Consider the following 57,671-nt stretch of genomic DNA (forward strand, 5'->3'; position numbering starts at 1 on the left):
ATGGCGTAACGTACGATCCTGCGACCAAGCAAATCACCGTTCCCGCGGGCGTGACGACATTTACGGCGACTGTGGCGACGACTCAAGACACGATTGACGAAGCGAACGAGACGTTCACGTTAACCGTGGGCGGCGAAAGCAACACCGCGACCATCATTGATCACGACGTAACTATCAAAGTCCACGATGCTGTGCCTGTGAATGAAGGAGATAGAGCATCCTTTAAAGTGACATTAAATGAAGCCTCTTCTGAAAAACAGTATGTTAAATTTGAAGCGACAACAAACGGTTACGATACTGAATTTGATGACATCGATACCAATAGCCTAACTTACGAATACAAAGATGCTAACGGCGATTTCCAAGTTGCAAATGTTGTTAACGGTTATGTAGAAATTCCGGCAGGAAGAACTGAACTTCGTGTAACGGTTCAAACCGTACAAGACGATAAGTTTGAATGGACTGAACGTTTTGGACTTCACATTGTAGATACAAAATCTCAGGTAGGTGGAACGTCAAGTATTGATGAAGCGAATTCTGATCTGAAAGGTCAAGGTACAATCAAGTTAGATCATTCAGATAACCCTACGCTTACATTGACGAATGCTAATGCTGTTGATGAAGGAAACACGGCCGTATTTGATGGGCAACTATCGAAGGTGTCTGAAGCGTCGATTGAGATGAAAGTCGAGTTTGAATTTTCTAATGGCGTTGGCAAAGCAAACCTTGAGGATTTAGCCGCAGACAGTAGTAAGCCGTTTGCTGGGGTTACAGTCACTTATGTTTCTGGCGGAGTGATTAAGACTATTTCGGTAAATGAAGTGAATGGAACATTCACACTTCCTGCGAAAGTTACGGATTTCAAAGTTAATGTAGATACAGTAAATGATAACCGTTTCGAAACATCAGAAGACTTTGGAATTAAGTTGAGTGAGATACCTTTCCAATCTTCAACTGATGCTAGTAAAGATGTAATCATCAATAGCGGTCAGCACGGTGTATCAGCTACGGGCTCTATAAATGAAGATGCTTCTGATAAACCCGCAATAAGTGTGTCCGATGCTCTTGCTGTTAAAGAAGGTGGAGTGTTGGAGTACAGTGTTGCACTTACAGGTTCTTCTGATATAGAAGTTAAATATTCATTTAACTTCCCGAATAGTAGTGATGTTAGAAAAGCAGACATTTCGTTTACGGATGGCGTTAAACTGAGTGCAGATAAGCAATCTATTATTGTGCCTAAAGGCGTATCTTACTTTAAAGTTATTGTTCCGACATTAGATGACGTTCTTGTAGAAAATACTGAAAATTACACCATTACTATTGGTGGCGACACAGGTACTGGCTCGATACTCGACAATGAAGTTGCACCTGTCATCAGGAATCAGTCAGTCAGTGTGTCTGAAGAAGCTCTTAGTGGGGGTATTACGGATACGATAGGTTTGCCGAGTGATTCTACTGATGGACACTCTGTTCAGGGGGATTTGTCTATTACCGATGCCAATGGTAACTGGTCTGACACTGTATTTAGTGAATCAAGTTCAATTACAGTAACAACATCAACTGGCCAACCTCTGACATCTGAAGGGCATACAATTACTTGGAGTGTATCAAATAATGGTCACACACTTCTTGGCGAAGCTAACGGTAAACCTGTTATTGAAGCGACTTTAAATAGTAGTGGACATTATGAGGTACAACTTAAAGCTCCTGTTGATCACCCTAATACCAGTGGAGAAGATAACTTATCGATTCATATTCCCGTGATTGCTAAGGATACTTCCGGGTTGTCTAGCTCTGGAGGTCAGATTACGGTTTCAATTGAAGACGACCAGCCAGATGCTAAATATGAAGAAATTGATACGACTATTCATACTGTAGGCACTAATGTTCAGCTTATTTTGGATGTTTCTGGATCAATGAAAGGAGATCGTTTCGATGTTCTTAAAGCATCCGTACTGCAAATGCTTAATCAATATGCGGGAGCATCAGATAATGTTCGTGTTCAGCTTATAACATTCAACTATAACGTTTCTCTAGTTGAGCATAATAACAAAGCATGGATGACTGTCGACGAAGTGAAGGGTTATATCAACGCACTACAGGCCGGTGGTGGTACCGCTTATGATGACGCGATACAAGGTGGTAAGAATTATTGGAATACGGACTCCAGTTTACGTATACCTAACGCAAATAACGTCAGTTATTTCATCAGCGATGGTGCAACACATGAAAATGATAAAATAGATAGATATGAAGAGGCTTCATGGAAGCAGCATTTAACTACTAACAATATTACCGCGCACGCAGTTGGAATTGATCTAAAAGGTAACAGAACTCAGATCAACAAAGTTGCATATGATGGAACAGGTCCCAAAGATAAAAACGCGGAGTTGATTGATGATGAATCTCAGCTGAGTGATGCACTTATTAACTCAATCGTACAAAACGTAACAGGTTCAATCTCAGGTAGCGGTTCTGGTTCTGGTTCTGGTTTTGGGGCAGATGGTGGTTACGTAAGTCAGATAAAATTTGGAACTGGCTCATTTAACTTTAATGGTTCGACTATCTCAACATCGGGAACTTTGCCTTCGAATATTAGCTATTCTAAGGATGAAGCAACCAACAAATTAACCATAACCGTCGATGGTAAGTTCGTATTTGTAATTGACCTTGACACCGGAGCGTATGAGTTTAGTGGTAAACCTCAAGATAGGCCTTCAACACTTGATTTTGATTACACACTGAAAGACGGTGATGGTGATACTAGTAGTAATAAGTTGGTGTTTAATGTTCCTGCTAGTAAATCCGGTTTAGATATTAGTGCGCCAGGTGATGCGGTCGATACTCTTAAGCTATACCATCATCAAAATGGTGATGCTAAGCTTCAATGGAGCTCTGTTGGAACGGATTCAACAACAGAGTATTTCACGAAATCAGAAGTGGCTAATGGATTTAAAGTAAATGTTGGTGCTGGAGGAGATCATGTACACCTTGGAAAAGGCGACGATATCATTTGGCTTGGTGACAGTCATTCAAAGTTAGATGATACAGCGGGTGATAGTGCATCTAAGCAGGCTAACGCTCAAGCGACATTAGAATCATTTACTAACGGTTCAGACAGTAGCTTGTTAGCATCAAACAGTAATGGTGAAGGTGCAGCCTTTAATAACTCTATGCCGAGTCAAAGTAACGCGTATTTAGATATTGCTCATAGTGGTGCTGGCGATGATTATGTATACGGTGAAAAAGGTATAGATGTCATTTTCGGTAGTGCTGGTAATGATTACCTAGATGGCGGACAAGGTAATGATGGCCTCCGAGGTGGAACGGGCAACGATACAGTTAAAGGTGGTGCTGGTGAAGATATTCTTATCGGTGGTCTTGGTAACGATATATTAACTGGCGGCAGTGATGACGATATCTTTAAGTTTGTGGATCAAGACACGACTAGTTCTCGGAATGACATTAGAGATGGTGAAAGAGATGTTATTACTGACTTTACAAAGGGACAGGATAAGATAGATTTATCAGAACTACTGCACACAGATGCGAATGATACTATAGACAGTTTACTTAAGAGTAATCAAATTGGTGTTGTTGAAGGTAACGGTGATTTAACTGTTACAATCTCTCAAGCAGGGACTTCGGTTGGTGAGAATAGTCAACAAATTGTTCTTGAAGGTGCTGCTGGCCAGTACGCGGGGCTATCTGAGAGTGCAATCCTAAGTGATTTACTGAAGATATACGATACAACAAGCAACTAAACAAAAAGGGCCGAAAGGCCCTTTTTTTATATCTTAATTTAGTAAAGTAATCGCGCTTAAGAAACCTTACGTTGAGGTTGCAACACCCTACAGTTACAACACTTTACAGGCAAAACCTTTTAGGTAGAAGCCTTCTGGGTACGCTGTATCTGTTAGGTGGTCAGCGGCTTGCTCGAAGCGCTCGACAAATTTAACGGTTCTTCCTGCATCTAGAGCAGCGTCAGCGATGATTTTTTGGAATAAATCAGTGCCCATCAAGCCAGAGCAAGAGTAGGTGAGTAGAGTGCCACCAGGGTTTAAGATTTGCATTGCAAGCATGTTTACATCTTTGTAGCCGTTAGCTCCTGATGTTAGGTTATTTTTGCTTGAAACGAACTTTGGTGGGTCCATGATCACGACGTCAAACTTAGTGCCTTGATCTCGGTATTCACGAAGTAGTTTAAATACGTCTGCGTTTAGGAATACAGCGCGTTTTTTTGAGATATCAAACTCATTGAGTTCAGCGTTGAACTTAGCTGTATCAAGAGCAAGTTGAGATACGTCTGCGTTGATTACACGTTTTGCGTTGCCTTTCAGTGCGTAAAGACCAAATCCGCCAGTGTATGAGAAACAGTTAAGCACATCTTTGCGTTTAACATACTTCATTGATTCTTTACGGCTATCACGTTGGTCCATGTAGAAGCCAGTTTTGTGGCCTTCCATGATGTTTACGCTGATTTTGACGCCGTTTTCTTCAATGACGATAGATTTTGGTGGCTCTTCACCGTGAAGTACACCAACAACTTGTTCTAGGCCTTCTTTTTTACGAACTGCTACGTCTGAACGCTCGTAAATATTACAGTCTGGGAAGCATTCAATTAAAGCTTCAACCAATACGCTCTTATTGAATTCAGCGCCCGCACTTAGTAGTTGGCAAACTAGGTAGTCTTGATATTTGTCGATAGTGATACCTGGCAGTCCATCAGACTCTGCAGCGGTAAGGCGGTAGCCAGTTAAACCATCACGCTCAATGATGTCTTCACGCAGTGATTGCGCGTCTTGAATTCGTTTTACGAAGAACGCTTTGTTAATTTCTTCTTTTTCAAATGTCCAAACACGAGCTCGAATTTGAGATTCTGGTGAGTAAGCCGCTTTTGCTAGCCATTGACCATTCTGAGCATATACGTCTACAGTTTCACCTTGTTGTGGTTCGCCTTCGACCTTATCGATACCGCGTGAAAATACCCAAGGGTGTTTACGGCGTAGTGATTTATCTCGGCCTTTAGCTAGATGAATTGAAGGAGTCATAATTTACTCTGTTTGTTGAATTTGAAGGAGGGGTATTGTCGGGGAAGTACAAGGGAAAAGCAAATAAGAAAGGGCTGCAGAAGCAGCCCTAGTAATGATTAATTAACACATAGTGGTTAGATATCAGTATTAAGCTTTGAGACCTGTCAGCAAACCTTCCATCGTATCGCTTTGCTTACGAAGTTGGTCAACATTTACATTACTCTTACTGATCATTTCACAGATACTGTCTGATTGATGACGAATCTCTTCAACACTTTGTGCAATGTTGTCAGCAACAACACCTTGCTCTTCAGCAGCAGTAGCAATTTGAGTGCTGCTATCAGAAATAGATTGGTTCTTTTCAGCTAACGATCCAATCTCAACGTTTACTTCCGACATCAGTGTTTGACCTTCGTTAGCATTGCTAACAGTCACTTCCATCAATTTTGTCAGTGATTGGCTGTTACGTTGTAATGATTCAATCATACTTTGGATTTCAACCGTTGCGCTTGCTGTGTTCTTCCGGCAAGGGCACGGACTTCATCGGCAACAACAGCGAATCCACGACCTTGCTCGCCAGCACGTGCAGCCTCAATGGCAGCATTCAGGGCTAATAGGTTAGTTTGTTCGGAGATGCCATTGATGGTTGCGACCACTTCATCAATTTGCGCTGCATTAGCATCAAGCTCTTCTACCGCTTGCGAAGCTGATTGAATTTCTTGAGATAGGCTTGAGATAGATTTTAATGTATTCGAAACTTTTACTTGGCCACTCTGTGCAACACCGCGAGCGTCCATAGTCTGAGAGCTAGACTCATGAGCAAGTGTTGCGACTTCACGAATCGTAGCTGCCATTTGTTCCGTTGCACTTGCTAAACTATTCAGATGTTCTTGTTGGTTACCCGATATGTCTGAGCTCTGTTGTGTCGACTGGTTTAAGTCAGAACTGATCTGTTGCATGAGTGCGACAGACTCTTGGATTGATAGAACCATGTTTTGTTCACGTTCTGCAACTTTATCAATAGTAATTGCTATTTCACTGAACTCATCACGAACGAGGAAGTAGTTCATACGACAGGTGAGGTCACCACTCGCTAGCGTGCTTAACGCTTTGTTCATAGAGAACATTGCGCCACCGATGAAAGTCATGATGTAGTAAACACCTAGCGCGATCAGCGTTAGGGTTACAGCGATAATTGAAACCTGAGTCGTCGATAGAGCAGACCAAAGGTTTTGGTCATGGCTGGCAACTAGGCTGAACGCACCATTCATTACTGAAACAGAACCAGCACCGTAACCTAAAGAGATGGTTTCAGAACTACTGACAAGTTGAGCAACTTGATCTTTCGTGAGTTGACCCGCTTCGATAAGTCCTTTCATCAAGAGCATTTCTTCTTGATAAAGATGAGCAAGTAAAGAGTCTGCGGCGCTATCTAAAACAAGAGTTAATATAACCAGGGCGAGAAGAGGTAATAAGAAGAGTAGATAGAACTTTTCTTGGATTTTTAGGTGAATGAGATATTTGTCAATCCAACGAAATGGGATTTCTTTCATAATCGTTATACTCGAAGTAAGTCCACCAATAAGCGGTGAATGAATAGAGTCGCAACTATATCATTCATACAATTTATGAGGCAACGTTATGGAAAGTTCACAATATATTTTTGTCGTATCAGGCGTGGTTCAGTGTGTTGGCTTTCGCTATCACACCAGTAGGCAGGCACAAGCTCTGGGCATTTCAGGCTATGCAAAGAACCTAAATGATGGCCGAGTTGAAGTGTTAGCTGTCGGAAAGGGTAAGGAAATAGAGAAGTTCCACGCTTGGCTTAATATTGGCCCTTCGAGTGCGACGGTAGACCAAGTAGTGATGCATCGAGTTAAAGAAAGTGAGCGGCAGGATGTGCGTATAGGGGAATTTAAAATACTGTAGCTAGCGCACTACAGTATTTACCTTTTTACCTTGAGAGCAACCTAAAGCTGTTTAAGCTTTACAAGCATTTTGCTGGTTTAGGTAAACCCGCGAGCTTGGTTGCTTGTTTAGCGGGGCCTTTCTTGAACAATTTGAATAGGTACTTGCTGTTACCTTTCTCTGGGCCGTGCGCTTTTTCCATCGCTTTAACGAGCATACGAACAGCCGGAGAGGTTTTGAATTCTTCGTAAAAGCTTCTTACAAAATGTACCACTTCTAAGTGCGCATCAGTCAGTTCAATCGCCTCGTCTTGAGCAAGAATCTCAATCATACCTTCTTCCCATTGTGTGTAATCCAATAGGTAGCCTTGAGCGTCGGTTTCGATTTGCTTGCCATTATATTCAAACATGTTTAATCCAGAATCCAATTAACTATGCAGATAGGGTACATGACCAAGTTTGCATTTCTCAATAGATATTGTAGCTATCTAAAGAATTATTGCACTGATAGATACAAAAAAGCCCAAGAGACAGGCTCTTGGGCTATATTTTCAGCGACAGGTAGACTAGTCGTCGCTGTTCATAATGCCTAAGATGCTTAATAGGCTGATGAAGATGTTGTAGATAGAAACATACAAGCTAATCGTTGCTGAGATGTAGTTCGTCTCACCACCGCGGATGATACTTTGCGTTGTTAGCAAAATAACACCAGTCGAGAATAGGATGAACATACCGCTCATTGCTAAAGACAGTAGAGGCATTTGTAGGAAGATGTTTGCAACCATCCCCACTAGCAGAACAACAAAACCAGCCATTAGCATACCGTTAAGGAATGAAAGGTCACGTTTAGTCGTCAGTGCGTAAGCTGATGCACCCATAAATGCTAATGCTGTACCACCAAGTGCAGTAAGGATGACATCACCCATGCCTGCGCCAACGTACATGTTTAAGATTGGACCAATGGTGTAGCCTAAGAAACCTGTAAATAGGAATGTGAAGACTAGACCCATGCTGTTGTCACGGTTCTTTTCTGTTAGGAACAGTAGGCCGTAGAAACCAACTAGCATAATGATAAGACCAGGGCGAGGAAGGTTCATCGCCATAGATACGCCTGCTACTACAGCAGACCAAAGTAGTGTCATAGACAGTAGTGCGTACGTGTTACGCAACACTTTATTGGTTTGCAGAGCATTCTCTTGAGTTGCTGTGCGTGAAAACATAGGGCTGTTCATAATCTTCCTCGTAAGGTGACTTCAATAGTTATTAGTACATTTATGGGGCTGAAAGTTCGAAAAATCAAGTCTTTCATTCCTTTTGTATACCTAAAATAATAATCAAAATAGTCGGTTAAGTGTTTCTTAAGGTGTAACAAAGTGTTTCTAATGACGTATAACGTGTCGCTAATACTCGATGTTCAGACTTTTATAGTTACTGGCTAATGATTTATAACCTTTGGAAAACGAACGATAACATCGAAAAATAAAAAGAACATCGAAAAATAAAGAGGCGACCTAAGCCGCCTCTGTAGTTTATGCATCATAACACATTAATGGTGCAAGATTTGGCTCAAGAAGTTCTGCGTCCTATCCGATTGTGGGTTTTCAAAGAAGTCGACAGGGTTGTTCTCTTCTATGATTTCACCTGCATCCATAAAGATAACGCGATCTGCGACCTCTTTAGCAAAGCCCATCTCGTGCGTTACACACAACATCGTCATGCCTTCTTCGGCCAATTCGACCATTACGTCTAATACTTCACGAACCATTTCTGGGTCGAGTGCCGATGTTGGTTCATCAAATAGCATAACCTGAGGGTTCATACACAAAGAACGAGCAATTGCCACACGTTGCTGTTGTCCACCAGACAGTTGGCCTGGGAATTTATCCGCTTGTTCAGGGATTTTTACACGCTCAAGGAATTTCATCGCGATGGCTTCGGCTTCCTCTTTCGGCATCTTTTTTACCCAAATAGGGGCTAGAGTACAGTTCTCCAATACCGTCAGATGTGGAAACAAGTTGAAGTGTTGAAAACACATGCCTACATCTCTGCGCACGGCTTCAATGTTTTTTAGGTCTTCCGTCAATTCATTACCTGAAACGAAGATATGACCCTTTTGGTGTTCTTCCAACCGGTTGATACAACGGATCATCGTTGATTTTCCTGAGCCAGAAGGGCCACAGATAACGATTTTTTCGCCTTTCTTAACCTCTAGATTGATGTTTTTAAGTACGTGGAATTCGCCGTACCATTTGTTCATGTCTTTTAACTCGATCATAAGACCTTGAGAGTTGTTTTCTGTTTGCTGCGTCATAATACGTCCTTGATCTTGTTAATTATCGTTTGTGACCGGTGTGAAGTCTGTTTTCTAGCCAAATCGAGTATCTCGACATGCCAAAACAAAACACCCAGAACACTAACGCGACAAATACATAACTTTCTGTTGAATACCCAAGCCACTCAGGGTCGGTATTCGCGGCTTGGCCAATCCCTAGTACATCAAACATACCGATAATCAAAACTAGACTGGTATCTTTGAACAAACCAATAAAGGTATTCACAATTGAAGGAATCGTGATTTTAAGAGCTTGAGGCAGAATGATAAGCCCCGTTTTTTTCCAATAGCTCAACCCTAGAGCGTCAGCGGCTTCGTATTGACCTTTTGGTATTGCTTGCAAACCACCACGGATTACTTCCGCCATATAAGCAGCACTAAACAGTACTACCCCGACAAGCGCACGTATCAGTTTATCGGTCTCCATCCCCTCTGATAAAAAGAGTGGAAGCATTACCGAGGCCATGAATAGAACCGTAATTAACGGAACACCACGCCAGATTTCGATGTAAACGGTACACATACTGCGGATGATTGGCATCTCTGAACGACGCCCTAGCGCCAGTGCGACACCGATAGGTAGTGATACAACGATACCAACAAGTGCGATGATCAGTGTAACCAGTAGGCCGCCCCATTTATGGGTATCAACAACCTCTAGACCAAATACACCACCGTATAGTAAGCCTGCAATGATAAACGGGTAGATGTTTACAAAAAATAACCAAATCCACGTACGCTTAGGTGTTTTTTCGTAAGCTAACAAAGCAACAAAAATAGCTAATGTTGCGTAGAAAAAGCGAGGGCGCCACAGTTCCGCTTCTGGGTAGAAGCCGTACATGAATTGGTCCCAACGGACGCTAATGAAAACCCAACAAGCGCCTTCGCTAGTACAGGCATCGCGTGTTGTTCCTATCCAGTCAGCGCTCAAGAATGCCCAATCAGCTATTGCCCATAATAAAGTGAAAGCAAAGTAAGCAAGCACCACAGTGACGACACTGTTAATTGGTCCATTAAATAGATTTTTTCTTAACCAACCGACAGGTCCAACAGTATTCGCTGGAGGCGGAAGATCAGGTTGAAATTGATGTGTACTCATCTTATCTCTCCACCAACGCTACTTTGCGGTTGTATATGTTCATTAGAGCAGATGTTAATAGGCTTAGGGTTAAGTAGACGCCCATTGTCATCGCGATTACTTCGATAGCCTGTCCAGTTTGGTTCAATGTTGTTCCTGCAAAGACAGATACAAGATCGGGATAACCAATGGCCATCGCAAGTGATGAGTTTTTGGTCAGGTTTAAATACTGACTGGTTAGTGGTGGGATAATAATTCTTAATGCTTGCGGTATAATGACTAGCTTAAGAGTTCTTGTTCGCGGGAGCCCTAGAGACATAGCAGCCTCTGTTTGCCCATGGTTTACCGCGTTAATACCTGAACGCACAATCTCGGCGATGAATGCCGCTGTGTAGATACTTAAAGCGAGCATCAATGCTGCCAATTCAGGAATGATACTGATACCACCTTTGAAGTTAAACCCTTTCAGAACAGGGTACTCCGCAGAGATAGGCATACCCATAACAAAGTAAGTGACTAATGGTAAGCCCACAATCAGCGCTGCAGCAATTCGCAACATTGGTGTTTGTTGGCCGGTTAGCTTTTGTTTGTTATTAGCCCAGATGTTGATAACAAAAGTAGCGATGATACCGACAATCAATGATGCGATGACAATGCTACTGCCTTGTTCTAACACTGGAGCTGGGAAGTACAAACCACGTACATTCAAGAAAATAGCTTCACCAAGGCTCATACTCTGACGAGCGGAAGGCAATGCTTGTAGAACGGCGAAATACCAAAAAAATATTTGTAGAAGAAGAGGAATATTTCGGAATATCTCAATATAGACAGCTGCAAATCGGCTAACTAGCCAGTTTGAAGATAGTCTAGCGATACCCATACTAAAGCCCAGTACTGTGGCTAACATGATGCCTAATACTGAAACTAAAGCGGTATTGAGAAGACCGATAAAGAATGTACGACCGTATGAGAATGTTTCGTCGTATTCAATCAGTGTTAAGCCGATACCAAAACCAGCTTCTTGGGAGAGAAAATCAAAACCAGTGGCGATACCACGGGAGTCTAAGTTTGTGAGTGCATTATTTACAATCGTGTAAAAGAAAGCACAAAGCGCCGCGACGGCGAGAATTTGGAAAACAATTGAGCGAAAAGTGGGGTTGTAAAAAAGGTTGGCACTTTTGGGCTGTGGTTTTTCTTGAGTTGGAGAAATAGTTTCATTAGGTTTCATACTGCTATAACCTCAAATCCATTTAATAAATAGGGCGGAAAAGTCCGCCCTAATTGATGCTTGTAAATTTATTAACGGATTGGTGGAGCGTACATAAAGCCGCCCGCATTCCATAGTGCGTTTACGCCACGAGAGATCTGTAGTGGTGAACCTGTACCCACAGTACGTTCGAAGCTCTCACCGTAGTTACCAACTTGTTTAATGACTTGGTAACCCCAATCGTCACGAATGCCAAGGCCTTTACCTTTAGGACCGTCAACACCAAGAATACGCTTGATGTTTGGATCTTTTGACTTAAGCATTTCGTCAGCATTCTTAGAAGAGATGCCGTACTCTTCTGCGTTAATCATTGCAGAAAGGGTCCATTTAGCAACGTTGAACCACTTGTCATCATCTTGACGAACAACAGGGCCTAGTGGCTCTTTAGATATGATTTCAGGAAGTACCTGTGCAGATTTAGGATCAGCTAGATTTAGGCGAAGTGCATATAGACCAGATTGGTCAGTTGTAAGAACATCACAACGACCCGCGTCGAAACCTTTTGATGTTTGTGCTGCCGTATCAAATACCACTGGCTTGTAAGACATGCCACTGTTACGGAAGTAATCGGCTAGGTTAAGTTCAGTCGTTGTACCTGATTGAACACACACTGAAGCGCCATCTAGTTCTTGAGCACTTGTTAGTCCAAGTTCTTTCTTAACCATGAAGCCTTGACCATCGTAGTAGTTAACGCCTACGAAGTTCAAACCTAGAGCAGTGTCACGATGTAGCGTCCATGTTGTGTTACGAGATAGTACGTCTATTTCACCAGATTGAAGCGCGGTAAAACGCTCTTTTGCTGTTAGCGGTACATACTTAACTTTAGTCTTGTCACCGAGTACAGCCGCTGCAAGAGCTTGACAATACTCAACATCAATTCCTTCCCATTCACCTTTTGAGTTAGGGTTAGAGAACCCTGGAAGACCTGTACTTACACCACAAGTTAGAAAACCTTGGGATGTGACTTTGTCCAGAGTGCTTTCTGCCGCTGATGCTGATGTTGCCATCATCGCAGTTGATGCAGCTACTACTGAAGCAAGAAGTGTTAGTTTATTTGTCATTTGTATCCTTCCTTGTTAACCAGGTGACACCTGATACTCATACTCATACTCGTTTGAGTGTCTCTTGTGTGTTGCGTTGTCTATGACCTTGTTGCTCAAATTAAGCGAGTTGCATTTTGCAAATGAAACCGTGTGCGATTTAAACAACTGTTTATAAGGTTAGGAAAGGATCCGTAGTTTCACAAATGTATAATTTAAAAAGAATTTTGAATGAAATCACAAATCCGAACACAATTAGAATGACCAAATGTTAACTGAATGTAAATAGTGCAACGGTTCACACTGTTGGTGCAACGAGATTTAGGTTTTTATATTGATGGTGGGCTAGGTAAATATTCTGAATTAAAGTCGTATTGGTGGCGCATTAGCCTTAAGAAAGTTGAAAATTTGGTCAATAAATATTTTTATTACGCTTGGATAGTTATGAATATGCTCCAAATTTGGTAGCATGTCTGAATAGTTATTGAAGTAGTCTCAAGGAAGAACATGCGTTATTTCCCAATGTTTTTGGATGTAGAGAATAAGCCAATTCTAGTGGTTGGTGGGGGCGAGGTTGCTTGCCGAAAAGTCGACAGTTTGCTGCGAGCGGGTGCTAATGTAACTTTGGTTTCTCCTAAGGTCGCACCTTACTTAAAAGAGCTAGCCGATGAAGACAAACTTCGTTGGGTTCAAAATTTTTACTCGTCACAGCTTATCTCGAAAAACTACTTACAAGTGTGGGCAACCACAGACAACCCAAACCTAAATCATCAAGTACATAATGATGCAAAAAAAATGGGTATTCTTGTCAATGTGGTCGATGACTTACCCTATTGTGATTTCATCACACCCTCAATGATAAATCGCGGACGAATCCAAATAGCGATCTCAAGTGGGGGTGCATCACCTGTTTTGGTGAGAAATATTAGAGAAAAACTCGAAACTGTATTGCCACAGAACATAGGTTTGATAGCGGACTTCGGTGCATCAAAACGCAATTCAATTAAAGAGTCCTTTCCTACTGTTGATGAACGCCGAAAATTCTGGGAGCGCTTTTTGTCGTCCAGTTTTATTAATCAAGTGACGGATAGGGATCAACTTGAATCGTACTATCAACAGTCGTTGACTGAGCAAGTTGATAGTGAAGGGCAGGTCACTTGGATCGAATTTGAAGAAGATGTTGAGCTACTTTCTATGAAGGCTTTACGTCTGATGCAAGAGGCAGAGCTAGTACTTTCACCAATCGATTGTCCGTTCGAATTTATAGACTTATGCCGTCGAGATGCAGAAAGAGAGAGCTATGTTAATAGCGGAGAGCTATCAACCAAGCTTGAGCAAGCCAGAGCTGAGAAATTACGAGTGTGTGTGTTTATTCCACCAGCAAGCGTAGAGTTTAATCTATTGGTAGGTAAAGACCTGAAACTGTCTGCTGCAAAAGTGCTCAGGTGAGTGGTAGTTGATAGATTTTAGTTGAAGTGAGCGCTTTTTAGTTGTTTGCAAATCGGCTAGAGACCCTGAATAAGACTGACCGATAAATAAAAAGCCACTTCCTAAAAGAAGTGGCTTTTTGTGATTTTAAACACGACATTGTGCTGATGAATGAGCAACCACAATAAGCAGTCGCTCAAACTCGAAAATTAGTCGCGGAAGTTGTCAAACTGGAAAGGTTGACCAAGTTCACCGCTGCGAACTAGAGCCATAACAGCTTGTAGGTCATCACGCTTTTTACCCGTTACACGAACTTTGTCGCCTTGGATAGAAGCTTGAACTTTAACTTTGTTGTCTTTGATTAGCTTAACGATCTTCTTAGCGACATCCGTTTCGATACCTTGCTTAAAGATAACCGTTTGGTGCCAAGTGCGACCTGTTTGGTCTGCTGCTTTCGCTTCCATCGCGTTAGGATCAACATTACGTTTTGTTAGGTTGCTACGAAGGATATCGCGCATTTGCTTCAGTTGAAAATCGTCTTGAGCAGTCAATTTTACTGATTCATCTTTGTAATCAAAGCTTGCTTCAACGCCGCGAAAATCGAAACGAGTCGATAGTTCACGGTTTGCGTTGTCTACCGCGTTACGCAGTTCTACTGCTTCTACTTCAGAGATAATGTCAAATGATGGCATTGTGTTGTTTCCTTAAGCTAAGTTTCTATCTTTAATTGCTGTTGCAAGCATATCGAGCATTGTTGCAGTATCTTCCCAGCTTAGGCATGGGTCAGTAATAGACTTGCCGTATTCTAGGTTGTTGATATCTGTCATTGGCTGGTTACCTTCAACAATGAAGCTTTCCGCCATGATGCCTGCAATTTGATTCTTGTTAGATTTGATTTGCTCACAAATGTCTTGTGCAACTTCTAACTGTTTACGGTGCTGTTTCTGACAGTTAGCGTGGCTAAAGTCTACAACTAAACGTTGAGGAAGATCGAATTCAGCCAGTTGCTTACATGCGTTATCTACAGATTCAGCATCGAAGTTAGGGCCTTTATCGCCACCACGTAGAATTACGTGACCGTATGGGTTACCAGAAGTACGGTAAACCGTCATGCGGCCGTTCTTATCTGGCGAGTAGAAGTAGTGTGAAGCATGCGCAGCACGAATCGCATCAATGGCAATTTTGATGTTGCCGTTAGTCGCGTTTTTGAAGCCAACTGGGCAAGACAGTGCAGAAGCCATTTCACGGTGAATCTGAGATTCAGTCGTGCGAGCACCAATTGCGCCCCAAGTGATAAGGTCTGCAATGTACTGGCCGGTGATCATATCAAGGAATTCAGTCGCGGTAGCTAGGCCAAGCTTGTTGATATCTAGCAATAGCTTACGTGCTTTATTCAAGCCTGTTTCAAGTGCGTATGAACCATCGAGATTCGGATCGGTAATTAAACCTTTCCAACCTACAACCGTACGAGGCTTCTCGAAGTAGGTTCTCATGACAACGAACAGTTCATCTTTGTATTGATCTTGAATCTGGCTTAGACGTTCAGCGTAATCAAGTGCCGCATCTGTATCGTGAACAGAGCAAGGACCAACGATAACTAATAGGCGATTATCACGACCCGTTAGGATATCTTCGATTTGGCGGCGAGAATTCTTAATGCGCTCAGCAACGTCGTCAGTAATAGGGTGTGCATTGCCTAGTTCGGCAGGAGTTGGCATAGGACCCAGAGCTTGGGTTCTCAACTCATCAGTTTTTAATGGCATGTGATAGCTTTTTTATTCTATTGCGAAGTGGTTAAGATAACGGAATTGAACAGAGGAATAAACTCTCTTAAGTCAAAGTTATCTCTGTTATTGCTAATATTCTCATTTTTATCAGCAGGCCAACGTCAAATGGGGGATTTTCACTTGTATTAACAGGCAGCTATCGGTATTTTCGTTTGAACACAACATAAAAATGCTGGAGCAGCAATGACTCAAGAAAATCAAAGCACTTTGCACCCAGAACTTGTCTTAGGTGATGTGCTGCCTTCTTACAACGATAATAATAATTCCAACCACTTATACGTTTCATTATCTGAATTGGTCATGGAGCGTGTCTTCTATCATCCAAGTATTGAAAGTCATTTAGAAACACTGACTGATATCGAAAAAACCTCTTTAGATGCGATCCTTGGCGATAAAACAGTCGATGAGCATTTTGTTTCGACCTTAGTGATTGCCATTCAAGCAGCCGTTCAGCCAAACCACGCCACTGTTCGTATTGCGTTAAGTAGTGCTGATAGCTATGGCTTCCGTTCGCTACTTGGTGGTAGCTGTGAAGCCGAAGAGATAAATCCGGCCTTAGGTGTTCGTGGGGTTGCGCGTTATGCGACAGCCGAGTACAGCAAGGCTTTCGCTTTAGAGTGCCAGGTTATTAAAGCGCTGCGAGAGCAGGGTATTAACGTTGAAGTGGTTGTACCGTATGTACGAGCATTAAGCGATGCTGCTAAGATTATTGATTTGCTTGCAGAGCAAGGCTTACCACGCGGGCTTAATGGTTTGAAAGTTCTGTTCTCGTGCGATGTGCCGTCTGCAGTGCTACTAAGCGAAAGATTACTGCATTATTTTGATGGTGTTGTGGTAAACGTTGATAGCTTAGCGTCTTTCACTTTAGGTGTAGACAAGCACAATGAAGCTCAGCAACACGCTTTTGATCCTCAAAACGAGGCAGTTATTACCTTGTTGAGTATGATCGTTAAAGCAACACTGAACGCGAAGAAGCCCGTCCTGCTTGTGACTCAAGGCCTGGTGGACTACCCGCGCTTACAAGGGTTCATAGCGGATCTCGAAGGTGTAGAAACAGTTATCACTGCATAAACCAGCTTATTGTCTAGATAAATCAACTTGCTGTATGAGTTTATCTAAGTCACTAAAGCTTAGAGAAAAAGGGAGATATCATTATGCGATGATATCTCTTTTTTGTAACATTTTTTTGACATGCACATCGCTAATCGATTAACTGGTCTGATGACTTATTTGACTAGGTAATCCGAATGCTGACCCCTCTACAAAAAGCAAATTTCTACTTGAGCATGTTTGGCTTTTTCAAAGTACCTCTGATCTGGCTATGTCGACCAAAACTGCTCGCGCTGGATAATCAACATGTTGAAGTGAAAATCCCTCTCAAAAGGCGAACTAAGAACCACCTCAATAGCATGTATTTTGGTGTGTTAGCTGTGGGAGCTGACGTAGCAGGTGGTTTCCTTGCTATGAGTAAATCTCAGCAGCAGGGCGAAAAGATTTCTTTGGCATTTAAAGAGGTGACAGGTAATTTCTTGAAGCGTCCAGAAGGTGACGTACACTTCACTTGTAACGATGGTGAGCTGATCAACACTATGTTGGCAGAAACCATGTCTACTGGCGAGCGTGTGAATCAACCAGTGACCATTATAGCGACCTGCCCATCTTTGCATGGCGACGAACCAATGGCGGAATTCACGCTAACACTTTCGATTAAGAAAGTCCCAGCTAGATAATAGCTCGGAAGTATAAGGTTGGGCTAAATCTGAAGATCATAGTTCGACAGAAGTCGTTGAACAAGTGGAGGAGCGGTATGTGAATTGAATACCCACATACCGTACCGCACATCCTAACAACGTTATGATTCTTGAGTGATTTGCTCGATATCAACGATTTTTGAACGGTTCATGACTATTTTCCAGCGGTAATAGGTAGGCTCATCATCGTGATTGTTCTCTTTAATGATCAGGTTGAGCAGGTGGCGTTTTTCTACTGATTCTCGGCTTACTTGCCCTTCATTCATTCGATATACGTTATTTGAACCCTTGTCCATTAAGCGTGTCAGTGCTCTGAGGCTGATCGATACCGTTTCACGAGTCTCTTCGTAACCACTCATGAATGTCGATGTCGACATTTCTGTATGCGAACGATAGTGCAAAATTTGCTCTTCACGTTGAACAACACGTTTCTTACGTATTGATTGAATACGGTCTGCTAACTTAGAAAAATTCGCGTAGTCCAACCATTCAAGCTTATGGCCGACAGATTTATTGGTTGTTGGATCAAAGTAGCGACGCTTCCACTTGGGTTTGCCTTTACGCAGCCAGCGCCACAGTATGTCTCTTAAATCATCTTTGAAGATTTCACGCAAAGCGTAAATGAATGACATCGATACGATGAAAGATGCAGTAATCTCTCCTAGAAAGTCGCGAGCTAATATAACGGTTGTGGTAACTACCACCATGACCAAGCCTGTGGCGATGCCTTTAACTGCTCTCTTCACGTTCTTACCCATTGATGTCGTCTTTTCTTTGAGTACGATAGGGTGTTCGATCAAACGTCGCAACAGTCGCATCTTGTTGCTCAAACGTGTTACGTCTTCTCGTACCTTCGCTGAGTTATAGCGATTAAGTTTTCGATGGGCGGTCTCTTTTTCACAAAGCGTCAAGAGTCGCTCTTTTATCGTCGAGTATTCACTGCCACGTGGCATATGTGATACCAAAGATAAGAACTTTTGCTCCGTGTACCAAGAAAGGTAATTATCAATATTGGCATAATAGCGCTTTAGGTTTTCTTCATAAGGAATACTACGACGAAGCTTCTTGAGGATATCCAAAGCCAGTTCGATGACTTCATCGACGTCATCAGCCGTTACGTCGTCACTATCTGTCTTGTTCAAGCTGCTCACGGCTTTATCTAAAGCAATCACGTATTGATAGGCGAACAAACTCAAACTCACACGATACTGTGTCGTCGATAAGCGTCCGCGTTTTGCCAAGCGGCTGTGTACCAATGGTAATAGTGTCTTATCACTGTAGTAAGCGCGCTTTTGAGTAATTGAACTGTAGAAGAAGGCACTTTCAGAAAGTACTTCCGGAGTCAGTCCGAGTTCACCGGGAATGAATAGATAAACGTCCATATCGAGCTTTTTGGTCTTCGCCATCGCATGGTTAATTTTAAGTGTTATCGCATCTTGTTTATCAACGGTGATCAACGATGTCTCCTAGAATATAAAAATATGAATGAAACTAGCGAAAGCATATCAGAGATCACGTATAATCACCGCCAAATTTAAAGTAGAGACAATCTTGATGATTAATATTGGTCAAATAAACAACCTAGAAGTAGTAAAACAAGCAGACTTCGGTGTATTCCTTGACGCGAGCGACTATGGAACCGTGTTGCTGCCGAAACGATTTACTCCTGAAGGTGTTGAAATTGGTCAAAAGCTAGATGTTTTTTTATACATTGATTCTGACAACCAGATCGCTGCCACAACTGAAAAACCAATAGCTCAAGTAGGGCAGTTTGGCTTGATGACGGTTGAAGGTGTTAACAGCACTGGTGCATTCATGAGCTGGGGCGTGAAAGGTAAGGACCTTCTTGTTCCTTTCAGCGAGCAGCGCGGCCGTTTAAACGAAGGCCAGTCAATCTTAGTATATGTGTATATCGATAAAGCATCGAGCCGTATCGTTGGTACAACGAAGTTCAACAAATGGTTAGACAACACGCCTGCGACTTATAAGCAAAATGAACAAGTTGATCTCATTATCGCTGAGCGCAGCCAACTTGGTTACAAAGCGATCGTGAACGGTGAACACTGGGGTATGATTTTCCCATCAGACATCATCGGTAAGCTGTTCATTGGTAAGACACTAAAAGGCTACATTAAAAATGTTCGTGAAGAAGACGGTAAGATTGATTTGTCTCTTCAGAAAATTGGTGTCGCTAAGATGGGTGACCTAAGCACTAAGGTTCTGGATCTTCTTGAGAAGAAGGGCGGTTACCTGCCTTTGAATGATAAGTCTTCTCCTGAAGCTATTTTCTCTGCATTCAGAACCAGTAAAGGTACGTTCAAGAAGACAATTGGTGGTTTGTACAAATCTGGCAAGATCACTATCGACAAAGAAGGTATCAGCTTAGTTAAATAAGCGATCCTTTCGGTCAAAAAAAAGCCCAAACCTTCCTGTTTGGGCTTAGGGGAAAGGGCTCCGAAGAGCCTACGCTAATCGTTTTAATCTTTTGACTATTAGATTGAAGTCTAGTTTAGATTCCCTAAAGTGCGATTTTTCTTTTTGGAAATAGTGACTTGAATTGATATTTATATAATTAGCTGTTGATTTACAAGCGCTCACACACTGACTTACATGGTCGATAGAATAGAAAAAGCCCAAACAATTAACGTTGTTTGGGCTTTTTGTTTATCAAGCTGTATACAGAAAGAAAGCTTTTAGAAAAGGTTCTTATCGCGTACTAGCTCGCGTGGTAAACCATTCTTCACTCGGTTGCCAACCCACTTACCAAGGCCGATGATTGCACCATTGTACTTCACTAGTACTTCACCTTTGCCAGACAAGCCTTCAGGGCGAACATCGCGGCCCATGAACCATTCACGGGCATCTTCGATATTTAGCTCGACAACATTAGCTTCATTACCTGTTGCAAGCGTTGTCGCGACTTGGTGCTGCCAGCGGTAACCTTTTTTATGGGTTTCAGCGATCTTGATGCCCATGCGAGAGAAACGGAACTCACCGATCATAGGTTCTAGCGCTTCCGGGAATAGCCAAACGTCTTTGTCACGAATCCAAACTTGAGTATCACTTGGTAGTTCGATATCAAGTGCGCCCAGCAGTTGTTCAGCGACTTCTTGTTGAGCTTTCTTTGACGCTTTTTCAAATGGAAATTTGCCCAGACGTTTTTTCACTTCTGGTGGTGTCACAGACGCTAGTTTACGGATGCGCGCAACGAAGAAGCCTTCTGAATCATACACTTGTGGGAAAATGTGTAGAAAGCCTTCTTCTGTCGTGGTTGCTTTAGCATTGTCGAATAAGTTTTCCAAAGACTCGAACTCAACCGCATCACCAAAGGTCTCTTTTAGGTGATGACATACTTGTTGGTTCTCTTCCGTGCTTAACGTACAGGTTGAGTAAACCAGCACGCCGTTAGGTTTGAGAGCATGAAAAGCACTTTCGATCAGATCTTTTTGAGTGTCAGCAATATCGACTACAGATTGATACGTCCAGTTCTTCATCGCATCAGCGTCTTTGCGAATCGTACCTTCACCAGAGCAGGGCGCGTCTAACAGAACAGCATCAAACTGTTCTGGTAACCACCCACCGAAAACTCGACCATCAAAGTTACTGAGTGCGGCATTACGAACGCCACAACGTTCGATGTTGGCATGAAGAACTTTCACGCGGCTTGCTGCGTACTCATTGGCAACCAATACGCCGCGATTATTCATTAGCGCTGCGATTTGCGTTGTTTTAGAACCGGGTGCAGCCGCAGTGTCTAATACGGCTTGGTAGTCAGCCTCACCTTGGAAAAGTGCTGACGGTGGCATCATAGAACTGGCTTCTTGGATATAGAAAAGGCCAGACATGTGTTCTGCCGTATTACCTAGTGGCGCTTCACTTTCATCCGCTGTAATCCAAAACCCCGTTTCGCACCAAGGTACAAGTTCCAGTTCCCAGCCTTTGTCTTTTGCTCGTACTAAGAAGTCCTCAACACTGATTTTCAATGTGTTGACTCGAATACTTTTACGAAGTGGTTTTTGGCATGACGCGACAAAAGAAGCCATATCTAGATGACTAGGCATGATTGATTCGATGTGCGTTAGGAATTCTTCAGGAATATATACGTTAGCGTGCAAAAGAGTGTCTCGATTTATTGCATTAATGCGGGGGAGTTTAAAGCAAAATGAGGCCGTCCTAAACCATATTTATAGTAAACAACAAAAATGCAGCCGAATGGCTGCATTTTGATGATGAATTATTCTTCGTCAAGCGGTATTAATTTGCATGGAGCTTCTGAGGATTCACTCTATGGGCGAGGAATTGCGGTTCTCCATGATTTCCACTCATCTTCGGCTTTAGGATAGAGATAGAAAGACTGATCTTCGTTTGCCACTGGCTGAAGCTCATTAGTCGGTGGCGTTGAGAATGTAATACCACCTCTTAACAAGCTGTCTACCGTTCCAGCTTTGATGTTTGCACCAGAGAGACCGATAGAGACATCGACACCAGATACGTTCCAAAACACGGTGTTTGCGCGGATCAGATACGCGTAGTCAGGTTCGATTTGAATCGTAGAGATGATTCGATCAGCAAACTCGCCTAGTTGAACATCGATAACACTACCGATTTCTAGTTCTCGAAATAGGATCGGTGTGCCCTCTGATACCGAGCCTCGCGTTTCGCTTTGTAGCTGGAATATCTTGCCTTCAGGCTGCACTGGCCCCTTGCTCAGCTTAAATTTCGTATTTATGTCACCATTGCCCGGGTCTACGCTGATGTGCTTAGAGAGAAGTGCAGAGACGTTTTTGATGCCATTGAGGCCGATTTCAGGTTCTGCTAACCAGAAGTGACTCTTCGCAACGGCAATCTTGTCTACGTACTCAGGTAAAATACGCGCAGTAATTTCAATACCGCCTTTATTGAAGTTAGGAATCACCAAGGTAACCTCACCGACGGTGACGCCTTGATATTTGATCGCCATGCCTTTGCTGACTTCTTGATCGCCTGAAGAGGTAATCGTAATCGCACGACCAAATTTTCGCGCGGATTTCGAATCTTTATAAAGTTTCCACACATCACCGAGTTTGTTGTCTATTCCCGGAAGAGAGTCAAAAGCAATACCGCCTTGAATAAGCGTTTTAACGGGTGCTGCTTTAATACTGATACCCGATAGCGACGCATCGATCTCAACGCCTGAGCGGTTCCAGAAAACAGTATGTTCATTGAGTAAGTGTGTGTAACGATTTTCGATCGTGACTTTGATTCTCACGCCACCATCGACAAGCTGAAAATCAGAAATGCTACCCACTTGTAGGTTGCGGTAGAGTAGTGGGCTTCCTTTAGAAATTGAAGGTAGCTCGCTCGCAAACAACGAAAGCGTCTTTGAGCCAGACTGATTAAACTTGGCGATTTCTGCTAACGATTTGCTTTGGAAAAGCTGATAGTCAGTTCGTGCTTTCGACTGACCTTCGCTAACAAAGCTAATTGAGCCAGTAAGAAGTTGTTTTGCTGGTGGGACCGTAACACTCAAGCCTGATTCGGTTAGCTCTGCAGTCGCACTGCCTGTCACAAAGAAACGGTTATGGCTTTTGATTAGGTGAGCATATTCGTTATCGACAAGCGCATCCATAAACACTTCGTGCTTATCAGAGCCAGTTCCCACACCATCGACTAAACCCACTTGGATGATAGAGCCAACAGCAATGCCTTTGTAGAGTAACTGTGTACCGACATCCAACCCGAATGAATTGTTTGACGTTAAGCGAATCGCAACGGATTTTTCTTGTTCCTGACTGAACTCATTTTTGCGAATCGCAGTAAATCGACGCGCTTTTTCACCCTCACCTGGAACCAAGGTTAGAAAATTCCCCGTGACTAAGTTGGCAATATTTTTCATTCCAGTAAGTGATAGTTCAGCTTCCTCTAAAACGAATTGACTGCCGCTATTTAAAAAGTCACTGAATGCCGGTTGGATTGCAGCCGATGCAACGACGTTTTCACGCCCTTCGCTTAAAGATAGGTCAGTGATTTGACCGATTTCGATGCCTCGATACATGATCGGAGCGCCCGTTGCACTGATCTTGTTGTCGTCGGGTACGGCTATCTTGATCGAGATACCACGACCGGCTGTTTTCAAATCTGGGTAAAGTTTGAATTTGGTGTTCATCTCTACGGGTTGACCCTCTCCCGGAGAGTCGACCGCAATTGAACCGCCAAGCAGAGCACTGAGGCTTTCTAAGCGTACGTCGACACCAGAAAATCCGATACTGGCACCTAAGCCACTGACATTCCAAAAACGGCTTTGGTCGGTAATGATATGGCTGTATTCATCTTTAATCGCCGCTTGAATCGTCACTGATTTTGCGTTGTCGTTTAGCTGGTAGTTGTAAACCTCACCAATTGGAATTTTACGATAAACGATTTGAGAGCCAACAGACACCCCTCCCAGGTCCTTGGTCGTCAATGAAATATTCAGGCCTTCCGAAGCCAATAAGTCAGAAGGGGATGATTCTAAAGCTTGGAAAACAGTTTCTGGTTCTTGCTTGGTTTCGCTAGGATGGATAGCGATATAGTTACCTGAAACAAGCGCATCTAACCCTGAGATACCAGATAAACTTGCTGTTGGTTTTACGAGCCAGAAACGCGTGCCTTTTGAGAGTAGCTTTTTCGCTTCTGGGTAGATGTCAGCATCGACATAGATGCTCGATAAATCTTTGGACAAGGTAATGTCGCGCACCATACCTACCTCTAAGCCTTGGTAGCGAATTGTCGTTCGACCTGCGACTAAACCTGCGGCATCTGAGAAATATATCTGCACACGTTGTCCTGCATCGTGTATCGATTTCATGACCAACCAACCCGCTAATGCGACGGTTAGTATCGGCAGGATCCACAAAGGGGAAATACCTTTGTTTTTCCTGACTTCTGGTGAATATGACGTTTGTGATTGGTTATCGTTGTTCATTCACTGACTCATCTTTAGAGGTGTAGTTATCCCAAATTAGCCTAGGATCTAAGCTTTCCGCCGCCAGCATCGTGAGAACAACCACGACGCCAAAAGCGACTGCACCATAACCTGGTGTAAAGTTTAAAATTTGTCCACGGTCGACCAAGGTCATCATGATCGAAATAACGAACAGATCCATTACCGACCACTTTCCCACCCATTTCACAATGAAATAGATGGTCATACGTTGTCTATGGTAAACCGCACGCTTCATTTTTATACAAATTAAGATATACGTTAGACCAAGTATTTTCGCGACAGGCACGACGATACTGGCAATAAAAATGATTGCGGCGATGCCATACATGTCGCTATTAATTAGCGAAGCGACACCGGAGATGATGGTGTCTTCTAGTCTTTGCCCGTTTGTTATCACGATAGAAATTGGAATGACGTTGGCCGGCACGATAGCCACTGAGGCGGCAAAAAGTAGAGCCCATGTCTTTTGTACAGAGTAGGGTTTGCGATGATATAAGTCATGGTGACAACGCACGCAAGTGTGTCCGTCAGGCTGAGACAGGTGACAGTTATGACAGTGTACGTTCTTACTTTTATCAAAAGAGTAGTCAGACTCTTTAGCCCAAGCTTCCCAGTAGCGACGCACACTGATCCGACTTACCAGTAACACACTGAAAAGCTGCAGTAGAATCAGACCAACTAAACCAGGGCCGACGAAAATATCTGAGTAATCTTGTAATTTGAAGCACGAGATTGCCACGCTCACCAGAAATACATCCAACATCATCCAGTGCTTAAGTGTCTGAATGATAGCTAATGCATAACGAAATGGTGTGAAAATCTTAAAGCGCAAGGATAAATGGGTGATGAGTACCGAGGTACAAACAAGTAACGGGGCGATCGAACTGCAGAATAAGATCAACAAGCCAAGTAGAGGGAAGCCTTCACCCATTAAAGTAAATACGCCAGATGGTAATGTCGCAGGTATCATGACACCAATCAGGCGAATACTGATGAATTCAAAAAAGTGTGAGGGGATAAACAGCAATAAGCAGGTAATAGCGATTGCAAGGTTTCCAGACAGGCTAGGGGTGCCGCCTCTATAAAGCTGAGTACCGCATCTTGGGCAGTAAGCGGATTTCCCCAAAGGGATGTCCATTTTATCAACGGGAAGTTCGCAGCCCTGACAAAGACGTACAGAGCTACTGTCGCACTGGTGCTGAGTCGATAGCTGCTGCTTAGTTGATAAAGGGTTGGTTACGAATGGGGAGGTCACGCGACCTCCCAAGTTGAAACACTAATCAGACTTTTAACCTGATTTAAATGCCTAGAACAACACTGATTTAAGTCTCTAAAACAATAAACATCAGGCGTGCGATTGCACACTGCCATAGAGTGTTTGATATAATCCTTGTTGTTCAACCAATTCACCATGTGTTCCTGTCTGTGTAACTTGCCCATCTTCTAAAACATAGATTAGATCGGCCTGTTTCACCGCTGATAATCGATGAGCCACTATCAAAGTTGTGCGATCTTTCAAAAACTCGCTCAGCGCTTTATGTAATGCTGACTCTGTTGCTGTATCGAGTGCTGATGTCGCTTCATCTAGAATAACAAACTTAGGATTGCTCAGCACCATTCGGGCTATAGCTAAGCGTTGTCGTTGCCCGCCAGACAATCGAACGCCATTCCTACCAATTTGTGTATCTAAGCCATTACTCAGTTGCTTGATGACATCTTGCATTTGAGAGACTTCAAGTGCACGCCACAACGACATTTCATCGTATTCAGCACCAAGGGTCAGATTATGCCTTAATGTATCGTTAAAAAGTATAGGTTGTTGTAAAACAACGGCAATTTGACTGCGTATCACATCGAAACTGATGTCGTCGGTGGTTTCACCGTTATAACGAATGCATCCAGAGTCCGCTTGATAAACACCAATCAGTAACTGGATTAACGTAGATTTACCGCCACCACTCGCACCCACCAAAGCGACTTTCTTACCTGCTGGAATGTGCAGCGATAGCCTATTTAAAACAGTGTTTTCTAATGTGTAAGAGAATGTAACGTCTTCAATGTCGACTGTCACTTCTTGATCTTCATTAAATGGGTTCACTTTACTGACAGGGCGCTTCTCTTCTTCTAACTGAAGAAGGTCGTTGATGCGCTGAAGTGCTGCTTTTGCGCTATACCAAGAGAATTGAATCCCTAGCAGCTCTTGAACCGGGCCTAACATGAACCACAAGTAACCAAATACCGCGAAAATCTGACCAATCGTTAAGTCGCTGAATAACACCATTAGCATCGCGACGGCACGGAAAAGCTCGAAACCTAATAAGAACAGCAGAAACGAAACACGGCCTGCAGCTTCTGATTGCCAAGCGTATTTGTCTGCATCGACTCTCACTTGGTTTGCTTGAACCTTAAGTTCATCGAGAAAGATACGTTCCTTATTTGCCGCACGCAGTTGGTAAATACCATCTAAGGTTTCCACTAAACGGTTTTGAAAGCGCTCGAAAGATTGGTTCTCATACTTCTTAAGGTGTTTGACTCTGCTACCTAGTTTACGGGAGAAATAAATTACAACAGGATTGACCAGTAAAATGAACAGTCCCAAGCGCCACTCTAACCATAGCAACACGATAGCGGTACCGAACACGGTCAGGAAGCTGATGATGAATTTAGAAAGGGTCGAGCCAATGAACTTATCTATTGTCTCTATGTCTGTTATTAGGTGGGCGTTAATACCGCCACTGCCTTTGGTCTCGTATTGTCTAATACTAATGCGGCCAAGCTTATCTATCATTTTGCTGCGCATTTGATAGGTAATTGTTTTTGAGACAAGCGTGAATTGACGCCCTTGTAGAATGTTCAACGCTTGGCTAACAGTCCGCATGATTATGACTAACAGCAAAGTCAGTGCAATATAGCCAGTTGGTGTCTGCAACGATGTTGGAAGTAGATGGTTCATCATCTCTAAGCCAGAAGCCGGCTTATCAAGTAATACTTCATCAACCATTAATGGCATGAGCAACGGGATAGGGACACTAATGAGAGTTGTAAATATGGCAATAATGTTAGCAAACAGTAATTTGGACTTGTGTTTTTTTACTTGAGTTATTAACCAAGAACGGCTAATAGTGTCTTCTGAATTGGTCATTGTAATGAGAATAAGTCCTATTTAGTTTGATGGCCGCATTTTACTGCGTTCTCTTGATAATGGAAGTCTCAATTTAATTGGAAGTTAATATGAAAATAGAACATTACCAACGCTTAACCAAACAAGCCGTTGCATTAATTGAATCAGAACCCGATCTAACTGCTAATCTAGCTAATATCAGCTCATTATTATTCATGGAGTTGGATGAATTAAATTGGGCTGGTTTCTATTTAATGAAGCAGGACCAAGCTAAGGAAAAAGACGAACTTGTGCTTGGCCCATTCCAAGGTCAACCGGCTTGTGTTCGAATTCCGGTTGGGCGTGGTGTGTGTGGAACTGCGGTCGCGACGAATACAGTTCAGCGCATTCATGATGTTCATGAATTCGAAGGACACATCGCTTGTGACGCTGCAAGTAACTCAGAAATCGTTATACCATTTTCGATTGACGGGAAAATAGCGGGCGTTCTTGATATCGATAGCCCAAATGTTGGTCGTTTTTCTCAAATTGACGAGGACGGATTAACATTTTTCATGGCAGAAGTGGAAAAGCTGCTTAATTCGCACGCGAACAAGGCATAAATTATTCTCTTACTGTGGTTTTTCCCAAGCATCTCTCTATAATACGTAAAAATATTTTCTTAATGCTCGCGGAAAACCGCAAAAACCAGGAACCCACATGGAAAACACTGAAAAGTTAAAAAACAGCAAAGAAGTTATCGCATATGTTGCTGAATGTTTCCCTAAATGCTTTACTCTAGAAGGTGAAGCGAAACCACTTAAAATTGGTATTTTTCAAGATCTTGCTGAACGTCTAAATGAAGACGAAAAAGTAAGTAAGACTCAGCTTCGTGCAGCGTTAAGACAGTACACATCATCATGGCGTTACCTGCACGGCGTAAAAGCTGGCGCAGAACGTGTTGACCTAGACGGCAACGTATGTGGCACACTAGAAGAAGAGCACGTTGAGCACGCTAAAGCGACACTTGCAGAAAGCAAAGCGAAAGTTCAGGCTCGTCGTAAAGAACAAGCACAGAAAGCTCGTGACGAAGGCAAAGCGAAAGCTAAAGCGAAGAAAGCTCAACAGCCTCGTCGTCAAGCGCCTAAAGCACCGAAAGTAGAAAAGCCTGTAGAAACACGCGCTTTGAACGCCGATGAATTTATCACTGGTAAAGAAGTAAATGTGAACATGGGTACAGGAAACATGGCTGCGACCATTGTTGAAATCAATAAGGAAGATGTGCGTGTTCAGTTAGCAAACGGCCTACAAATGGTTGTTAAAGCGGAGCACTTGCGCGCTTAAAGGAGATACTCCTACGCATGAAATGCCGTTCAAAATTGACACTGATTGCTGCTGGCTTTTTGCTAGCAGCTTCAGCTCAGGCTCTTGAAGCCAAATTAAATCAGGACGATTTACCTCTACTCGCTCCTGAGGTTCAACACGAAACTGCTAGTAAACGTGTTACTTCTCGATTTACTCGTTCCCACTATAAACACTTCAATCTCAACGATGATTTCTCTCAAGCTATCTTTAATCGTTATTTAGAGATGTTGGATTATAACCGTAATATCTTCACTCAAGCTGATATTGACTCTTTCGCTACTTCATCTAAACAAATTGATGACCAACTGAAAGCGGGTAATAACCAAATTGCATTCGATGTTTATAATTTGTCCATGCAGAAGCGTTTTGAACGTTTCCAATATGCGCTGTCTTTACTAGATACTGAGATTAAGTTTGATACTGATGAAAGTATTGAGCTCAATCGTAGCGAAGCGGAATGGCCAAAAGATATCGCTGAAGTGAATGAGCTTTGGAGGAAGCGTGTTAAATACGACGCGTTGAATCTAAAACTTACAGGTAAAGAGTGGCCAGAGATTCAAGAAGTTTTGGAAAAGCGTTACAACAATGCGATGAAGCGTATTACGCAATCGCACAACGAAGATGCTTTCCAGATCTACATGAACGCATTCGCGCGAGAAGTTGACCCTCATACTAGTTACCTTTCTCCAAGAAATGCAGAGCAATTTCAGTCTGAGATGAATCTATCTCTAGAAGGCATTGGTGCTGTACTTCAAATGACAGACGACTACACCGTTATCCGATCTCTCGTTGCTGGTGGCCCTGCGTCCAATAGCAAACAATTGAGTGATGGTGATCGTATTGTTGGTGTTGGTCAAGATGGCGAAGATATTGTTGATGTTATCGGCTGGCGTTTAGACGATGTAGTGCAATTAATTAAAGGACCGAAAGGGACTAAAGTTAAGCTACAGATCTTGCCTGATGGTAAAGATGCAAAAAGTCACGTTGTCACAATTGTACGCGATAAGATTCGCTTAGAAGACCGCGCTGTTAAATCAGAAGTTATCGAGAAAGATGGCAAGAAGATTGGCGTACTAGAAGTACCAAGCTTCTATGTTGGCCTTTCTAAAGATACTGATAAACTGATCACCGAACTTAAAGAGCAAGGTGTCGAAGGTATCATTGTTGATCTGCGAAACAACGGTGGTGGTGCACTAACGGAAGCAACCGAACTCTCTGGTTTGTTTATCAAAGAGGGGCCCGTTGTTCAAGTTCGTGATAGCTACGGTCGTGTAAAAGTGAACAGTGATACTGATGGCGAAATTAGTTACCAAGGTCCATTAACGGTATTGGTGAATCGCTACAGTGCTTCAGCATCTGAAATCTTTGCAGCAGCGATGCAAGATTATGGTCGTGCAATCATCCTTGGTGAAAACTCTTTCGGTAAAGGAACGGTGCAACAACACCGCTCTTTGAATCATATTTATGATTTGTTCGATAAAGAGTTAGGCTACGTTCAATACACCATCCAGAAATTCTACCGAATCAATGGCGGAAGTACGCAAAACAAAGGTGTAGTGCCTGATATTGCTTACCCAACGGCAATTGATCCAGCAGATACTGGTGAAAGTGTTGAAGATAATGCTCTGCCTTGGGATAGCATAGATAAAGCTAACTATTCAGTGTTACAGCGTAACGATGAGCAAGTTGCTGCTTTAACCGCTCAACACCAAGCTCGTATTGCGACAGACATGGAGTTTGGCTTTATCGCGCAAGATATTGAAAAATATAAGGCTGATAAAGATGATAACGACCTTTCTTTGAACGAAAAAGTACGTCAACAAGAGAGTGATGATGGGGATGTGCTTCGTCTAGAGCGTATCAATCAACGTCAAAAAGCCGCTAAGTTAGAGGTATTTAAAACGTTGGATGATATCCCTAAAGACTACGAAGCCCCGGATGCTTATCTTGATGAGTCTGTCGCTATCATGCTGGATATGATAAAGAAATAGACGCTAACGTGCCTTGTTAAAGGCGGCGTTTAAAAAAAAGCGAGCTTAGGCTCGCTTTTTTTCTATCTGCGATTTGACAAAAATCGAGGCCATTTCTCGTCTATTAATGCTTGGGTATATTCTGAATAACGTATTTTTAAAGGGTGTTTTTGCGAGCGATCATGTCGCGTAGCACTTCGTATTTAAAATTCAGTTACTTCGCATTTAAAATTTAGTGACTTAGATCAAATTTTTTCGCTTTCTATTCATTACGTGCCTAAGCTTAAAGAAAACGAGGGGGCGCGTATGAAATGGATTCTACTATTTTTATCTTGTTTAAGTTTTGTTGCTTTTGGGAGTGAGGTCGCTTCAAGCGAGCAGCAATCAAAAAGTGACAGCAATCTATCTCATTTTGACCTTCCTTTACTGCTTGGTGATTGGTATTTGATGAACCCAGATCCTGAACAAGGTACTGAAAATTTTAGAGCGATAAAGCTAACCCTTGATTCAAATTATTCATTCTCCATTGATATTCAAAAGAAAGACTACAGTGTCGACCATTGGGAAGGCTTGTATAACGCCAATGAAGATACCATTATTTTGGGTTTAAACACCTCTGAACCTCAAGTTTACGCCTATAGCAGTAACCATAATATGTTGAACCTCAACGGTGTTATGTTCACCAAGGCTTTACCAAATGCATTGGCGGGAATATGGTCAAGCGCCGAATTGTCCGGAAGCGACTTGCGCGCGAGTAATATTCAAAAAATGGATTTAGTGCTTCAACCTGACTTTGTATTTATGTTCAGAGTGTCCGATGAAGTGGGGAGTGAGGTTGTTCGTCGTGGGGTGTATTACACAGAAGGCGATCAATTGGTGCTTCTGTATGAAAATGGCGAGCACGGCACTCGTTACACATTAAACAGCGACGTCTTGACGCTTCAAGGTGAAGAAGGCGACATGTTTGCAGTACTCAATCGTATTCGATAATGACGGGTTGGATGCGCAAAGTCAGGTTTGTTGATAATATGGCTCACAGTTCATTTATTAGCCGTTCCTTTCTTATTTGGTTGATAAAATAGCAAAACATGGAGGCGTTTTACTACAATGCCTCCTTTTTTCAATATTCCCCTTGTGTTCTTGGCCCTCAACCTTTAGATATATACAGTTAAAATACAATTACGTATAACGATCAAAAGGAACCCGTCATGGCACATACACCTCAAGCCAAGTATCGTAAAGATTATCAATCACCATCTCACACTATTTCTCAAATCGATCTTACTTTCGATTTGTACGATTCAGCGTCCATCATTACGGCGGTGTCTAGTGTTAAGCAAGAGAAAGATAGTTCGACCTTAGTACTTGATGGTGAAGGTTTGACGTTGGTTTCTGTTTTAGTTGAGGGTCAAGAGTGGACGCAATTCGAGCAATCTGAAACTCAACTGACACTGAGCGGACTACCGAAAGATTTCACACTCACGATCGTGACGGAAGTAAATCCTGAAGGGAATAGTGCACTTGAAGGTTTGTATAAGTCGGGTGGCGCATTCTGTACTCAGTGTGAAGCTGAAGGTTTCCGTCGTATTACTTACTACATGGACCGCCCTGATGTATTGGCAAAATTCACCACAACGGTAATCGCAGACAAAGCAGAAAATCCATTCTTACTTAGTAATGGTAACCGTATAGATGAAGGTGATGCTGAAAATGGTCGTCACTGGGTTAAGTGGCAAGACCCACATCCAAAACCTGCTTACTTGTTTGCTCTTGTTGCCGGTGACTTTGATGTACTTCGTGACGCTTACACCACACAATCAGGCCGCAAAGTTGACCTAGAAATCTTTGTCGACAAAGGCAATCTAGACCGCGCAAACCACGCGATGGTTTCTTTGATTAACTCAATGAAGTGGGACGAAGAGCGTTTCAATCTTGAGTATGACTTAGACATCTACATGATCGTAGCTGTTGATTTCTTCAACATGGGCGCGATGGAAAACAAAGGTCTGAACGTATTTAACTCTAAGTTTGTTTTAGCGAACGACCAAACAGCAACCGACACCGACTACCTAGGCATCGAAGCGGTAATCGGTCATGAATATTTCCATAACTGGACCGGTAACCGAGTGACATGTCGCGATTGGTTCCAACTAAGCTTGAAAGAAGGCTTAACCGTATTCCGTGACCAAGAGTTCTCATCTGATCTTGGTTCTCGCGCAGTAAACCGAATCAACAATGTTCGTATTATTCGCGGGCCACAATTCGCTGAAGATGCAAGTCCAATGTCTCACCCAATTCGCCCTGAAAAAGTGATAGAAATGAACAACTTCTACACATTGACGGTATACGAAAAGGGCAGTGAAGTGATCCGAATGATCCACACATTGTTGGGTGAGGAAGGTTTCCAAAAAGGCATGAAGCTTTACTTTGAACGTCACGATGGTACCGCTGCAACTTGCGAAGATTTCGTTGCTGCAATGGAAGATGCGTCGGGCGTTGACCTGTCTCAGTTCCGTTTATGGTACAGCCAGTCTGGTACGCCGACGCTGTCTGTTGAAAGTCACTACGACGCAGAAAAGAAAGAGTACACGTTAACAACTCGCCAAGTAACGGCTCCAACTCATGAGCAAACGGATAAGCAAGCTCTGCATATTCCTCTAGACATCGAGCTATACACCGCGTCGGGTGAAGTAATTGGGTTACAATGTAACGGTCAGCCAGTTCACAATGTATTAGATGTGAAAGAAGCGGAACAAACGTTTGTGTTTGAAAACGTTTCAGAGCAACCGATCCCATCGCTACTGCGTGAATTCTCTGCGCCAGTGAAATTGGAATACGATTACTCAGATGAAGAGCTGATCTTCCTGATGGTGAATGCTCGCAATGAGTTCTCTCGTTGGGATGCGGGTCAAATGCTGCTAGCGAAATACATCCGTAGCAACGTAGATAACGTTCAACAAGGTCAAAAGTTTGAACTTTCTGCTTCTGTTGTTGATGCATTCCGCGGGGTACTGCTTAGTGATTCACTAGAACCTGCGTTTATTGCAGAAATGCTTTCTCTACCGAGCCATAACGAAGTGTCGGGTTGGTATGAGTGCGTTGATATTGATGCAGTCGCATCTGTTCTTAACTCAATGAAAGTAACACTAGCTGCAGAACTTGAAGACGAGTTAGCGGCGGTTTATCACAGCCATGCACTAACAGAATACACGATCGATCACGATTCGATTGGTAAGCGTACTCTACGTAAAGTCTGTCTAAGTTACTTAGCGCATACTGAAAAGGGTAATGACTTGGTTGTTGCTATGTACCAACAAGCAAACAACATGACAGATACAATGGCAGCGATGGGCGCGGCGAACAGTGCGCAACTACCATGTCGTGAAACCTTGATGGCGGATTACAGCGACAAGTGGAAACATGATGGTCTTGTCATGGATAAGTGGTTTGCATTGCAAGGTTCAAACCCAAGCTCTAATGCACTTGAAGTGATTAAAGCGTCGATGTCGCACCAAGCGTTCAGCTTGAAGAACCCGAACCGTACTCGTAACTTGGTTGGTTCGTTCTTAAACATGAACCCGGTTCAATTCCACGCCAAGTCAGGACAAGGTTACGCGTTTGCTGGCGAGATCCTACGTGAACTGAACAGCAGCAACCCGCAAGTGGCTTCACGTTTGATTGACCCGCTACTTAAGTTCCGTAAGTACGATGATGAACGCCAAGCTCTAATCAAAAAAGAACTTGAGACGCTGAAGAACATGGACAACCTTGCAAAAGACTTATTCGAGAAAGTGGCAAAAGCACTAGAGGCTTAAATCAGCCGCTTATTCAGGTAACTGTTTGATCATAAGCGGTTTGCTAATAAACAGTTTACTAGTAACGAAAAGTCATCAGTGGTAGAGAATATCTGCCACTGATTTTTTTGTTTCTGGTTTATCGAATTTTCGATAAGCTAGAGCAGTTTCAAGTTCACTTTCAGACATCGTTAAGTGCCAAAAATACCGGCACTGTATATTTATACAGGTATCGTATGAATCGCTATATTTTCCAACTTAACATCTCATATCAGCAGTTTTTGGCTAGCTACTCGGGTGCCGCAAGTAAAGTTCAAGTGATAACAACAACAGGGTTACGCTTACAGCTACCTGCAACTCGCTTCAGACCATTTCTTACACAAATAGGGGTTAGAGGACAGTTTAGGTTAACAACTGACCAAAAAAATAAGTTTATTAAGTTGGAAGCTCTGTAAAGCTTGGCGTGCCTAGTGAGTTAAAGGGAATCTTAATCACATAATCAAACATTTCACCTCTTACCACCTCTAAAACAATTAACTATTTATCAATAATGCTTTTACAATAAATGAATGCATTACCTTTGCTTAACTCGTTAGTAGAACTGGCCTTGAAGGCTTGATTCAAACGCTAGCTTAAGTAAGCCCCCTAATAATAAAATAAAATAAAATTCTAATTGTGGAGTGTGACTATGACCGCACGTGAAACTGTGGTTCCAGTTTTACTTGAAAAAGTTTACAAACTGATTCAAGACAAACTTGACCTTGCTCATCGACCTCTCGTAACTCAACTTGCTCAACACTTGTTTAGTAACGTTTCTCACGACGATCTAACTCAGAGAAACGAATCCGATTTATACGGTGCTGTAGTTAGCTTATGGCATCACATCAATGAAAAGAAAGCTGACCAAATCTCTGTTCGTGTTTTTAACCCGACAGTAAGTCGTCAAGGTTGGCAATCTACTCACACTATCGTAGAGATAGTCGTACCAGATAGCCCATTCCTTGTAGACTCTGTAAAAATGGCGCTGACTCGCCTAGACCTTTCTTCTCACCTTATGCTTCACAATCCAACACAAATTTCTCGCTCTGATAAGGGCAGTGTTGTCGGCGTTAGCAATAACGAAGGTGCATTCCAATCGCTTTTCCATATCGAAGTAGACCGTCTTAGCAGCAAAGCTGAAATGACAGCGCTCAAAACGGAACTACTGGATATCTTTACCGATACTGGTTTAGTCGTGAACGATTGGCTGAAGATGGTTGAAAAACTTGAGGAAGTAACTAATCAAGTTGAAAAGCAAAAAGAAAGCATTCCTGTAGACGGTCAACGTTTTGATGAGACGTTGGCGTTTCTTCGTTGGTTAGGCGAGCACAACTTTACGTTTATGGGTTACAAGGAATATGACCTTGTTTCTGTAAATGGTGACACAGAACTACAACCGACCAAGGAGCAAGGCCTTGGTTTGTTTGCGAATTCAGATCGTGTGCGTAACGTTAAGCTGTCTGAGTTTTCTGATTCGGCACGTCTTGAAGCCAAAAAGCCTTATGTACTTATCGTAACCAAGGGCAACACGGCTTCACGCATTCACCGCCCAGCTTACAATGATTACATTGGTATTAAGAAGTTCGATAAGAACGGTAAGGTCATTGGTGAACACCGCTTTACTGGTCTTTACACCTCTGCCGTTTATAACCAAACCGTTGAAACTATTCCTCTTGTTCGCGAGAAAGTAGAGCGTATCTTAGACGCGAGTGGTTACCGTGAAGGTTCATACTCTTATAAAGCTCTGCACAACATTCTAGAAAACTACCCGCGAGATGAACTGCTTCAAGCTCGTGAAGAAGAATTGCTAGAAGTCGGTACTGGCGTAGTTCAAATGCAAGATCGCGATCTTCTGCGTTTGTTTGTTCGCAAAGACCCGTTTGGCCGTTTCTTTAGCTGCATGGTTTACGTTACTAAAGATCGTTACAACACCGAACTTCGTCGTCAAACCCAACGCATCTTGAAGCAGTATTTCGGTTGCGAAGAAGAGGTCGAATTCACGACATACTTCTCTGAAAGCCCACTGGCAAGAACGCACTATATTGTTCGTGTTGATAACAACAACATGGATGTGGACGTGAAAACAATTGAGCAAAATTTAATGGAAGTATCGTCTACGTGGGATGACCGCCTGTCTGAATCAATCGTTGCTAACTTCGGTGAGAGCAAAGGTCTTCCGTTATCGAAAGAGTACATGCGTGCATTCCCACGTTCGTACAAAGAAGACATGATGCCTGGTTCTGCGGTTGCAGATATCGAGCGTTTAGAAGCACTAAGTGAAGACAACAAACTGGGCATGCTTTTCTACCGCCCTCAAGAAGAAGCGGCAGACTCTAAAGCTGTTCGTTTGAAGCTGTTCTACCACAGTGATGAGCCGATTCACCTGTCTGATGTTATGCCAATGCTTGAAAATTTTGGCCTGCGCGTTATTGGTGAATCACCTTATGAAGTACGCAAGACCAATGGGGTGACTTATTGGATCCTTGATTTCTCGATGCTGCATAAGAGTGACAAGACGATTGATCTTCGTGAAGCGCGCGATCTATTCCAACAAGCCTTTGCTGCGATTTGGGAAGGTGAATTAGACAGCGATGGTTTTAACCGCTTGGTATTGGGTGCTGCTCTTTCTGGCCGTGAAATCTCAATCTTACGTGCGTATGCGCGTTACATGCGCCAAGTGGGTTTCCCATTTAGCCAACAATACATTGAAGACACATTGTCTCATTACCCAGATCTAGCGAAAGGGTTAGTGAGCTTATTCGGCAAGCGTTTTGATCCTAAATTAAAGGGTAGCGCGAAAGGGCAACAAGATCTTATTAAGAAGATCACTGAACAGTTGGATCATGTAGAAAGCTTGGATGATGATCGTATCATTCGTCGTTACATGGAAATGATCACAGCAACGCTTCGCACTAACTACTATCAGTTAGACGACAACAAACAGTCTAAACCTTGGTTGGCTCTGAAAATGAGACCAAGCGAGATCCCAGATATCCCAGCGCCGGTTCCTGCGTTTGAGATCTTCGTTTACGCACCAGACATTGAAGGTGTGCATCTACGTGGCGGTAAAGTCGCTCGTGGTGGTTTACGTTGGTCAGACCGTCAAGAGGATTTCCGTACTGAGATTCTAGGCCTAGTTAAAGCACAGCAAGTTAAGAACACAGTAATTGTACCTGTTGGTGCAAAAGGTGGTTTCGTTTGTAAGCGTCAACACACTATGTCTGGCCGTGATGAAATTTTCGCTGAAGGTCAACGTTGTTACAAGCGCTTCATCCGTGCATTACTAGACGTATCAGACAACATCATTGAAGGTGAGGTTATTCCACCTAAGAGTGTTGTTCGTCACGATGAAGATGATCCGTATTTGGTTGTTGCCGCCGATAAAGGTACCGCAACGTTCTCAGATCTAGCAAACTCAGTATCTGCTGAATACAATTTCTGGTTAGGCGATGCATTTGCCTCTGGTGGCTCTAACGGCTATGACCATAAAGCCATGGGTATCACGGCGAAAGGTGGCTGGGAATCTGTCAAACGTCACTTCCGTGAAATGGGCATCAACTGTCAAACAACGGACTTTACCGCTATCGGTGTAGGTGATATGGCGGGCGATGTATTTGGTAACGGCATGCTGTTGTCTAAGCATATTCGTATGCAAGCTGCGTTTAACCACATGCATATTTTCATCGACCCGAATCCAGAATCAGCATCAAGCTGGGTAGAGCGTGAGCGCTTGTTTAATCTTCCTCGCTCAAGCTGGGAAGATTACAACAAAGACCTGATTTCTCAAGGTGGTGGCATCTTCTCTCGTCGAGCGAAGTCTATCTCTTTGACGCCTGAAATTCAGAAAATGCTGGGTACTAAGAAAGCATCAATGGCACCAAATGACTTGATCAAAGCGATCTTGTCTATGAAGGTTGATCTTCTTTGGAATGGCGGTATCGGTACTTACGTTAAGTCTTCAAACGAGACTCATACAGATGTTGGTGACCGTGCAAATGACGTGCTTCGTATCGATGGCCGTGACCTGAAAGCTAAGGTTGTTGGTGAAGGCGGTAACTTGGGTATGACTCAATTGGGTCGTATTGAATACGCGCTGACGGGTGGCCGCGTTAATACTGACTTCGTTGATAACGTTGGTGGTGTTGACTGTTCGGATAATGAAGTAAACATTAAGATCTTCTTGAATGGTTTGGTGTCTAATGGTGATCTAACCGTTAAGCAACGTAACCAAGTGCTTGAATCGATGGAAGATGAAGTTGGCGAAATTGTTCTAGACGACGCATATTGTCAAGCTGAGTCTATTTCGGTTACTGAGCATCAAGGTGTTGGCTTAGTAAAAGAGCAAATCCGTTTTATTCATACAATGGAAAAAGCAGGGTACTTGGATCGTGGTTTGGAATACATCCCAGATGACGAAACACTGCTTGAGCGTGAAAAGCAGGGCCAAGGCCTAACAAGACCTGAGCTTTCTGTACTTGTCGCTTACGGTAAAATGGTGCTTAAAGAAGATCTTGTTAGTGATGATATCGCTAATGATGAATTCCATGCTCAACAGCTTATGCAGTACTTCCCAACCGCGTTACGTCGTAACTATTCTCAACACATGGATAACCATCCACTACGTTCTGAAATCATCGCGACTGCACTGGCTAACCAAATGGTTAACGAGATGGGTTGTAACTTCGTTACTCGTCTGCAAGAAGAGACGGGCGCAAATATCGTTGATATTGCCAATGCTTACGCAGCAACACGTGAAATCTATGGTCTTGGCAAAGTTCTGAAGAGCATCCGTGAACTGGACAATGTTTCAAGTTCTGAAGCTCAATATGAATTGATCTACCATGTTCGTCGTACACTTCGTCGTTTGGCTCGTTGGTTGCTAAGAAACCGTACCGGAAAACAGTCAGTGAAAGCATTGATTGAACTTTACCAAGGCGATGTTCTTACTATCACAGAGAAACTGGATGAAAACCTAGTGGCTTCTGAAGTAGAAGAGCATAACGCAATGGCACAGTTATGGATTGACCAAGGCGTAACCCCTGAGTTGGCTAATTCAGTTGCGCGTTTGTCTAGCTTGTACTCGGCACTGGATATATCCACAGTGGCTCGTGAGACAGGTAAAACAGTACAACAAGCGTCGAAGCTTTACTTCAACCTTGGCGACCGTTTGTCTCTGCACTGGTTCTTGAAGCAAATCAATGGTCAAGCTGTAGATAACAACTGGCAAGCGCTGGCACGTGCAGCATTCAGAGAAGATCTGGATTGGCAGCAACGTCAGCTAACTGGCCAAGTGCTTAACTGCGGTTGTGCTTCAGACATCGATGTGATTAAAGCGCTTGATGATTGGATGGAAAGTAACTCTGATTCTCTACATCGTTGGGAAAGTATCCTCAATGAATTCAAAGTAGGTTCGGTTCATGAGTTTGCCAAGTTCTCGGTAGCACTGCGTGAATTGATGTTATTGAATCTAAACTGCATGTCGACAGATTAGTGATGAGATAAAACGAAAGACATAAGGGCAGGCCATAAGGTTTGCCTTTATCGTTTCTATAAAGTGGCATCAATAGGTCTAACGATTTTTGACGGACCCACTTCTTTTGACGGACCCACTTCGTGGACACCTTGCTTGTTGTTAAAAGAGTGGGTGGCTGTAATATGGTAGAGACTAGAAATGAGTAAACTGACTGCTGAAACGATAACGTTTGCTTAATAAAGAACCTCATTCGCTAACAAACTCGATTATCTTACCCTTACAGACAGTAATAGATTGAATAGTTGAGTAAATAAGTAAATAATATCGCCCCGTTTACACGGGGCTTTTTTCTATCGGAGGCACAATGCTCTACCGTCTAGCCAGAACTGGCTTTTTCCAACTTGATGCCGAAAAGGCACATGATCTTGCAATTCAAAATTTCAAACGCTTCACAGGCACTCCTATTGATCTTTTGTATCGCCAACAATTACCTAATCGACCTGTAGAATGCATGGGTCTTACTTTTAAAAACCCAGTTGGCCTAGCGGCTGGCCTAGATAAAAACGGCGAATGTATTGATGCATTTGGCGCAATGGGTTTTGGTTTCGTTGAAGTAGGAACGGTAACTCCTCGTCCACAAGCCGGTAATGACAAACCACGTCTGTTCCGTCTTGTTGAAGCTGAAGGTATCATCAACCGCATGGGGTTCAATAACCTAGGCGTCGACAATCTTATTGAGAACGTTAAGAAGTCGAACTACGACGGCATCTTAGGTATCAACATCGGTAAGAACAAAGACACACCAATTGAAAAGGGCGCTGAAGATTACTTGATCTGTATGGAGAAGGTATATCAATACGCTGGTTACATTGCTGTGAACATCTCTTCACCAAATACTCCAGGACTTCGTTCTCTACAATACGGCGAAGCTCTAGACGATCTATTGTCTGAACTTAAAACGAAACAATCTGAACTAGAAGAGAAGCATGGTAAATATGTTCCTCTTGCTCTTAAGATTGCTCCGGATCTAAGTGATGACGAAATTAGCCAAATTTGTGAATCATTGATCAAAAATAAGATCGATGGTGTGATCGCAACAAACACAACATTGGATCGTTCAATCGTTGAAGGCATGAAACATTGCGATGAAGCGGGTGGCCTAAGTGGACGTCCAGTTCAATCTCGCAGTACTGAAGTGGTTCGTAAACTTCACGAAGAGTTGGGTGACCAATTACCGATCATCGGGGTAGGTGGCGTTGACTCTTACGTCGCTGCGAAAGAGAAAATGATGGCAGGCGCGAAGCTTGTACAAGTTTACTCTGGTTTCATCTACAAAGGCCCTGGTCTTGTAGGCGACATCGTTAAAAATTTATAGTCCCCGAAAACCAGATCTTTTATAAACCCAGAGCTTTTATAAACAGAGTTATCAAAAAGATTTGGTTATTTTAGGAAAGCTATAATTTGGCATCGTCTTACTAAAAGAGACACTGTAACTCACTGAGTTGTAGAGAGAAGCGATAAGAAAGAGGAATTCATTTCCTCTTTTTTTTTGCCTATTGCTCAGTAAAATTACTGTAATTGAAGGTAATTTTGCGTTTTACCTAATGGAATGGTTCAACAGTGTGAGACGAAATGATGCTTAAACCTAGCGATACATGGAGTTGGTATTACGATGAGCAGCAATGTTCATTAATGCTAAACCTCGGAGAGGATATGATTTTCAAAACGAATCTGGTCCGCAATAAGCTGGTGGACTGCGCGTTTAGAGATAATGAATTCACCGTTGATGACGCATCTTCATACCAAACCTTCAAAGAACAAATTTCTGGCTTAGAACTGTCTGAGCCTCGCCAAGCTGAACTCGCACTATATTGTGTGGCAGCAAAGCGCTTCCACAAGCCTGTACAGCCTAAAAGCTGGTTCTTCGATTCACAAGGCGCTGGCCACGAATCTCCTCAAGAAGGGGATATCGTACAAATGAATAACGAGCATAGCCTAGGTTACTTCATTGTATTGGAAGTGGGAGAGTGTGCGAGCCTATGTGCATTTGTCGACTTAGAAGAGTTTCTGCTCACACCTTCAAAAGGGTTAAGCTTTGGAGACTCGATTAAAGTGATGCACGATAGGATGGTAGACGCGAACTCTATTCTTCATTTTCACCATACACATATTGCAATGGTCGGTTAATTCCCCAGTTTAGTTCATCATTTCTAACACACATTGCAACGCATAAACCTATCAAACCTTCCTTAGAATCGGCTCAATAGCCGATTTTTTTGTGCCTAAAAAACCTCATCCAGATAAATACATCACCGCTTAACTATTTAATTAGTGAACTTGTGACTGTTTTTTCATCTTAATTTCTGCCTATTTTCATCGGCAGAAGTGTAAATTACCTCCCTTTATTCCCTGTTTTTGTGCCTTTGTAGCTAACTTTCAGTCTTAAATTGGCTCTGGTATATACCAATTTTAAGGTGAATATAAATTCACGCCGCCGCATTGGCCGATGTTTGGTCATAAATTGTGCTGATTTGATAAGTCTTATGTTCTAAGGGGATGTGGGTAAGCGATCGCTTCATGACTGTGTGTTTGCTAGCCAGTTAGTCGAAAGATTCAATGAAAAGACAAGTTTAGTGTGATGCTCTAATAACAAATTCAGGTATAATCGAGCTAATTTTTATCAATAAAAGAACACTATGAATCAATATCTAGCGGTTACCTCAAACGGCCTTGAGAATTTATTAGTTGAAGAACTAACCCAACTAGGGATTACAAATGCAAAACCTGTTCAAGCAGGTGTTAAATTCAAAGCGACCAATGAGCAAATTTATCGTTGTTGTTTATGGAGTCGTTTGGCTTCTAGATTTGTACGTGTCCTTTCTGAATTCACTTGTATGGACGACATGGATTTGTACCTATCAACCACCGCGGTTAACTGGGTAAATCAATTCCATAGCTCTAAGCGTTTTGTTGTTGACTTTAACGGTACAAACAACGAAATCCGTAATAGCCAATACGGTGCGATGAAAGTAAAAGATGCCGTTGTTGATAGCTTTGAGAAAAAGTCTTTGCCTCGTCCGTCTATCAGCAAAGAAAATCCAGATATTCGTATTCACGTTCGTCTACATCGTGATAAAGCGATTCTTGGTGTTGATATGGTAGGTAGCGGTCTTCACCAACGTGGTTATCGTCCAGAATCAGGCCGCGCACCATTGCGTGAAACCCTTGCTGCAGCGATTCTTCTTCGTAGTGGCTGGGATGCGACTAAGCCTTTCCTAGACCCAATGTGTGGTTCAGGTACGTTAGTGATTGAAGCGGCAATGATGGCTGCGAACATGGCTCCAGGTGTTAAACGCCAGAAGTGGTGTTTTGAATCACTAGAAGATTTTGAACCAGAACTGTGGGCTGAAGTGAAAGCTGAAGCGAACGTTCAAGGTCGTCGTGGCGTTAAGAAAGTAGAATGTAAGTTCTATGGCTACGACAATGACGAGCGCATGATCAAAACAGCGCGTGACAATGCTCGTCGTGCTGGTGTTGAAGAGCTGATTGAATTCGAAGTAGGCGATGCTGCAAAGCTTAAGCGTCCTACAGAGTTTGCTGATGGTGTGATTGTTTCTAACCCACCTTATGGTGAGCGTCTTGGCACAGAGCCGGGTTTGATTGCACTTTACACGGCATTCGGTGCACAACTTAAAGCGGAATTTGGCGGTTGTAACGCGTCTATCTTCTCTAGTTCTGACGAACTGCTTAGCTGCTTACGTATGCGTGCAGACAAACAGTTCAAATTGAACAATGGTGCGTTACCGTGTCACCAAAAGAACTACTCAATTTCAGACCGTCCGATGTCAGAGCGTCCAACGGGTGAACAAGAGCAACTTATTGCCCCAGACTTCGCAAACCGTCTTAAAAAGAACATCGGTAAAATTGGCAAGTGGGCTAAGAAAGAGCAATTAGATTGTTACCGTATCTACGATGCGGACTTACCAGAATACAATGTAGCGATTGACGTATACCCAGGTCACCTAGTGATTCAAGAATACGCAGCACCTAAAGATGTACCGGAAGAGAAAGCAAAACGTCGCTTAACAGATATCATCCGTGCTTCTATTCAAGTCACTGGCGTTGAAGCAAACAACGTGGTTCTTAAGGTTCGTCAGAAGCAGAAAGGCCGATCTCAATATCAAAAAATGGCTCAAGACTCCTCTAACCTAGAAGTGAACGAATACGGCGTTAAGCTGATTGTTAATCTTCATGACTACTTAGATACGGGCTTGTTCTTAGATCATAAGATCACTCGTCGTCGTATCGGCGAAATGGCTGCAGGTAAAGATTTCCTTAACTTGTTTGCTTACACAGGCAGTGCCTCTGTTCATGCTGCTGTGGGTGGTGCACGCTCTACAACAACCGTTGACATGTCTAATACCTACCTTGAGTGGGCAAAACAGAACATGGAGCTTAATGGCCGTGTTGGTCGTCAACATCAGTTTGTTCAAGCCGACTGCTTACAGTGGTTGGTTAAAGAGCAGGGTTCTTACGACCTGATCTTCATTGATCCCCCAACGTTCTCAAACTCTAAGCGTATGGATCAATCTTTTGATGTTCAGCGTGATCACATTCAATTGATGGAAAACCTTAAGCGTCTTCTTCGTGAAGAAGGCACAATTGTGTTCTCTAACAACAAGCGTCACTTCAAAATGGATGTAGAAGGCCTAGAAGAGTTAGGTCTCAAAGCTCAGAACATCTCATCTAAAACGCTTCCATTGGACTTCTCTCGTAACAAGCACATTCATAACTGCTGGTTGATTACACATAAGTAATTAAGAGATTGTATAAGGATATAGCGTGCTGACTCTCTACAGTACAGAAGGGTGCCATCTATGTGAGATGGCATTCAAACTCACGGAACAGTTAAACATTAGCCATCACGTCAACGTTGTCGACATTGCATTTGATGATGAGCTCTTTTCCCGTTACGGGGTCACTATTCCGGTGCTCAAATTTGAAAGCTCTGACTTTTCTCAAAGCTCAGAGCTTAACTGGCCATTTGGCTTGTTAGAACTTAATGATTGGTTAAAAAAGAATGGCATTACTTACAATTCATAACGGGCAATTAGCGTTTGGCGATCACCCGTTATTAGATCGTGCGGACTTTGCACTGCAAGAAAACGAACGTGTGTGTTTAGTAGGGCGCAATGGCGCGGGTAAGTCTACGTTGATGAAAATCCTGTCAGGGAACATCATCATGGACGACGGTAAGATGCAAATCACACAAGATGTGGTTGTGTCTCGCCTTGAGCAAGATCCACCGCGTAATGAAGAAGGCACCGTTTATGATTACGTTGCTGGTGGCCTAGCGGAAATCGGCGAACAGCTGAAGATCTATCATGATCTTTTGGATCTCATTGGTACTGACCCTAGCGAAAAGAACTTAAATCGTCTTACTCGTGTGCAAGAGCAGTTGGATCATGCCAACGCATGGCGCTTCGAAGATCGCGTAAGTAACGTAATGGCGGCGCTTAAACTCACTGCTGAAACAAAACTGACGGATTTGTCTGGTGGTTGGCAACGTAAAGCGGCGCTTGCTCGTGCGCTTGTATGTGACCCAGACGTACTTCTACTCGACGAACCGACTAACCACCTAGATGTTGCGACAATCGAATGGTTAGAAGGCTTCCTGAAAGACTTCCGTGGTTCAATCATCTTTATCTCGCATGACCGTGCTTTCATCAAATCAATGGCAACTCGCATTGTCGATCTTGATCGCGGCAAGCTGAGCTCGTTCCCTGGCGATTACGAAAACTACTTGCTAGAGAAAGAAGAAGCGTTACGTGTCGAAGAGATGCAGAACGCTGAATTCGATAAAAAGCTTGCTCAAGAAGAAGTGTGGATTCGTCAGGGTATTAAAGCTCGTCGAACGCGTAACGAAGGCCGTGTACGTGCACTTAAGAAGTTGCGTGAAGAGCGCATCAATCGTCGTGAAGTGCAGGGTAAAGCGGTTATTCAGATCGATGATGGTCAACGTTCAGGCAAGATTGTATTCGAAGCAGAGAATCTTAACTTTGGCTTTGAAGGCAAAGAGATTGTTAAAGATTTCAGCTTCAACATTATGCGTGGTGATCGTATTGCTCTGATCGGCCCTAATGGCTGTGGTAAGAGTACCGTGCTTAAACTGCTTCTTGATCAGCTGAAGCCTGATTCTGGCCGTCTGCATTGTGGTACTAAACTTGAAGTGGCTTACTTCGACCAATATCGAGAAATTCTAGACCCTGAGAAGTCAGTAATTGACAATCTGGCGGATGGTAAGCAAGAAGTGACAGTAGGCGGCCGTGAGCGCCATGCACTGAGCTACCTACAAGATTTCTTGTTCTCTCCTAAACGTGCTCGCACTCCTGTGAAGGCACTGTCTGGTGGTGAGAAAAACCGCCTGTTATTAGCTCGTATTTTCCTTAAGTCGAATAACTTATTGATTCTCGATGAGCCAACCAACGATCTAGATATCGAAACTTTGGAACTTTTAGAAGATTTGCTTGCCAACTATCAGGGTACGCTTCTTTTAGTGAGCCACGATCGACAGTTTGTTGATAACACGGTTATGACAAGTTGGATTTTTGAAGGCAACGGCGTTGTTGAAGAATTTGTTGGTGGTTACCACGATGCTCAGCAACAAAGAAAGCAGGCTATAGAGTACCGACAGGTTGAAAAGCCATCAAAGCCAGAGAAAGTAGTTGAGGAAACTCCCAAAACTGCGCCAGTTAAGGCTAAAGCTAAGAAGTTATCGTATAAGCTACAACGAGAACTAGAAGCGCTACCTTTGCGTTTGGAAGAATTGGAAACTCAAATTGAAACTCTTCAGGAAGAAGTCAACGATCCTAGCTTCTTTTCAAAATCTGTAGAGCAGACACAACCAGTATTAGATAAGCTATCTGCAGCAGAGCAGGAGCTTGAAGTTGCTTTTGAGCGCTGGGAAGAGCTCGAGGCACTACAACAGGAAAGTTAAGAAGTAATCATGACTTGTAATAAATTTAAATTAACAACAGTTGCAGCCTTAGTTTTGGCTGCAACTAACGCGAATGCTGCACTGTACAAGGTAGTTGAAGTCGCGACTCCTAGCTCAATTGTCGGAGCTTCTGAAACGTTTGGTGTCGCGATTCAACCAGCGGCGGTTACCGGAACTGAAAGTTGTTTTACCGACGCTACTATCGGCGGTGTCGCATGTGATAGCTTTAAGCTAGCAGGTGAAACTCGTAATTCGCTTGAAGCCATTAGTTACCGTGAAGAAGTTCCTTTTGCTATGGATGCTGTCTTCCAATATTTACAAGAGTTCGATGACTTCAAAAACTATTGTAACCGTGAACTAAGATATTCCACATGTGAAAGCTGGGCGAAAACTCGCTGGGAAGATACTTGGTTTAAGGAAAGAAACAACCTGAGTTATGTAAATGCAAAGGCATTTATAGAAGGCGGGGCAATACTCGATACTCGCAATACAGTGATCAACTCTCTAGATAAAGATGCCAACCCACTCGGTGTTAAGTCTGAGGGAACCATCCGAAACAATGCAATATTTACAACGACAGCCAAGCCTGCAGGATCTTCTGAGACTCGAGCATGGAAAGCCATCACAGCGAGTAATGGTACTGTTTACAATGTAGGTAGTGTGTCTACTAGTGAAACCATTACGGAGACGTCAACGCCGGATCCTGTATTTAGTTCAAAAGCTGCTATTTGGGATGGTACGAATACCAAGCAAATCGATTGGACTCGTGGTGGAACTGCTAGACAAGGCGATTACTATGCTCAAGGTAGCATGCGTTCAATTGCCGAATCGGATACTAAGTTTTATGGCGTAGGCTACAATACTGTTGATGGTAGTGGTGATCTGCAAGATATGAATGCATCTGTATTCATCAGTAAATCTCTGGACTTAGCTGACAGCGCGAATACTTGGACGACCAAATCAATTGAGGGGGCTAAGGTCAACTCTAACTCGTCTAATGATTACAAATACAGTAACTCTGTAGCGACCGATATCAACAAAAACTTGTTTGTTATTGGTAACTCTAAGCGTAATGGTCGAGTGCCTGAAAATGGTAGCGCAGGCAGCAAGATGTTTGTTGTTACTGATGCTTCAGTTGCGACTCCAACAGCGACATACCTAACTGGTGGTATCTTCTTTGCTGGTTCGAGTGGTGAAGCTAGAGCAGTTAACAACTTCAATGAAATTGTTGGTCAAGTTGACGCAGAAACAACGCGTGAAGTTGATGGAAGTGAGCGTAGACACCGCGGCTTTATTTATCCATATCAAGCAACGGGTACTGACCCATCAAGAATTGATCTATTTCAGAACAAAGCTTGGTTTCTAGATGATCTAACTAACGATGGCAACGTTTCTGGAGAGAACAACAAGTTCCGAATCATTGATGCTTCAGGTATCAACGATGCGGGTGTTATCTCTGCGACTGCTATCAAATGTGTTGTTGGCGGCACACCTAAACCATACGATACAACGTCTCACAACTCATACTGTGGCGGTGCTACGTCTAATGCGGTTGAAAAGGTTGTTGCGGTTAAATTGATTCCTATCGAAGGTAAAGGTAAGAGCGATATCCAAGCTCGTAGTACTGATACAGCAAAGGTCGATCGTAAAGGCGGTAGCTTAGGTTGGTTCGCTTTGACTGTACTCGGCTTATTAGGGTTCCGTAGAAAATTTAAATAATTTCATCTCTTGAGCCCGAGTTCACAATTCTGAATTCGGGCTTTTTTTCGCCTTGAGAAAAGTGAAAAACTGGTCGATTCTTAAAGTTGGAGTCACAAAAACTCCGCAAAGTTGTAATCATTGTATGTTAGTAAATAGAACACCCGTATGAGGACTGCACTATGAAGAGACAAAAGCGTGATCGACTAGAACGAGCACAATCTCAAGGCTACAAAGCTGGTATAAACGGTAGGTCACAAGAAGCTTGCCCATATAGCCAAATGGATTCTCGGTCTTATTGGTTAGGTGGTTGGCGTGACGCCAAAGGTGATAAGCAATCAGGTCTCTATAAATAGATAGGGCGGAACATATTCAAAGATCAAAGCTCCATTGTTGTACAGCAGTGGAGCCTTGTTAGTTTCAGAACAATACAAAGATTCCCAGAGCTATTTAGCATTCTAGTTTCGCTATCATAAGTGTATCGCTGGTGGATTTATCCTGTTTCAAATTTAATACGGGATAACTTAATGCACTATAACTAAATTTATTGGAGTGAAAATAAAGCAGCCATGGGCTGCTTTATTAAATCTAGCTGCGTTATTCTAATCAAATGGTTAGATTAGAATGCTGAAGTATCTTGGAAAAGGCCAACTTTCAAATCTTTAGCAACATAAATCTCTTTGCCATCAACAAGTACGCGACCATCTGCAAGGCCCATAACTAGGCGACGGTTAACAACACGCTTCATGTGGATTTCGTAAGTCACTTTTTTCGCAGTAGGTAGAATTTGACCAGTGAATTTCACTTCGCCTACACCTAAAGCACGGCCTTTGCCTTTGCCGCCAACCCAACCAAGGTAGAAGCCAACAAGCTGCCACATTGCATCAAGTCCTAGACAACCAGGCATTACTGGGTCACCAGGGAAGTGACAGTCGAAGAACCATAGGTCAGGAGTAATATCCAGTTCAGCAAGAATCAAACCTTTACCGAAATCACCTTCAGTCTCAGACATTTTAGTGATGCGATCCATCATCAACATGTTCGGTGCTGGTAGTTGAGGACCTTCAGGCCATAGTTCGCCTTGGCTTGATGCTAGAAGATCTTCGCGAGTGTAAGAATCACGTTTGTTTTGCATTATCAATTACTCCAATTTTTGATAGGTGCATATTAGTGAACAGGTGTACGCTAAACAAGTCCGATGAGTACTAGACAAACCAGTTTTTAATGCGTCCAACAATTCCAATAGGGTGCTCATGTCTTTCAAAGTTTTCAATACGTTCCGCAATTTTGCTCAGAACGCTTTCTTGTTCATCGTCTCTAAATGGTTTGTTCATAATAAGAGGAATAGCTTCATCTACATTAGAGACCGACCAAATATGGAATTCTTTGTTTTTGATGCTTTCAATTAGGTCTGGCTTCAGAGCAAGATGTCGTAAGTTAGATCTTGGAAGGATCACACCTTGTTCGCCAGTTAACCCGTTGTGTTTACACACATGATAGAAGCCTTCGATTTTCTCGTTTAGCCCACCAACTGCTTGTACACGACCGAATTGGTCGACAGCACCGGTTACCGCTATTTGTTGATTGATAGGGTATTCCGACAAAGCACTGACCAAAGAGCAAAGCTCAGCAAGAGAAGCACTATCGCCATCAACTTCGCAGTATGATTGCTCAAACACAACAGAAGCAGCATAGGGCAACGGATCTTCAAGGTTTAACGCGCTGCTTACAAACGCTTGCATGATCATCATGCCTTTAGCATGAAGGTTACCACCGAGTTCCGCTTTGCGTTCAACGTCGGCAATATCACCATCACCAAAGTGGATAACACATGAAATTCGGGCTGGTTCACCATACGATACTGGGTGTCCTGGTACATCGATAACCGTCAGACCATTAACTTGTCCAACTTGTTCACCCTCGGTTTCGATAATAACTTGGCCATCTCGAATATCATCAAGAGCACGTTCAGGTAAGTACGATTCGCGGTTGTATTTGTGTTGTTGTGCTTGCTGAATATGGTGACCATCAATCTCACCATGGTCGGCTTCAATCAAAGCTTCGTTCAATAACGCATTGTGCCAAATCGGGCATAACGGTATATAGCTTTGGTCTTCAGTTTCTCTTGCTCCAGCAGTAAGAATGCCTGTCACAGCTTGTTGCGTGATGTTTGGCAGTTCATAACGTTGTTGGAGCCATTTAAGGTAACCAAGATATTGAGTCAACGTCTCTTCTGTTAGCTTTATGTCTTGTTCAATTTCACTGAATAGGCAGAAACCGGTTTGAATATCACTGTCTAGGTAATCAAGATCGCCGAGTTGAGCTCGGTCTCCAACCACAATCAACTTAATATTGTAGGTAAGCGGTAAAGATGGAGATTGGTTTAAGTGTTCAGGGTTGCTACTGATGGGCTCTACGGCCTCACCAAGAAGTGCAGATTTAAGCAGTAACCAGCTTCCCGGGTTTGCTAGAATCAAGTTGGCTGAAACAATCAGATAACCATTGTTCGCTCTAGCCAGTAAGCCAGGCTTTGTCGCAACGACTTGGCCGTCTTTTGATTGAACTTGGTCAAACAGAGAGACAGCATTTAAAGACTCAGTTTTTATTACTGGTAACGTGTGATCATCTAGAGCAGTTACTAAAGATTCAACAATCATTTGACGATAGATCGAATTGTCCGGAGCGTTGACAAGTAAAACACGCGAAAGATTGGACAAGCGGACAAAGCGGGTTAGCGCATCGTTGAATCTATGTTGAATGTCTGAAAATGGGAAAGGCGAGATGTCAGGGAATTGCTCTAATTGAGCGCTATATTCGTCGTACTGAGGCGTAACATGTCGCCAATCTACTAGAGTCATTTAAGTTTCTGATTATGATAATGAGGTAGGGAGTATATAGAAAAACCGATCTCGCTTGTAGCTCTATGTTGTAGTTACTAATCACTAAGCTAATATAAGTATGATCTTGGTCTATTCTTTCAAGACAACAATTGTTAAATAGCCTATTTTGGGTTACGCTGTCACTAGGATTAACTCTCGAGATTAGACATGAAATATCAGCAACTTGAAAACTTGGAATGTGGTTGGAAATGGAACTATCTGGTCAAAAAATGGAAAGAAGGCGAGTCGATCACCTGCCATATTGATTCAAGTGAAGCTGACGTTGCTGTACAAGCCTTATTGAAGCTTGAACACCAACCAACAGGTGTTCTTGAGTGGATATCTGACAACATGTCTCCTGAGCTCGATAACAAGCTTAAGCAAGCGATCCGAGCTAAGCGAAAGCGTCACTTTAATGCTGAACAAGTTCACACCAAGAAAAAATCAATCGACCTTGATTATCGCGTATGGGAAAAGCTATCCCAGCGTGCGAACGAGCTAGGTTGTACGCTATCAGATGCTATTGAGTATTTGGTGAGCGAAGCATCTCGTAGTGAACAGGCCAGCAAGACAGTAACCAATCTTAAAGAAGATTTAAGCAAGCTCCTTTCTGACGATAAATAATCATCAACAGTAGTGGTGACATTATGATGTATGTAATCTTAATCGGTGCAGCGTTGGTTTTTTGGTTAGTCGCGGTTGATAGGCCGGTATTGAAAATCAAATTTAACGATGGGGCGATCGAACAAGTTAAAGGTCATCTTCCACCCAGCTTTAAGCACAACCTTCAAGAGATTGGCCACAACAACACTTTTAAAGGTGAATTAAAAGTGTACGCAAAGCGCTCTGGTTATAATCTCAAGTTCACAAAGGATGTACCTAAGAACGTGCAACAAAGTATTCGTAATGTATTCCCACATAACGGCTTCAAATCTAAAGGCTCAAAGAAGGCGTAATGGTCAAGAATTACGTCTTATCTTGTCAATCTTCATACTAAGTTAGTTCTTCGCTTGCCTTAACCATCGTCATACTGTTCTCAGTTCCAATAAAGGAGAACAGTATGAGATATCTAATCCTTTTGTTGTTTTTTTTATCCCCAGTCGTATTTCCCGACGATGCATTGGTTAATCCCGTAGCCAAAAAAATCAAAGCGACGGTCATGAAAGGCCTAAAAAAGAGCAATGTTGAAATCGATGGTTATTGTGACCTGATGATTGAAATGAAGCACTCCAAAGGTTATACAAAAATCAAGAGAGTGAGAACGTCCGGCGATAGTAAAGCTTGTAGACAGGCGAAACAGCACTTACCAACCAAGAAAAAGTTCAAATACAGTTTTCCAGAAAAGTACATCCGACTTCATATCACAAACTGACCATCATGATGCACTATAACTAAATCATATTAATATAATTGCTTAAAATGCCAATGAAAACGAGTGGATTACGGTGAACTGAGTTAGATGTCAGTTTGTTACACTGTCACCTTTTATAAACAATATGTCACGTAGGGCGTTCATTTTACTGATATCTATTTAACAGAAGGTGCCAAATGTACACGAGTCTTGTTTAGCGACAGCGTGTTTAACTGGGATGCCGAGGTGTTGGCAAGTCATCAGTACCTTTAGTTTTCTATCGGCAGGAGCGTGTTCTGAGAGAATCACAGAGCTTATACACTCTTTATTCAGATACAGCTTGTTGCCAATAATCTCTTCATTGGGCAGTACCCAGCGATATTCTTTTTCGTAACGCCAGTTTGAATGTTTGATTCCAAGTACGCTCGCGGCTAATTTCGATGCTTTTAAGTCAACTAGCGAAGGAGAACTAAGCATGCTTGGGTTGTCAGTATACTGAACTTCAAAGCAATTGAGATCTGCCTCACCGTGATAACAGTTAAGATCATACTCAATACACATACCTTTAAAGTTATCGCCATACTGAGACCAAAGTATGGGATGGTCATTCGATTGAGAGAAGCACATAACCTTGAAGTCGTTCTGAAGTTCTTTGTTGAACAGGTGATGAGATTCAAAAGGGTTATTAAAGGTCTTAGCGGAATCAAACCACAACGAACACTCGGATATCGATTGTATGTTTCTATCGTGAAGAGATCTGAACTTATAAAGTTTAGGCAACATATCAAACACCTGGTTTACAACATTGTCTGATGTTAACACTATAATTCATAATGTAAGCGTGAATGCATAGTGTTTGCTTGCTTAGTCACCAAGTTTAATCATATAACTGATTGATAGATCAAAATTTAAACACGAAATAGCAGCCTGTTTGAGTGATTTATCTTGCAATAGCGCTGGTTTTTTTAATAAGTTGCAACGTAACTTTATATTGATGGAAGAATAGGTCTATATTTGGAGGCAATGTAAAGGAAGTTAAGTGAACCAATAATGATAAATCCGACCTCAAAGAGATCGGACTATTTGCAATGTTAGGCTAGTTGACCGCAATAAATTGGTCTAGCCATTGAAGAAACTTTAGAAATGGTATCGTGCACCAATGTATGCTGTTTTGGATGAAACATCGATGGACTCTATTTCAATATGTGCAGAGCGGTAACCAACATGAACGTCGATATTGTCGGTAATTATTGCGCCAAATTCTCCACCGATTTGGTAAGCGGCCTCAGATTCAGAAGCTGAGAGCCCAAAGGCTTTGATTTCCGTATCAATAGATCCAACGCCTGCTAACAGGGAGACATACAAATCCAAGACGTCGCCTTTAACGATGAATTTGGGTTTAACATTCACGAAGAAGGCTTGGCCTTCCATATCCATCATTTGAGCAAAGTTAACTTTGCCAATTTTTCGGTACTCTGCTTCTAATCCCAGCTTTACTACATCGTGTGTATTGAACTCATAACCGCCAACTAAGTTATAACTCAAGTCAGCTAGATCAGAAGAATCTTCAATTTTGCTACCGCGGTATTCTAATTCGGTTTCATTATAAAATCCGACATCTACACCTGCATAAAAATGACCAAGCTCTTTAGCTGCTGTGTCATTTTCATTTGCAAGCGTGTATGAACTCATGCCAAAAGCGGTGAATAGTGATAGGGCAACCATACCGATTTTCATATTAAGCCTTTTATATAATAAGTTATTGATTCCTTGAATACCTTACCAAATGTAGAGCTTTTAAACTAATAATGGTTTTGTGTAACCATCTGATTTTATGAACTTATTATCGATATAAACATCAATACGAAGCAACATGATTCGATTTTTCTCATATCGCTTTATATTTACACAATCAGTATGCCTTTAGCCGAACACAACAAGGTGTTGGGTAGGGAAACTGCTTAATCAAAACAAAGTTGAGGCGTTAAAGCGTAAAGATGAACTCGAAAATGAGAAGCATCAGGCGAGGGTACGGCGATTACAAAATCGTATATCCCCTTGTTCCCATAAACGACAAGTATTTGAGCGTGATTGTCGACACTTGGTATTTTTATGCGTTAATCTTGCAAGATTGAAAGTGATACAACAGTATCACTTTAATCTTATATGGGAGTTATCCTCATGAAAGTTGAGCTCGTTACTTCCCTTAAGCGTCAAGCGACCAAAATCCTAGCCGATCTGCACGACACCAAAGAGCCCGTGTTGATCACCGAGCATGGCAGACCCTCTGCGTATCTCGTAGATGTTGACGACTACCAGTTTATGCAAAACCGCTTGGCTATCCTGGAAGGGATCGCACGTGGTGAGCGTACCATTTCTGAAAGTAAGGCTCTGAGTCATGAAGAAGCTAGAAACAAGATGTCAAAATGGCTGAAGTGATTAGCAAAGCTTTTAAACAGGCGGCTAGGGAGCTTGAAGTATCAATCATTTGGGCCGGTGACAGGAAGAGCTTAGAGATGGCCCGCACGTTGAATCGTTTGGTGTAATGCGCAGTTAGTGGTGAAACAGTGCTCCTTTCCTTACTGCACTGGAAACCAAAAGACGAGCTCAATCACTTAGTTTGACTTTTTTATTACAACGAACCATAAGTAGTTGCATAACAATTAGGGGTATATATAATCTACGCGTGAGGCGGACTGGCTTGCCAGTCATCCAGCAATGGGTGCTACTAATTTTGAGAGGTTTTACCTCTAGTTCCTCGAACTAGTCTAGCAATAGGCGTTACTTATTATTACTAAAAACGACGCCTCACACTCTTTTCTCTGGAGGTGATTATATGTCTTTTAAAGACACAGTATGGTGGACTAGAAAGGCAAGAATCCAAGCTGCCAAGCGACTCCAATCTAATGACTTTGCTTCACAATTAATTCTGCTCTGGTACTCATCTTTCACGGTTTGCATGTCAATTTATGAACTAAAAAAACCTACAGACAGTGGTGATTTCGCAATTGTCATGGTTATCCTCTCCGTTCTAATATTATGTGCATCTCTTTATATAAGTAACCGGAATTTCAAAGAGCGAGCAGTTTCGTTAAAAAATTGCTATGAGCATTTAAGTGAACTGGAGGGTACTCTTCGTAACCCTAGTTGCAACCTAATCCAAGCTAACTCTGACTATAAAACAATTTTAGGTAGTTCAGAAAACCATGAAGATATAGATTTTAAAAGTGCTTTGATGAATGAGTGGCTAAATACCTCAAAAAAGGATATGGGCACACTTACAAGAGTTCCAACTATACCTAATGTAATTGAAGTAATAGCTTTTACTTTTGGAAAATACTTAATCCTTACAGCCTTTGTAGGTCTGCCATTTTTGACTCTTTTAGTCAGGTAATCCATGAAAGTAATAACAGAATTCAACCGAACATTTTCGTTGGATAATCTTAATAACTTGTACCAACAACACATCGCTACTTCCTATGCTACTGGTATAGATAACATGAATCATCAAGTCTTTAGAGAGATGAAAGATGAGCAAATTAGTATTATTGAAAGGAAGGTACTGGAAGGGAGCTACTCGTTTACCAAATACAAGCTAAAACTAATTAGCAAAGGACGTGGAAAGTCACCTCGTGAAATATCTATACCCACAATAAGAGATAGATTGGCTCTAAGAGCGTTATGCGACTTCCTCCAAATCAGGTTCAAAGATGATATCAACTTTGATTTACCTCAAAACGTTATTAGAGACGTTAAGACTGATATGTCTACAGGGCAGTTTGATGCTTTCATCAAACTTGACCTTTCTAATTTTTACCCGTCTATAAATCATCAGCTACTATTACAACGTTTAAGAAGACGCATTAGAGATAAAGTAATACTGAATGTAATAGAAAGCTCGATAACAGCTCCAACTGTACCCAAGCCTCATGCTTCTGACCGTTTAAACGAAAAGGGCGTCCCGCAAGGTTTATCAACCTCCAACGTACTTGCTGCAATTTTCCTTTCAAATCTAGATAAACGTTACAATACTCGAACAGATATTGCTTACTATAGGTATGTCGATGACATTCTAATATTGTGTAAAAAAACGATTGTGAATTGATTGCCGAAGATGTGATCGCTCAGTTCAAACGTTTGAGGTTAAAAGTTCATGACCCAATTAAAGCTCCAGATAAGTCTTCAATAGGAGTTATTAGTGATGAATCCTTTACATATCTTGGTTATCACTTTGAAGAGCAGTTTATATCTGCTCGAAGTGGCTCTGTAGACAAGTTAAGAGAATCCATTCTGTCTATCTTCTCAGGTTATAAACATTCGAAATTGAAGAGCCAAGAGTTCTTAGAGTGGCGACTAAACTTGAGAATAACTGGCTGTATTTTCAATAAAAAATCAAAAGGGTGGTTATTCTTTTTCTC

Annotated in this window: 45 protein-coding genes and 1 pseudogene (1 of these 46 cut by a window edge); 27 read left to right on the forward strand and 19 right to left on the reverse strand. The window is 42.5% G+C overall.

The features are described from left to right. A partial coding sequence (locus ACED59_RS11535) for a VWA domain-containing protein (protein ID WP_371731365.1) occupies positions 1–3,764 on the forward strand: 3,764 nt, incomplete at its 5' end. 93 nt (positions 3,765–3,857) lie between these two features. On the opposite strand, the gene ACED59_RS11540 is transcribed toward ACED59_RS11535, so the two are convergent. After that, positions 3,858–5,051 (reverse strand): class I SAM-dependent methyltransferase, encoded by a 1,194-nt coding sequence (locus ACED59_RS11540; protein WP_017096635.1) that lies wholly within the window; start codon positions 5,049–5,051, stop codon positions 3,858–3,860. 129 nt (positions 5,052–5,180) lie between these two features. Beyond that, positions 5,181–6,586, reverse strand: a pseudogene (locus ACED59_RS11545) (methyl-accepting chemotaxis protein). Between the two features lie 88 nt (positions 6,587–6,674). Here ACED59_RS11545 and yccX point away from each other — a divergent pair. Further along, a complete protein-coding gene (gene yccX, locus ACED59_RS11550) occupies positions 6,675–6,962 on the forward strand; it encodes an acylphosphatase (RefSeq protein ID WP_017077197.1) in 288 nt (95 codons plus the stop codon). A gap of 58 nt (positions 6,963–7,020) precedes the next feature. Here yccX and ACED59_RS11555 read toward each other — a convergent pair whose 3' ends face one another. From ACED59_RS11555 to ACED59_RS11580, 6 genes are all read right to left on the reverse strand, one after another. Further along, positions 7,021–7,350, reverse strand: a complete 330-nt coding sequence (locus ACED59_RS11555; protein WP_004733621.1) for a TusE/DsrC/DsvC family sulfur relay protein — start codon at positions 7,348–7,350, stop codon at positions 7,021–7,023. A gap of 156 nt (positions 7,351–7,506) precedes the next feature. Continuing rightward, on the reverse strand, positions 7,507–8,172 hold the full coding sequence (locus ACED59_RS11560) for a Bax inhibitor-1/YccA family protein (protein WP_017099314.1): 666 nt from the start codon (positions 8,170–8,172) through the stop codon (positions 7,507–7,509). 314 nt (positions 8,173–8,486) lie between these two features. Further along, entirely contained in the window at positions 8,487–9,251 is a 765-nt protein-coding gene (locus tag ACED59_RS11565) for an amino acid ABC transporter ATP-binding protein (protein ID WP_009846639.1), read from the reverse strand. A 22-nt stretch (positions 9,252–9,273) separates the two neighbouring features. After that, positions 9,274–10,371 carry an amino acid ABC transporter permease gene (locus ACED59_RS11570; RefSeq protein WP_009846640.1) on the reverse strand — a complete coding sequence of 366 codons (1,098 nt, stop codon included), beginning with the start codon at positions 10,369–10,371 and terminating at the stop codon, positions 9,274–9,276. 1 nt (position 10,372) lies between these two features. Then, positions 10,373–11,578, reverse strand: a complete 1,206-nt coding sequence (locus ACED59_RS11575) for an amino acid ABC transporter permease (protein WP_009846641.1) — start codon at positions 11,576–11,578, stop codon at positions 10,373–10,375. 71 nt (positions 11,579–11,649) lie between these two features. Next, a complete protein-coding gene (locus tag ACED59_RS11580) occupies positions 11,650–12,678 on the reverse strand; it encodes an amino acid ABC transporter substrate-binding protein (protein ID WP_004733634.1) in 1,029 nt (342 codons plus the stop codon). A gap of 486 nt (positions 12,679–13,164) precedes the next feature. On the opposite strand from ACED59_RS11580, the gene ACED59_RS11585 reads away from it, so the two are divergent. Beyond that, positions 13,165–14,106: a bifunctional precorrin-2 dehydrogenase/sirohydrochlorin ferrochelatase gene (locus ACED59_RS11585; protein WP_009846642.1), complete on the forward strand. Its 942-nt coding sequence runs from the start codon at positions 13,165–13,167 to the stop codon at positions 14,104–14,106. A 188-nt stretch (positions 14,107–14,294) separates the two neighbouring features. On the opposite strand, the gene ACED59_RS11590 is transcribed toward ACED59_RS11585, so the two are convergent. Continuing rightward, the gene (locus ACED59_RS11590) at positions 14,295–14,777 is read right to left on the reverse strand and encodes a YajQ family cyclic di-GMP-binding protein (protein WP_004733632.1); all 483 of its coding nucleotides are present in this window, start codon (positions 14,775–14,777) and stop codon (positions 14,295–14,297) included. A 12-nt stretch (positions 14,778–14,789) separates the two neighbouring features. After that, on the reverse strand, positions 14,790–15,848 hold the full coding sequence (locus ACED59_RS11595) for a 3-deoxy-7-phosphoheptulonate synthase (RefSeq protein ID WP_009846643.1): 1,059 nt from the start codon (positions 15,846–15,848) through the stop codon (positions 14,790–14,792). A gap of 207 nt (positions 15,849–16,055) precedes the next feature. Between ACED59_RS11595 and ACED59_RS11600 the strand changes: the two genes are divergently transcribed. Next, complete coding sequence (locus tag ACED59_RS11600) at positions 16,056–16,943, forward strand: putative PEP-binding protein (protein WP_017099313.1); 888 nt, start codon at positions 16,056–16,058, stop codon at positions 16,941–16,943. A 176-nt stretch (positions 16,944–17,119) separates the two neighbouring features. Continuing rightward, complete coding sequence (locus ACED59_RS11605) at positions 17,120–17,602, forward strand: PaaI family thioesterase (protein ID WP_009846645.1); 483 nt, start codon at positions 17,120–17,122, stop codon at positions 17,600–17,602. A gap of 122 nt (positions 17,603–17,724) precedes the next feature. Here the strand turns inward: ACED59_RS11605 and ACED59_RS11610 are convergent, their stop codons facing one another. Continuing rightward, positions 17,725–19,080: a hypothetical protein gene (locus ACED59_RS11610; RefSeq protein ID WP_012603874.1), complete on the reverse strand. Its 1,356-nt coding sequence runs from the start codon at positions 19,078–19,080 to the stop codon at positions 17,725–17,727. A gap of 28 nt (positions 19,081–19,108) precedes the next feature. On the opposite strand from ACED59_RS11610, the gene ACED59_RS11615 reads away from it, so the two are divergent. Further along, entirely contained in the window at positions 19,109–20,017 is a 909-nt protein-coding gene (locus ACED59_RS11615; RefSeq protein WP_017099312.1) for a S1 RNA-binding domain-containing protein, read from the forward strand. 299 nt (positions 20,018–20,316) lie between these two features. Here the strand turns inward: ACED59_RS11615 and rsmF are convergent, their stop codons facing one another. The 4 genes from rsmF to ACED59_RS11635 all read right to left on the reverse strand — a co-directional run bounded on the left by rsmF (position 20,317) and on the right by ACED59_RS11635 (position 27,729). Next, complete coding sequence (rsmF, locus tag ACED59_RS11620) at positions 20,317–21,738, reverse strand: 16S rRNA (cytosine(1407)-C(5))-methyltransferase RsmF (protein ID WP_017099311.1); 1,422 nt, start codon at positions 21,736–21,738, stop codon at positions 20,317–20,319. Between the two features lie 170 nt (positions 21,739–21,908). Further along, complete coding sequence (locus ACED59_RS11625) at positions 21,909–24,566, reverse strand: MlaD family protein (RefSeq protein WP_371704949.1); 2,658 nt, start codon at positions 24,564–24,566, stop codon at positions 21,909–21,911. Beyond that, on the reverse strand, positions 24,553–25,854 hold the full coding sequence (locus ACED59_RS11630; protein WP_017099309.1) for a paraquat-inducible protein A: 1,302 nt from the start codon (positions 25,852–25,854) through the stop codon (positions 24,553–24,555). The genes ACED59_RS11625 and ACED59_RS11630 overlap by 14 nt, the downstream gene beginning before the upstream one ends. 78 nt (positions 25,855–25,932) lie before the next feature. Beyond that, entirely contained in the window at positions 25,933–27,729 is a 1,797-nt protein-coding gene (locus tag ACED59_RS11635) for an ABC transporter ATP-binding protein (RefSeq protein WP_017099308.1), read from the reverse strand. Positions 27,730–27,818: 89 nt separating this feature from the next. Here ACED59_RS11635 and ACED59_RS11640 point away from each other — a divergent pair, with 89 nt between their 5' ends. The 14 genes from ACED59_RS11640 to rmf all read left to right on the forward strand — a co-directional run bounded on the left by ACED59_RS11640 (position 27,819) and on the right by rmf (position 49,379). Then, positions 27,819–28,310: a GAF domain-containing protein gene (locus ACED59_RS11640; protein WP_012603880.1), complete on the forward strand. Its 492-nt coding sequence runs from the start codon at positions 27,819–27,821 to the stop codon at positions 28,308–28,310. Positions 28,311–28,407: 97 nt separating this feature from the next. Next, positions 28,408–29,031, forward strand: coding sequence for an RNA chaperone ProQ (gene proQ / locus ACED59_RS11645; protein WP_009846654.1), 624 nt, complete (start codon positions 28,408–28,410; stop codon positions 29,029–29,031). A gap of 17 nt (positions 29,032–29,048) precedes the next feature. Next, a complete protein-coding gene (prc, locus tag ACED59_RS11650; protein ID WP_371704950.1) occupies positions 29,049–31,043 on the forward strand; it encodes a carboxy terminal-processing peptidase in 1,995 nt (664 codons plus the stop codon). 285 nt (positions 31,044–31,328) lie between these two features. Further along, positions 31,329–32,012, forward strand: a complete 684-nt coding sequence (locus tag ACED59_RS11655) for a hypothetical protein (RefSeq protein ID WP_012603881.1) — start codon at positions 31,329–31,331, stop codon at positions 32,010–32,012. Positions 32,013–32,230: 218 nt separating this feature from the next. After that, positions 32,231–34,837: an aminopeptidase N gene (gene pepN / locus ACED59_RS11660; protein WP_017099306.1), complete on the forward strand. Its 2,607-nt coding sequence runs from the start codon at positions 32,231–32,233 to the stop codon at positions 34,835–34,837. 215 nt (positions 34,838–35,052) lie between these two features. After that, complete coding sequence (locus ACED59_RS11665) at positions 35,053–35,271, forward strand: DUF2835 domain-containing protein (RefSeq protein WP_004733645.1); 219 nt, start codon at positions 35,053–35,055, stop codon at positions 35,269–35,271. A 233-nt stretch (positions 35,272–35,504) separates the two neighbouring features. Continuing rightward, positions 35,505–40,346: an NAD-glutamate dehydrogenase gene (locus ACED59_RS11670; RefSeq protein WP_017099305.1), complete on the forward strand. Its 4,842-nt coding sequence runs from the start codon at positions 35,505–35,507 to the stop codon at positions 40,344–40,346. Positions 40,347–40,692: 346 nt separating this feature from the next. Further along, positions 40,693–41,703: a quinone-dependent dihydroorotate dehydrogenase gene (gene pyrD, locus ACED59_RS11675; RefSeq protein ID WP_017099304.1), complete on the forward strand. Its 1,011-nt coding sequence runs from the start codon at positions 40,693–40,695 to the stop codon at positions 41,701–41,703. Positions 41,704–41,960: 257 nt separating this feature from the next. Next, the gene (locus tag ACED59_RS11680) at positions 41,961–42,515 is read left to right on the forward strand and encodes a cell division protein ZapC (RefSeq protein ID WP_017099303.1); all 555 of its coding nucleotides are present in this window, start codon (positions 41,961–41,963) and stop codon (positions 42,513–42,515) included. A gap of 509 nt (positions 42,516–43,024) precedes the next feature. Next, positions 43,025–45,145 (forward strand): bifunctional 23S rRNA (guanine(2069)-N(7))-methyltransferase RlmK/23S rRNA (guanine(2445)-N(2))-methyltransferase RlmL, encoded by a 2,121-nt coding sequence (gene rlmKL / locus ACED59_RS11685; protein WP_017099302.1) that lies wholly within the window; start codon positions 43,025–43,027, stop codon positions 45,143–45,145. Between the two features lie 25 nt (positions 45,146–45,170). Next, positions 45,171–45,431, forward strand: coding sequence for a glutaredoxin family protein (locus ACED59_RS11690; protein ID WP_012603885.1), 261 nt, complete (start codon positions 45,171–45,173; stop codon positions 45,429–45,431). After that, on the forward strand, positions 45,409–47,325 hold the full coding sequence (locus ACED59_RS11695) for an ABC transporter ATP-binding protein (protein ID WP_009846664.1): 1,917 nt from the start codon (positions 45,409–45,411) through the stop codon (positions 47,323–47,325). The genes ACED59_RS11690 and ACED59_RS11695 overlap by 23 nt, the downstream gene beginning before the upstream one ends. A 9-nt stretch (positions 47,326–47,334) precedes the next feature. Further along, positions 47,335–49,044, forward strand: a complete 1,710-nt coding sequence (locus tag ACED59_RS11700) for a DUF3466 family protein (RefSeq protein ID WP_017099301.1) — start codon at positions 47,335–47,337, stop codon at positions 49,042–49,044. A gap of 161 nt (positions 49,045–49,205) precedes the next feature. After that, on the forward strand, positions 49,206–49,379 hold the full coding sequence (gene rmf / locus ACED59_RS11705) for a ribosome modulation factor (protein WP_009846667.1): 174 nt from the start codon (positions 49,206–49,208) through the stop codon (positions 49,377–49,379). A 263-nt stretch (positions 49,380–49,642) separates the two neighbouring features. Here the strand turns inward: rmf and fabA are convergent, their stop codons facing one another. Together fabA and ACED59_RS11715 are read right to left on the reverse strand one after the other, a co-directional pair. Next, positions 49,643–50,158 carry a bifunctional 3-hydroxydecanoyl-ACP dehydratase/trans-2-decenoyl-ACP isomerase gene (fabA, locus tag ACED59_RS11710; RefSeq protein WP_010440782.1) on the reverse strand — a complete coding sequence of 172 codons (516 nt, stop codon included), beginning with the start codon at positions 50,156–50,158 and terminating at the stop codon, positions 49,643–49,645. 70 nt (positions 50,159–50,228) lie between these two features. Continuing rightward, positions 50,229–51,881, reverse strand: a complete 1,653-nt coding sequence (locus ACED59_RS11715) for a Lon protease family protein (RefSeq protein WP_017099300.1) — start codon at positions 51,879–51,881, stop codon at positions 50,229–50,231. Positions 51,882–52,070: 189 nt separating this feature from the next. Here ACED59_RS11715 and matP point away from each other — a divergent pair, with 189 nt between their 5' ends. From matP to ACED59_RS11730, 3 genes are all read left to right on the forward strand, one after another. Further along, the gene (gene matP / locus ACED59_RS11720; RefSeq protein WP_009846670.1) at positions 52,071–52,526 is read left to right on the forward strand and encodes a macrodomain Ter protein MatP; all 456 of its coding nucleotides are present in this window, start codon (positions 52,071–52,073) and stop codon (positions 52,524–52,526) included. A 23-nt stretch (positions 52,527–52,549) separates the two neighbouring features. Further along, entirely contained in the window at positions 52,550–52,858 is a 309-nt protein-coding gene (locus tag ACED59_RS11725; RefSeq protein ID WP_017099299.1) for a DUF3634 family protein, read from the forward strand. A gap of 104 nt (positions 52,859–52,962) precedes the next feature. After that, positions 52,963–53,274: a hypothetical protein gene (locus ACED59_RS11730; RefSeq protein WP_017099298.1), complete on the forward strand. Its 312-nt coding sequence runs from the start codon at positions 52,963–52,965 to the stop codon at positions 53,272–53,274. A 159-nt stretch (positions 53,275–53,433) separates the two neighbouring features. Here ACED59_RS11730 and ACED59_RS11735 read toward each other — a convergent pair whose 3' ends face one another. Both ACED59_RS11735 and ACED59_RS11740 read right to left on the reverse strand, forming a co-directional pair. Then, entirely contained in the window at positions 53,434–54,036 is a 603-nt protein-coding gene (locus tag ACED59_RS11735) for a DUF2971 domain-containing protein (RefSeq protein WP_029224091.1), read from the reverse strand. 354 nt (positions 54,037–54,390) lie between these two features. Next, on the reverse strand, positions 54,391–54,990 hold the full coding sequence (locus tag ACED59_RS11740) for a porin family protein (RefSeq protein WP_017099296.1): 600 nt from the start codon (positions 54,988–54,990) through the stop codon (positions 54,391–54,393). A 444-nt stretch (positions 54,991–55,434) separates the two neighbouring features. Between ACED59_RS11740 and ACED59_RS11745 the strand changes: the two genes are divergently transcribed. From ACED59_RS11745 to ACED59_RS11760, 4 genes are all read left to right on the forward strand, one after another. Next, positions 55,435–55,692: a type II toxin-antitoxin system Phd/YefM family antitoxin gene (locus ACED59_RS11745; protein ID WP_017099295.1), complete on the forward strand. Its 258-nt coding sequence runs from the start codon at positions 55,435–55,437 to the stop codon at positions 55,690–55,692. Positions 55,693–56,089: 397 nt separating this feature from the next. Continuing rightward, the gene (locus ACED59_RS11750; protein WP_017099293.1) at positions 56,090–56,647 is read left to right on the forward strand and encodes an SLATT domain-containing protein; all 558 of its coding nucleotides are present in this window, start codon (positions 56,090–56,092) and stop codon (positions 56,645–56,647) included. A gap of 3 nt (positions 56,648–56,650) precedes the next feature. Further along, on the forward strand, positions 56,651–57,358 hold the full coding sequence (locus ACED59_RS11755) for a reverse transcriptase domain-containing protein (protein WP_371704951.1): 708 nt from the start codon (positions 56,651–56,653) through the stop codon (positions 57,356–57,358). Continuing rightward, positions 57,355–57,671: the 5' portion of a hypothetical protein gene (locus ACED59_RS11760; protein ID WP_371704952.1), read on the forward strand. It continues 313 nt past the right edge of the window; only the first 317 of its 630 coding nucleotides appear in the window; it begins with the start codon at positions 57,355–57,357; its stop codon lies beyond the right edge, outside the window. The genes ACED59_RS11755 and ACED59_RS11760 overlap by 4 nt, the downstream gene beginning before the upstream one ends.

The sequence above is a fragment of the Vibrio sp. FF266 genome, assembly GCF_041439695.1.
GTDB lineage: Bacteria > Pseudomonadota > Gammaproteobacteria > Enterobacterales > Vibrionaceae > Vibrio > Vibrio tasmaniensis_A.

Coding starts and splice junctions, on each gene's coding strand:
- ACED59_RS11540 (WP_017096635.1), bottom strand. CDS start 5,051: ATGACTCCTTCAATTCATCTAGCTAAAGGCCGAGATAAATCACTACGC.
- yccX (WP_017077197.1), top strand. CDS start 6,675: ATGGAAAGTTCACAATATATTTTTGTCGTATCAGGCGTGGTTCAGTGT.
- ACED59_RS11555 (WP_004733621.1), bottom strand. CDS start 7,350: ATGTTTGAATATAATGGCAAGCAAATCGAAACCGACGCTCAAGGCTAC.
- ACED59_RS11560 (WP_017099314.1), bottom strand. CDS start 8,172: ATGAACAGCCCTATGTTTTCACGCACAGCAACTCAAGAGAATGCTCTG.
- ACED59_RS11565 (WP_009846639.1), bottom strand. CDS start 9,251: ATGACGCAGCAAACAGAAAACAACTCTCAAGGTCTTATGATCGAGTTA.
- ACED59_RS11570 (WP_009846640.1), bottom strand. CDS start 10,371: ATGAGTACACATCAATTTCAACCTGATCTTCCGCCTCCAGCGAATACT.
- ACED59_RS11575 (WP_009846641.1), bottom strand. CDS start 11,578: ATGAAACCTAATGAAACTATTTCTCCAACTCAAGAAAAACCACAGCCC.
- ACED59_RS11580 (WP_004733634.1), bottom strand. CDS start 12,678: ATGACAAATAAACTAACACTTCTTGCTTCAGTAGTAGCTGCATCAACT.
- ACED59_RS11585 (WP_009846642.1), top strand. CDS start 13,165: ATGCGTTATTTCCCAATGTTTTTGGATGTAGAGAATAAGCCAATTCTA.
- ACED59_RS11590 (WP_004733632.1), bottom strand. CDS start 14,777: ATGCCATCATTTGACATTATCTCTGAAGTAGAAGCAGTAGAACTGCGT.
- ACED59_RS11595 (WP_009846643.1), bottom strand. CDS start 15,848: ATGCCATTAAAAACTGATGAGTTGAGAACCCAAGCTCTGGGTCCTATG.
- ACED59_RS11600 (WP_017099313.1), top strand. CDS start 16,056: ATGACTCAAGAAAATCAAAGCACTTTGCACCCAGAACTTGTCTTAGGT.
- ACED59_RS11605 (WP_009846645.1), top strand. CDS start 17,120: ATGCTGACCCCTCTACAAAAAGCAAATTTCTACTTGAGCATGTTTGGC.
- ACED59_RS11615 (WP_017099312.1), top strand. CDS start 19,109: ATGAAACTAGCGAAAGCATATCAGAGATCACGTATAATCACCGCCAAA.
- ACED59_RS11625 (WP_371704949.1), bottom strand. CDS start 24,566: ATGAACAACGATAACCAATCACAAACGTCATATTCACCAGAAGTCAGG.
- ACED59_RS11635 (WP_017099308.1), bottom strand. CDS start 27,729: ATGACCAATTCAGAAGACACTATTAGCCGTTCTTGGTTAATAACTCAA.
- ACED59_RS11640 (WP_012603880.1), top strand. CDS start 27,819: ATGAAAATAGAACATTACCAACGCTTAACCAAACAAGCCGTTGCATTA.
- proQ (WP_009846654.1), top strand. CDS start 28,408: ATGGAAAACACTGAAAAGTTAAAAAACAGCAAAGAAGTTATCGCATAT.
- prc (WP_371704950.1), top strand. CDS start 29,049: ATGAAATGCCGTTCAAAATTGACACTGATTGCTGCTGGCTTTTTGCTA.
- ACED59_RS11655 (WP_012603881.1), top strand. CDS start 31,329: ATGAAATGGATTCTACTATTTTTATCTTGTTTAAGTTTTGTTGCTTTT.
- pepN (WP_017099306.1), top strand. CDS start 32,231: ATGGCACATACACCTCAAGCCAAGTATCGTAAAGATTATCAATCACCA.
- ACED59_RS11665 (WP_004733645.1), top strand. CDS start 35,053: ATGAATCGCTATATTTTCCAACTTAACATCTCATATCAGCAGTTTTTG.
- ACED59_RS11670 (WP_017099305.1), top strand. CDS start 35,505: ATGACCGCACGTGAAACTGTGGTTCCAGTTTTACTTGAAAAAGTTTAC.
- pyrD (WP_017099304.1), top strand. CDS start 40,693: ATGCTCTACCGTCTAGCCAGAACTGGCTTTTTCCAACTTGATGCCGAA.
- ACED59_RS11680 (WP_017099303.1), top strand. CDS start 41,961: ATGATGCTTAAACCTAGCGATACATGGAGTTGGTATTACGATGAGCAG.
- rlmKL (WP_017099302.1), top strand. CDS start 43,025: ATGAATCAATATCTAGCGGTTACCTCAAACGGCCTTGAGAATTTATTA.
- ACED59_RS11695 (WP_009846664.1), top strand. CDS start 45,409: ATGGCATTACTTACAATTCATAACGGGCAATTAGCGTTTGGCGATCAC.
- ACED59_RS11700 (WP_017099301.1), top strand. CDS start 47,335: ATGACTTGTAATAAATTTAAATTAACAACAGTTGCAGCCTTAGTTTTG.
- rmf (WP_009846667.1), top strand. CDS start 49,206: ATGAAGAGACAAAAGCGTGATCGACTAGAACGAGCACAATCTCAAGGC.
- fabA (WP_010440782.1), bottom strand. CDS start 50,158: ATGCAAAACAAACGTGATTCTTACACTCGCGAAGATCTTCTAGCATCA.
- ACED59_RS11715 (WP_017099300.1), bottom strand. CDS start 51,881: ATGACTCTAGTAGATTGGCGACATGTTACGCCTCAGTACGACGAATAT.
- matP (WP_009846670.1), top strand. CDS start 52,071: ATGAAATATCAGCAACTTGAAAACTTGGAATGTGGTTGGAAATGGAAC.
- ACED59_RS11725 (WP_017099299.1), top strand. CDS start 52,550: ATGATGTATGTAATCTTAATCGGTGCAGCGTTGGTTTTTTGGTTAGTC.
- ACED59_RS11730 (WP_017099298.1), top strand. CDS start 52,963: ATGAGATATCTAATCCTTTTGTTGTTTTTTTTATCCCCAGTCGTATTT.
- ACED59_RS11735 (WP_029224091.1), bottom strand. CDS start 54,036: ATGTTGCCTAAACTTTATAAGTTCAGATCTCTTCACGATAGAAACATA.
- ACED59_RS11740 (WP_017099296.1), bottom strand. CDS start 54,990: ATGAAAATCGGTATGGTTGCCCTATCACTATTCACCGCTTTTGGCATG.
- ACED59_RS11745 (WP_017099295.1), top strand. CDS start 55,435: ATGAAAGTTGAGCTCGTTACTTCCCTTAAGCGTCAAGCGACCAAAATC.
- ACED59_RS11750 (WP_017099293.1), top strand. CDS start 56,090: ATGTCTTTTAAAGACACAGTATGGTGGACTAGAAAGGCAAGAATCCAA.
- ACED59_RS11755 (WP_371704951.1), top strand. CDS start 56,651: ATGAAAGTAATAACAGAATTCAACCGAACATTTTCGTTGGATAATCTT.